This is a genomic window from Pseudomonas sp. MOIL14HWK12:I2, assembly GCF_000510745.1.
In the GTDB taxonomy this organism is placed as follows: Bacteria; Pseudomonadota; Gammaproteobacteria; order Pseudomonadales; family Pseudomonadaceae; genus Chryseomonas; species Chryseomonas oryzihabitans.
On the sequence record NZ_AZOA01000014.1, the window covers coordinates 114,231 to 160,176 of the forward strand.

Annotated in this window: 43 protein-coding genes (1 of these 43 running past the window's edge); 23 read left to right on the plus strand and 20 right to left on the minus strand. The window is 67.3% G+C overall.

What is annotated here, in order from left to right:
* The 3 genes in view from PSK12I2_RS0113580 to PSK12I2_RS0113590 are tightly spaced (at most 38 nt apart) and all read right to left on the minus strand, a layout consistent with a single transcriptional unit that may run on beyond the window.
* A protein-coding gene (locus tag PSK12I2_RS0113580) for an N-acetylmuramoyl-L-alanine amidase (RefSeq protein ID WP_027598837.1) crosses the window boundary here: on the minus strand, positions 1 to 1,004 show its 5' portion. It extends 427 nt beyond the left edge of the window; 1,004 of the gene's 1,431 nt are visible here — the first part of the coding sequence; its start codon is at positions 1,002 to 1,004; its stop codon lies off the left edge, out of view.
* Between the two features lie 38 nt (positions 1,005 to 1,042).
* Complete coding sequence (gene tsaE / locus PSK12I2_RS0113585) at positions 1,043 to 1,504, minus strand: tRNA (adenosine(37)-N6)-threonylcarbamoyltransferase complex ATPase subunit type 1 TsaE (RefSeq protein ID WP_007161160.1); 462 nt, start codon at positions 1,502 to 1,504, stop codon at positions 1,043 to 1,045.
* On the minus strand, positions 1,492 to 2,979 hold the full coding sequence (locus tag PSK12I2_RS0113590) for a bifunctional ADP-dependent NAD(P)H-hydrate dehydratase/NAD(P)H-hydrate epimerase (RefSeq protein ID WP_027598838.1): 1,488 nt from the start codon (positions 2,977 to 2,979) through the stop codon (positions 1,492 to 1,494). Before PSK12I2_RS0113590 ends, tsaE begins: the two co-directional genes overlap by 13 nt.
* A gap of 61 nt (positions 2,980 to 3,040) precedes the next feature.
* Here PSK12I2_RS0113590 and queG point away from each other — a divergent pair, with 61 nt between their 5' ends.
* Positions 3,041 to 4,105, plus strand: a complete 1,065-nt coding sequence (queG, locus tag PSK12I2_RS0113595) for a tRNA epoxyqueuosine(34) reductase QueG (RefSeq protein ID WP_027598839.1) — start codon at positions 3,041 to 3,043, stop codon at positions 4,103 to 4,105.
* A 4-nt stretch (positions 4,106 to 4,109) separates the two neighbouring features.
* On the opposite strand, the gene PSK12I2_RS0113600 is transcribed toward queG, so the two are convergent.
* The 6 genes from PSK12I2_RS0113600 to PSK12I2_RS0113625 all read right to left on the minus strand — a co-directional run bounded on the left by PSK12I2_RS0113600 (position 4,110) and on the right by PSK12I2_RS0113625 (position 9,450).
* The gene (locus PSK12I2_RS0113600) at positions 4,110 to 4,796 is read right to left on the minus strand and encodes a DUF2931 family protein (protein ID WP_371100580.1); all 687 of its coding nucleotides are present in this window, start codon (positions 4,794 to 4,796) and stop codon (positions 4,110 to 4,112) included.
* Between the two features lie 4 nt (positions 4,797 to 4,800).
* The gene (locus tag PSK12I2_RS0113605; RefSeq protein WP_027598841.1) at positions 4,801 to 5,484 is read right to left on the minus strand and encodes a DUF2931 family protein; all 684 of its coding nucleotides are present in this window, start codon (positions 5,482 to 5,484) and stop codon (positions 4,801 to 4,803) included.
* Positions 5,481 to 7,352, minus strand: coding sequence for a PAAR domain-containing protein (locus PSK12I2_RS24615; protein WP_027598842.1), 1,872 nt, complete (start codon positions 7,350 to 7,352; stop codon positions 5,481 to 5,483). Before PSK12I2_RS24615 ends, PSK12I2_RS0113605 begins: the two co-directional genes overlap by 4 nt.
* Positions 7,353 to 7,449: 97 nt before the next feature.
* Complete coding sequence (locus tag PSK12I2_RS0113615) at positions 7,450 to 8,064, minus strand: trimeric intracellular cation channel family protein (RefSeq protein WP_027598843.1); 615 nt, start codon at positions 8,062 to 8,064, stop codon at positions 7,450 to 7,452.
* Between the two features lie 16 nt (positions 8,065 to 8,080).
* On the minus strand, positions 8,081 to 8,629 hold the full coding sequence (gene orn / locus PSK12I2_RS0113620) for an oligoribonuclease (protein ID WP_027598844.1): 549 nt from the start codon (positions 8,627 to 8,629) through the stop codon (positions 8,081 to 8,083).
* A 50-nt stretch (positions 8,630 to 8,679) separates the two neighbouring features.
* The gene (locus tag PSK12I2_RS0113625; protein WP_027598845.1) at positions 8,680 to 9,450 is read right to left on the minus strand and encodes a class I SAM-dependent methyltransferase; all 771 of its coding nucleotides are present in this window, start codon (positions 9,448 to 9,450) and stop codon (positions 8,680 to 8,682) included.
* A 94-nt stretch (positions 9,451 to 9,544) separates the two neighbouring features.
* On the opposite strand from PSK12I2_RS0113625, the gene rsgA reads away from it, so the two are divergent.
* Positions 9,545 to 10,567 carry a small ribosomal subunit biogenesis GTPase RsgA gene (gene rsgA, locus PSK12I2_RS0113630; RefSeq protein WP_007161170.1) on the plus strand — a complete coding sequence of 341 codons (1,023 nt, stop codon included), beginning with the start codon at positions 9,545 to 9,547 and terminating at the stop codon, positions 10,565 to 10,567.
* A gap of 48 nt (positions 10,568 to 10,615) precedes the next feature.
* Here rsgA and PSK12I2_RS0113635 read toward each other — a convergent pair whose 3' ends face one another.
* The 3 genes from PSK12I2_RS0113635 to motA all read right to left on the minus strand — a co-directional run bounded on the left by PSK12I2_RS0113635 (position 10,616) and on the right by motA (position 13,390).
* Positions 10,616 to 11,215 carry a nitroreductase family protein gene (locus tag PSK12I2_RS0113635; protein ID WP_027598846.1) on the minus strand — a complete coding sequence of 200 codons (600 nt, stop codon included), beginning with the start codon at positions 11,213 to 11,215 and terminating at the stop codon, positions 10,616 to 10,618.
* A 163-nt stretch (positions 11,216 to 11,378) separates the two neighbouring features.
* The gene (locus PSK12I2_RS0113640) at positions 11,379 to 12,539 is read right to left on the minus strand and encodes a flagellar motor protein MotB (RefSeq protein ID WP_027598847.1); all 1,161 of its coding nucleotides are present in this window, start codon (positions 12,537 to 12,539) and stop codon (positions 11,379 to 11,381) included.
* Positions 12,539 to 13,390, minus strand: coding sequence for a flagellar motor stator protein MotA (gene motA / locus PSK12I2_RS0113645; protein WP_027598848.1), 852 nt, complete (start codon positions 13,388 to 13,390; stop codon positions 12,539 to 12,541). The genes PSK12I2_RS0113640 and motA overlap by 1 nt, the downstream gene beginning before the upstream one ends.
* A gap of 117 nt (positions 13,391 to 13,507) precedes the next feature.
* On the opposite strand from motA, the gene PSK12I2_RS0113650 reads away from it, so the two are divergent.
* The 5 genes from PSK12I2_RS0113650 to PSK12I2_RS0113670 all read left to right on the plus strand — a co-directional run bounded on the left by PSK12I2_RS0113650 (position 13,508) and on the right by PSK12I2_RS0113670 (position 20,766).
* The gene (locus PSK12I2_RS0113650) at positions 13,508 to 15,025 is read left to right on the plus strand and encodes an HDOD domain-containing protein (protein ID WP_027598849.1); all 1,518 of its coding nucleotides are present in this window, start codon (positions 13,508 to 13,510) and stop codon (positions 15,023 to 15,025) included.
* 59 nt (positions 15,026 to 15,084) lie between these two features.
* Positions 15,085 to 15,894 (plus strand): rhodanese-like domain-containing protein, encoded by an 810-nt coding sequence (locus tag PSK12I2_RS0113655; RefSeq protein WP_027598850.1) that lies wholly within the window; start codon positions 15,085 to 15,087, stop codon positions 15,892 to 15,894.
* A 16-nt stretch (positions 15,895 to 15,910) separates the two neighbouring features.
* Positions 15,911 to 16,819 carry an archaetidylserine decarboxylase gene (asd, locus tag PSK12I2_RS0113660; protein WP_027598851.1) on the plus strand — a complete coding sequence of 303 codons (909 nt, stop codon included), beginning with the start codon at positions 15,911 to 15,913 and terminating at the stop codon, positions 16,817 to 16,819.
* Between the two features lie 67 nt (positions 16,820 to 16,886).
* Positions 16,887 to 18,647 (plus strand): hypothetical protein, encoded by a 1,761-nt coding sequence (locus PSK12I2_RS0113665; protein WP_037007721.1) that lies wholly within the window; start codon positions 16,887 to 16,889, stop codon positions 18,645 to 18,647.
* Between the two features lie 40 nt (positions 18,648 to 18,687).
* Positions 18,688 to 20,766 (plus strand): EAL domain-containing protein, encoded by a 2,079-nt coding sequence (locus tag PSK12I2_RS0113670; RefSeq protein ID WP_027598853.1) that lies wholly within the window; start codon positions 18,688 to 18,690, stop codon positions 20,764 to 20,766.
* 27 nt (positions 20,767 to 20,793) lie between these two features.
* Here the strand turns inward: PSK12I2_RS0113670 and serB are convergent, their stop codons facing one another.
* Positions 20,794 to 21,948 carry a phosphoserine phosphatase SerB gene (gene serB / locus PSK12I2_RS0113675; protein ID WP_027598854.1) on the minus strand — a complete coding sequence of 385 codons (1,155 nt, stop codon included), beginning with the start codon at positions 21,946 to 21,948 and terminating at the stop codon, positions 20,794 to 20,796.
* A 189-nt stretch (positions 21,949 to 22,137) separates the two neighbouring features.
* On the opposite strand from serB, the gene PSK12I2_RS0113680 reads away from it, so the two are divergent.
* From PSK12I2_RS0113680 to PSK12I2_RS0113690, 3 genes are all read left to right on the plus strand, one after another.
* Positions 22,138 to 23,631, plus strand: coding sequence for an AhpA/YtjB family protein (locus tag PSK12I2_RS0113680; RefSeq protein WP_027598855.1), 1,494 nt, complete (start codon positions 22,138 to 22,140; stop codon positions 23,629 to 23,631).
* A gap of 21 nt (positions 23,632 to 23,652) precedes the next feature.
* Entirely contained in the window at positions 23,653 to 25,191 is a 1,539-nt protein-coding gene (locus tag PSK12I2_RS0113685) for a C13 family peptidase (RefSeq protein ID WP_027598856.1), read from the plus strand.
* 89 nt (positions 25,192 to 25,280) lie between these two features.
* Complete coding sequence (locus tag PSK12I2_RS0113690) at positions 25,281 to 25,922, plus strand: oxidoreductase (protein WP_007161182.1); 642 nt, start codon at positions 25,281 to 25,283, stop codon at positions 25,920 to 25,922.
* A gap of 410 nt (positions 25,923 to 26,332) precedes the next feature.
* On the opposite strand, the gene PSK12I2_RS0113695 is transcribed toward PSK12I2_RS0113690, so the two are convergent.
* On the minus strand, positions 26,333 to 27,268 hold the full coding sequence (locus tag PSK12I2_RS0113695) for a LysR substrate-binding domain-containing protein (RefSeq protein WP_017642882.1): 936 nt from the start codon (positions 27,266 to 27,268) through the stop codon (positions 26,333 to 26,335).
* Positions 27,269 to 27,394: 126 nt separating this feature from the next.
* Between PSK12I2_RS0113695 and PSK12I2_RS0113700 the strand changes: the two genes are divergently transcribed.
* From PSK12I2_RS0113700 to PSK12I2_RS0113715, 4 genes are all read left to right on the plus strand, one after another.
* Entirely contained in the window at positions 27,395 to 28,771 is a 1,377-nt protein-coding gene (locus PSK12I2_RS0113700) for an L-serine ammonia-lyase (protein ID WP_027598857.1), read from the plus strand.
* A gap of 65 nt (positions 28,772 to 28,836) precedes the next feature.
* Positions 28,837 to 29,061 (plus strand): antitoxin, encoded by a 225-nt coding sequence (locus PSK12I2_RS0113705; RefSeq protein WP_027598858.1) that lies wholly within the window; start codon positions 28,837 to 28,839, stop codon positions 29,059 to 29,061.
* Positions 29,061 to 29,474 (plus strand): type II toxin-antitoxin system VapC family toxin, encoded by a 414-nt coding sequence (locus PSK12I2_RS0113710; RefSeq protein WP_027598859.1) that lies wholly within the window; start codon positions 29,061 to 29,063, stop codon positions 29,472 to 29,474. Before PSK12I2_RS0113705 ends, PSK12I2_RS0113710 begins: the two co-directional genes overlap by 1 nt.
* A 40-nt stretch (positions 29,475 to 29,514) precedes the next feature.
* Positions 29,515 to 29,991 (plus strand): YbaK/EbsC family protein, encoded by a 477-nt coding sequence (locus tag PSK12I2_RS0113715; protein WP_027598860.1) that lies wholly within the window; start codon positions 29,515 to 29,517, stop codon positions 29,989 to 29,991.
* On the opposite strand, the gene PSK12I2_RS25250 is transcribed toward PSK12I2_RS0113715, so the two are convergent.
* Positions 29,979 to 30,107, minus strand: a complete 129-nt coding sequence (locus tag PSK12I2_RS25250) for a hypothetical protein (protein WP_007161186.1) — start codon at positions 30,105 to 30,107, stop codon at positions 29,979 to 29,981. The two genes, PSK12I2_RS0113715 and PSK12I2_RS25250, sit on opposite strands and share 13 nt — an antisense overlap.
* A gap of 145 nt (positions 30,108 to 30,252) precedes the next feature.
* On the opposite strand from PSK12I2_RS25250, the gene PSK12I2_RS0113725 reads away from it, so the two are divergent.
* On the plus strand, positions 30,253 to 31,656 hold the full coding sequence (locus PSK12I2_RS0113725; protein WP_027598861.1) for a PLP-dependent aminotransferase family protein: 1,404 nt from the start codon (positions 30,253 to 30,255) through the stop codon (positions 31,654 to 31,656).
* Here the strand turns inward: PSK12I2_RS0113725 and PSK12I2_RS0113730 are convergent.
* The 3 genes from PSK12I2_RS0113730 to mpl all read right to left on the minus strand — a co-directional run bounded on the left by PSK12I2_RS0113730 (position 31,653) and on the right by mpl (position 34,107).
* Positions 31,653 to 31,955 carry a YceK/YidQ family lipoprotein gene (locus PSK12I2_RS0113730; protein ID WP_084222098.1) on the minus strand — a complete coding sequence of 101 codons (303 nt, stop codon included), beginning with the start codon at positions 31,953 to 31,955 and terminating at the stop codon, positions 31,653 to 31,655. The genes PSK12I2_RS0113725 and PSK12I2_RS0113730 overlap by 4 nt on opposite strands.
* A 164-nt stretch (positions 31,956 to 32,119) precedes the next feature.
* Complete coding sequence (ubiX, locus tag PSK12I2_RS0113735) at positions 32,120 to 32,752, minus strand: flavin prenyltransferase UbiX (RefSeq protein WP_007161189.1); 633 nt, start codon at positions 32,750 to 32,752, stop codon at positions 32,120 to 32,122.
* Complete coding sequence (gene mpl / locus PSK12I2_RS0113740) at positions 32,752 to 34,107, minus strand: UDP-N-acetylmuramate:L-alanyl-gamma-D-glutamyl-meso-diaminopimelate ligase (protein WP_027598863.1); 1,356 nt, start codon at positions 34,105 to 34,107, stop codon at positions 32,752 to 32,754. The genes ubiX and mpl overlap by 1 nt, the downstream gene beginning before the upstream one ends.
* Positions 34,108 to 34,314: 207 nt before the next feature.
* Here mpl and PSK12I2_RS0113745 point away from each other — a divergent pair, with 207 nt between their 5' ends.
* Positions 34,315 to 34,689, plus strand: a complete 375-nt coding sequence (locus tag PSK12I2_RS0113745) for a hypothetical protein (protein ID WP_027598864.1) — start codon at positions 34,315 to 34,317, stop codon at positions 34,687 to 34,689.
* A 130-nt stretch (positions 34,690 to 34,819) separates the two neighbouring features.
* Positions 34,820 to 35,980, plus strand: a complete 1,161-nt coding sequence (locus PSK12I2_RS0113750; protein WP_027598865.1) for a C4-dicarboxylate ABC transporter — start codon at positions 34,820 to 34,822, stop codon at positions 35,978 to 35,980.
* A gap of 185 nt (positions 35,981 to 36,165) precedes the next feature.
* Here the strand turns inward: PSK12I2_RS0113750 and PSK12I2_RS0113755 are convergent, their stop codons facing one another.
* Positions 36,166 to 38,058, minus strand: a complete 1,893-nt coding sequence (locus tag PSK12I2_RS0113755; protein WP_027598866.1) for a sigma-54-dependent Fis family transcriptional regulator — start codon at positions 38,056 to 38,058, stop codon at positions 36,166 to 36,168.
* A 247-nt stretch (positions 38,059 to 38,305) separates the two neighbouring features.
* Between PSK12I2_RS0113755 and PSK12I2_RS0113760 the strand changes: the two genes are divergently transcribed.
* The 6 genes from PSK12I2_RS0113760 to PSK12I2_RS0113795 all read left to right on the plus strand — a co-directional run bounded on the left by PSK12I2_RS0113760 (position 38,306) and on the right by PSK12I2_RS0113795 (position 44,816).
* Entirely contained in the window at positions 38,306 to 39,826 is a 1,521-nt protein-coding gene (locus PSK12I2_RS0113760) for an aldehyde dehydrogenase family protein (protein WP_027598867.1), read from the plus strand.
* Positions 39,827 to 40,011: 185 nt separating this feature from the next.
* A complete protein-coding gene (gene adhP / locus PSK12I2_RS0113770) occupies positions 40,012 to 41,043 on the plus strand; it encodes an alcohol dehydrogenase AdhP (RefSeq protein WP_027598868.1) in 1,032 nt (343 codons plus the stop codon).
* Positions 41,044 to 41,218: 175 nt separating this feature from the next.
* On the plus strand, positions 41,219 to 41,866 hold the full coding sequence (locus PSK12I2_RS0113775) for a DedA family protein (protein WP_007161196.1): 648 nt from the start codon (positions 41,219 to 41,221) through the stop codon (positions 41,864 to 41,866).
* 4 nt (positions 41,867 to 41,870) lie between these two features.
* Positions 41,871 to 42,707: a zinc-dependent peptidase gene (locus PSK12I2_RS0113780; protein ID WP_027598869.1), complete on the plus strand. Its 837-nt coding sequence runs from the start codon at positions 41,871 to 41,873 to the stop codon at positions 42,705 to 42,707.
* 51 nt (positions 42,708 to 42,758) lie between these two features.
* Positions 42,759 to 43,286, plus strand: a complete 528-nt coding sequence (ppa, locus tag PSK12I2_RS0113785; protein ID WP_007161198.1) for an inorganic diphosphatase — start codon at positions 42,759 to 42,761, stop codon at positions 43,284 to 43,286.
* A 468-nt stretch (positions 43,287 to 43,754) separates the two neighbouring features.
* The gene (locus tag PSK12I2_RS0113795) at positions 43,755 to 44,816 is read left to right on the plus strand and encodes a DUF748 domain-containing protein (protein ID WP_027598872.1); all 1,062 of its coding nucleotides are present in this window, start codon (positions 43,755 to 43,757) and stop codon (positions 44,814 to 44,816) included.
* A 221-nt stretch (positions 44,817 to 45,037) separates the two neighbouring features.
* On the opposite strand, the gene ilvA is transcribed toward PSK12I2_RS0113795, so the two are convergent.
* Positions 45,038 to 45,946, minus strand: a 909-nt coding sequence (gene ilvA, locus PSK12I2_RS0113800) for a threonine ammonia-lyase, biosynthetic (protein ID WP_027598870.1), incomplete at its 5' end; no start/stop codon positions are given.

Below are 45,946 nucleotides of genomic sequence, written 5' to 3' on the forward strand. Positions count from 1 at the left end.
GTGGCGCGCCCGACCTGGCTGAGGATGGTCTGGCCGACCTCCAGGCTGGAGGCCACGGTGGCGGTCATGGACAGGTCCATGAGCACCCCGGCGAGCATGGGATCCTTGTTGTCCAGGGCATCGGACACCCCGCCGACCTGGTCGGAGCGGTTTTCCGCATCGGCCAGCCAGCGCGCCGCCTCGGAGGTGGCGCCGCGCTGGGACAGGGCGAAGACGGTAACGCCCTCGGCGCTGGCACTGGGCGCCGAATCGGCGTGAATCGAAATGAACAGGTCGGCGCCCTTCTTGCGGGCGATGATCTGCCGCTGGCGCAACGGGATGAAGTAGTCGCTGGTGCGGGTCAGCTCGGCGCGAAAGCCCTTCTGCCGATTGAGATTGGCCTGCAACTGCTTGGCGATGGCCAGTACCACGTTCTTCTCGTACAACCGACCGCGACCGATGGCACCCGGGTCTTCGCCGCCGTGGCCGGGGTCGATCACCACCACCACGTCGCGCTTGCCGCTGGGGCTGGACGGCAAACGGGTCGCCGGCTGCGCCGGGGTCACCGGCGTAGCCGGCAGATTGGGCGTGACGGTGGCGGGAATGTCGCTGGTGGCGGGATCGGTGCCCTGGTCGTAGAGGTCGACCACCAGGCGATTGCCGTATTCCTTGTTGGGCGCCAGGGTAAAGCTCTTGGGCGTCAGGGCACCCTTGGTGTCCAGCACCAGGCGCACCTCGCCCGGCGAACGCTGGGCCGCGCGCAGACCAGTGATGGGGGTGTTGCGCAGCGGCTTTTCGTTCAATCCACCGTCGAGCTGCGCGCCGGACAGGTCGATGACGATGCGATCCGGGGCACTGAGGGTGAAGACGCTGGCCTTGACCGGGCCGGTCAGATCGAACACCAGACGGGTGTTGTCGGGCGCACGCCAGACGCGCATGCCCTTGATCTGGGTGGCGGCCAGCAGCTGACTGCTGAGAATCAACAACAACAGGCCGAGTCCCGACCTGAAAAAACGCTTGCGCATGCCTGCGACCGTATAGCTGGAGAACGAGGGATCGGCGCCTAGGGCGCGAGGGCGGCGCACCAGGCCTCGCCGTGAGCGCCATGACTAGTCAGGCGCAGATCACGGCCGTCGGCGCGTGGCGTAATGGTAATGTCCAGGTCCGGCTTTGGCAAAAAGCCCTGACCGCGCTCGGGCCATTCCACCAGGCACAAGGCCTCGGGTGTGAAGTAGTCGCGAATCCCCATGAATTCCAGTTCTTCCGGATCGGCCAGGCGATAGAGATCGAAGTGATAGACCGCGCCACTGGCCAGTTCGTAGGGCTCGACCAGGGTGAAGGTGGGACTCTTCACCGCCCCGGTGTGGCCGAGGCCACGCAGGATGCCCCGCGACAGGGTGGTCTTGCCGGCGCCCAGATCGCCGTGCAGATAGAGCACGCCACGACCGCCGCTGGCCTGGGCCAGGCGGGCACCCAGGGCGTACATGGCGTCTTCGTCGGCGGCGTGCAGGGTCAGTTCAGGCATGGCTGGAGTTCCTCGAGCAACTGGCGGGCGACCGGGGGCAGATCGCTGGCGGCGAGACCGCGGCCCTGACGACCCAGCTCGGCGCCGGCACGGCCGTGCAGCCAGGCGCCCAGGCAGGCGGCCTCGAAGGGCGCCAGCCCCTGCCCCAGCAGGGCGGCGATGATACCGGTGAGGATGTCCCCCAGGCCACCGGTAGCCATCGCCGGATGACCCTCGCCGCACAGCGCCATGCGACCGTCCGGATGGGCAATCAGGGTACCGAAGCCCTTGAGCAGCGCCACGCCGCCATAGCGCCGCGCCAGTTCGCGGGCGCTGCCGGGACGATCGGCTTCGATGTCCTTGATCGAGACCTCCAGCAGCCGTGCTGCCTCACCCGGATGGGGCGTCATCACCCAAGGCCCGCGCGGCGCCTGGACCACCCCGGCGGCCAGCAGATTGAGGGCATCGGCGTCCCAGACCTGGGCCGCGTCCAGCGTCGCGGCGGCACTGGCCAGGGCCTTGCCCCAGGCGCCCTGCCCCAGGCCCGGCCCGACGGCGAGCACATCGGCCTTCTTGGCCAGTTCCAGCACGGCGAAACTGGAATGCACCCCGGCGACCATGACCTCCGGCCGCCGCGCCAGCACCGCGGTGACATTGGAGGGCCGGGTCGCCAGGCTGAGCATGCCGGCGCCGCAACGCAGCGCCGCCTCGCTGGTCATGATGGCTGCGCCACCGGTGCCTTCGTCGCCGCCGATCACCAGCAGATGGCCGTACTGCCCCTTGTGCGCATTGAGCGGGCGCCTGGCCAGCCGCGGCAGGTTGCCGGGCGCCAGGCGCTGGGCGGTGGCGTGGGCGGGATTCTGCGGTTCCTCCATCAGCGGCTCGAACACCAGACTGCCGACATGGTCAGGCCCCTTGCCGGTGAACAGGCCGAGCTTGAGGCCGATGAAGGTGATGGTCAGATCGGCGCGCACCAGAGGGCCCGCCGCGGCGCCGGTGTCGGCATCCAGTCCGGAAGGGAGGTCGATGGCCACCACCGGCAATTCGCTGGCGTTGATCCGTTCGATGGCCGCGGCATAGGGCTCGCGCGCCGCGCCCTTGAGGCCGGTGCCCAGCAGGGCATCGACCACCAGACCCTCCAGCGGGGCATCCGCGCGCCAGGGCTGGATGTCCACGCCGGCGGCCAGGGCCTCGGCATGGGCCAGGGCGGCATCGCCCTGGAGTCCGGTCGGATCGGCCAGGTGCCAGACCCGTGCCTGCCAGCCGGCCTTGCGCGCCAGCGCCGCAACCAGATAACCGTCGCCGGCGTTGTTGCCACCGCCGGCCAGCACGCAGAGAGCGCCGGCATGGGGCCAGCCGTGGCGCAACGAGCGCCAGGCCGCGGCCGCCGCGCGTCTCATCAACTCGAGGCCGGGCAGACCGCCGGCGATCAGTTGGGCGTCGAGATCCCGCACCTGCTGGGCGCTGTAGAGCTGGAACGGCAGTTCGTCGTGCATGCTGGGAAAGCCTCCGGAGTCTGGCAAAATAGGCGGCCCTCCTGCCTGTGCGTTCCCGTCGATGTCCGCTGTCGCTCTCGATCTCGCCGCCCTGGCCGACCTCATCAAGACCTGGGGTCGGGAATTGGGCTTTCAGCAGACCGGCATTGCCGGGCTGGATCTGGCACGTCACGAGGAACATCTGGAGCGCTGGCTGGCCGCCGGTTTCCATGGCGAGATGGACTATATGGCCGCGCACGGCAGCAAACGTTCGCGACCGGCCGAACTGGTGCCGGGGACCCTGAGGGTGATTTCCCTGCGTATGGATTACCTGCCCGGCGACACGCGCATGAGCGAGCGCCTGGCCGACGGCGCGGCCGCCTACGTTTCGCGCTACGCCCTGGGCCGCGACTATCACAAGCTGATCCGCAAGCGCCTGCAGCACCTGGCCGAGCGCATCCAGGGCGAGATCGGCCCCTTCGGCTATCGCGCCTTCGTCGACAGCGCGCCGGTGCTGGAAAAGGCCATCGCCGAACAGGCCGGCCTGGGCTGGATCGGCAAGAACACCCTGGTGCTCAATCGCAAGGCCGGCAGCTGGTTCTTTCTCGGCGAACTCTTCGTCGACGTGCCGCTGCCGGTGGACGAACCCACCCCGCGTGACCACTGCGGCACCTGCCGCGCCTGCCTGGACATCTGCCCGACCCAGGCCTTCGTCGGCCCCTATCAGCTCGACGCCCGGCGCTGCATTTCCTACCTGACCATCGAGTTCAAGGGCAGCATTCCGCCGGAGCTGCGCCCCTTGATCGGCAACCGGGTCTTTGGCTGCGACGACTGCCAGCTGGTCTGCCCCTGGAACCGCTTCGCCAAGCCCACCGCCGAAGGCGATTTCCAGCCACGCCACAGTCTGGACAGCGCCAGTCTGGCCGAACTCTTTCGCTGGACCGAAGCCGAATTCCTCAGCCGCACCGAAGGCTCGCCGCTACGCCGCGCCGGCTACGAGCGCTGGCTGCGCAACCTGGCCGTGGGCCTGGGCAACGCCCCGACCAGCATCCCGGTGCTGGAAGCCCTTAAGCTGCAGCGCGAACACTCCTCCCCCCTGGTGCGCGAGCACGTGGAATGGGCGCTGCAGCGACACGCGGCAAGCTAGGCGCTCAGGGCCCTACCGTGGTGTAGGGGATCGGCGCCCACCAGCTGCCGTAGGGGACGCCGTACTTGTCAACATAGCGCTTGACCACCGGCGACAGTGGCCGGTACTTGCCGTTGGATTTGCCGCCATAGGGCCCCTTGGGCTCGATCTCGGCCTGGAGGGTCAGGACCTCGATGGGGTCGAGGCAGGGGCCCATGATCCAGACCTTGACCACCCCGCCGGGCGCCAGGCCGATGGTGAGGTCCTTGCGATAATCCGAAGTGCGACCACTGACCGGACACTCGGCTGGCAGGCGTTCGAGCATTTTTGCCCGCGCCCAGGCGGGAATGGCGAATACCGCCTGATAGGTTTGGGGCTCAACCATTGACTGCCAGCGCAGCGCTACCATATAGGGCAGATCTAGCCCGGTCATGTAGAGGCCTTTGCCCGACCCGATTCTCCTAGGCCAGCCCTTGGCAGTCGCCGACAGACTCGCGGGCTGTCCCATGGCAACCACGCCACCCATGGCATTAGGAAAAAAGCGGCCATCGATGTCACTGACATTGGCCAACTCCAACCAGACCTCCATGTAATTGGGTGCTAGAAAACCCAGGTACCAAGCGTCGTAGGGCAGCTTGTTTGCAGCGCCAGACTGGCAACCCGCCAGATTCAGTAGCAGGCCGACAGCCAACGACCACCGGCTCAGTGTCAATTTCTCACGGCCCTACTGTGGTGTAGGGAATGGGCGCCCACCAGCTGCCATAGGGGACGCCGTACTTCTCGACATAGCTCTTGATCACCGGCGATAACGGTCGGTACTGGCCGTTGGATTTGCCCCCATAGGGGCCTTGGGGTGCAACCTCGGCCTGGACGGTAAGAACTTCGATGGGGTCTTGGCAGGGGCCCATGATCCACACTTTAACGACGCCGCCAGGTGCCAGACCAATGGTGAGAAATTCCCGATAATCAAATTGGTATCCACTTGGGCACTGACCTGAAACACGTTGGACCATTTTGTCCCGCGCCCAGGCAGGGATGGCGAATACCACCTGATAGGTCTGCGGCTCGACCATCGATTGCCAGCGTAGCGCTACCATGTGGGGCAGATTCATACCCGTCAGGTACCGACCCTTGCCCGATCCGATTCTTTTAGGCCAGCCCGTGGCAGTTGCCGATAGACTCGCGGGCTGTCCCATGGCAACTACGCCACCCATGGCATTAGGAAAAAAGCGGCCATCGATGTCACTGACATTGGCCAACTCCAACCAGACCTCCATGTAATTGGGTGCTAGAAAACCCAGGTACCAAGCATCGTAAGGAAGCTTAGGCTTTGGCACGGCGCTGGATTGGCAGCCAGCGAGGCCGAGCGCGAGAACAAGGCACAGCAGCCAGCGATTCATTCGGGATAACCTGCCTGGGGACGGTTGGGATAGACGTTGCGTTTACCAGCGGCCGTAGGGGCGTTGACGAAGAAGATGCCCAGGTTGCTAAGGTCTTTACCCAATAGCGCGTTCCAGTGAGCGGAAAGATGTACATAGCGACCGAACAGCAGGCGAGCCTCAGCTTGGTCGATATGCAGCGGAACACCCTGGACGTTGGCTTGCAGCTTGGTAGCAATCTCCTTCAACTCATCGGGCAGGCGTAATTCAGGATCAGCTTCATCGATGGCCGCCAGGAGCACTCCGTTGGCAACGGCGAGGCGATGCATCACACGCAAGTAGACCAAGGACAGCTCACCGCGCACCTGACGTTCCAGGCGGATCGCGGCGATAACCTCGGTTTCCGGCAACTCGCCGTGGGTACGTGGCAAGTTGTTGCGCCAGGTATCGATTGCCAAAGTGGTGGAGCCTGGGTCGTACCAGGGCTCTCGTTGCAACTGCGCCAGCTCCCGCTGGGCTTGGCGATAGCTCCAGGCCGCCTGGCTGTCGGTGCCATAGCGTTCTCGCGAGGCGCGCGGTCGCGTCAGCAGCAGGCGCTCGGTCATCTCGGGCGCATAGCCTCCACCTAAGTCGGCATGAGCACCCGGCAGGGCAATTTCTTGATGCTGGGGCGCAACACTGGTGAGGGCGAAGTTACGCCGATGCTCGTCACGAGCAACTAGATGCACCACCTTGTCGGCACATCCTGCCGGCAGATAGAGGTTGACGCCAGGGTTGGCGATATTGGTCGGGGTAAAGTCCCCTCGCCTGGGATCCGCTATGGCCGTGACGGTATCGAACAAGCCGATGAACTTGAGCTTGACCTTGGCGCTTTGCCAGGCAAAGCACTGAGCCAACCCCATGGCGGCAATACCGCCGCTAGTCTTGAGCACCTCGTTGACGAAGTGCCGTGCAGCTGCAGCCCCTCGGCTGAAGCCAAAGAGATCGAACTCGACGGCTTCAACGATAATCTCGGGGTTGTTGCGTTGGAACAGCACGTACTGCTTGGCGAAGGCTGCGGGAAACGTCTGAACACATCCCAGCACACCACTGGCACCCAAGCCCGTCCCCATCGACAAGGCGCTATCAAGTTGTCCGGCCCGAGTGCCGATACCTTCGATATAGACCGGAATAGCCGCTGACTTTTCGTCCTGCTCGACGGCACGCTGAGTATCGTCTTGATAAAGCCGATACAACCGCACGATGTTCGTATCGGCATTGGCATAACTGCTGTCCGGATTGCCCATGAACGCCTGGCAGCGCCGAGCGATGCTCTCGGCTTGATCGGCATTAAACCCCTGCTCTCCCGCCCGGCAGGCGGCGCCGGTGGCGGCGTTGAAGAGGTTGTTGCCGGTACCGTCGAAGAAGACGCCGATGCGCAGGGTGATGCGCTGTTCCAGCGGGCGCTCCGCCTGTTCGGCGACTTCATCCCTGGCGACGGGCGCGCTGTCCGGGCGCTTGGCCGGTCCCTCGCTGCCCTGTCGCTCCCGGTCGCGCAGCGCCGAAGGCTTGCCCTGCCCCGGTGCCAGGCCGGTAGCACCTGCATGGCTTGCGCAGGTGCCCTTGGCCGCGCCACCGGCGTTCAGGCCGATGATGACGGTGCCGGAACCACCGATCACCACACCGCCATGGCTGGTGAGGCTGCCGAGCACCGCCGCAGGCCGGCCGTTGATCAGGACGTTGGGGATGACCGCGGCGCTCAGGGCCGCGCCACAGCCGCAGGCATGGCCGAGGGTCGCGGCGGGCAGGCCATCGAAGGTGACATCGGCGGAGCCCTGGACCAGGGCGGTGGAACCACATTTGGGGCAGGCGACGGCGTCGCCCAGGCGAGCAGCGGGCTTTCCAGACATGACCGATCTCCCTATCGGTAACTGGGGCCTGAAAAATGCCGCACAAAAGGCTCTAGGACAAGACTTTCAGCGCGATACCGCGCAAATCGTCACGGCCTTAGCCGTGGGGATCTTCCGGATAGGTGAAGGTCGGCATCTGCCAGTTGAATCTCAGCGCCAGCAGGCGCAGCAGCAGCCCCGCGGCCAGGGTGATGAGCAGTGCCTGCTCTTCGCCGAGCCACGGGCGGCAGAGCAGGTAGCAGCCGGCGGAGAGTACCGCCACGCTGGCATAGAGCTCGCGCCTGAGGATCAGGGGTACGTCGTTGCAGAGGATGTCGCGCAGGATGCCGCCGCAGGTGCCGGTCAGGGTGCCGCTGACGATGACGATGGCCGGACTCAGGCCCATTTCCAGGGCCACCTGGCAGCCGATCACGGTAAAGGCCACCAGGCCCAGGGCGTCGAGCACCAGGAACAACCGGCGCAGATAGCGCATGACCCGCGCGATGGCCACGGTGGCGAGGCCCGCGCCGACGGTGAGCGCGAGGTACTCCGGGTGCTTTACCCAGCCTAGCGGATAGTGCCCCAGCAGCACATCACGCACCGAGCCGCCGCCGAGGGCGGTGACGCTGGCGATCAGCGCCACGCCGAACAGGTCCATGCCGCGACGCCCCGCGGACAGGGCGCCGGTCATGGCTTCGGCGGTGATGGCGACCAGGTAGAGGATGGACAGCAGCACGGACGGGTGGCCGTCAGACCTTGATGAAGTGCTCGCGGTAGTGACGCAGCTCGGCGATGGAATCGCGGATGTCGTCCAGCGCCAGGTGGCTGCCGCTCTTCTTCACGCCGTCACGCACATGGGGCGCCCAGCGCGCGGCCAGTTCCTTGAGGGTGGAGACGTCCAGGTTGCGGTAGTGGAAGTAGGCTTCCAGCTCCGGCATGCGGCGATAGAGAAAGCGCCGATCCTGGCAGATGCTGTTGCCGCAGATCGGCGACTTGCCCTTGGGCACCCATTGACGCAGGAAGTCCAGGGTCAGGGCCTCGGCCTGGGCGGTGTCGACGGTGCTTTCGCGCACCCGCTGCGTCAGGCCCGAGCCGCCGTGCTGGCGGGTGTTCCACTCGTCCATGCCGGCCAGGATCTCGTCCGACTGGTGGATGGCCAGTACCGGGCCCTCGGCCAGCACATTGAGATCGCTGTCGGTGACGATGGTGGCCATCTCGATGATCACGTCCCGATCCGGATCCAGGCCGGTCATTTCCAGGTCGATCCAGATCAGGTGCTGAGGATTGGGGGCGGTCATGGTGAACTCCTTGATGATGGCACCAGTGTAGCAGCGTGCCTGCCGCGCACCTAACGGTGCCAGAGCAGCAGCCGGCTGCCGCGCAGGTCCCCTACCTCCAGCACCCGATCCGCGGGCTGGCCGGGAATCTCGAAGGTGTTGCTGATCAGCCAGCTGCCGGCGCGCTGCTCCGTGCGGGCCTTGTCGCCCAGGCGTGGCATGGGCGCCGGCGAGAGAAAGCAGTAGACGACATCGAACTCGCCCAGCTCCACCCGCCAGAGATCGCGATAGCGCACCTGGCAATTGCGCCGCGGCAGGCAGCGCAGCCAGGCCAGGGCGAAGCTCAGCGGCGCGGTCTCCACGCCGACGAAGGTGGCCTGCGGAAAGCGCCTGGAAAGATCGACCAGGGTATCGCCCAGGCCGCAGCCCAGGTCGACGAAGCGAAAGGTCGGCTCGCGCTCGGCGAGCAGTTCGGCCAGTCGCTCACGGGTCTGACGGCCGGTGAGATAGAGCGGTACCCGCTCGCGCAGGCTGTTCCAGTTCAGCAGCAGCAGCAGCAGGAAGCCGAGCGCGGCGATGCCCGCCGAGAGCCCGCGACCGCTGACCAGATAGAGCGCCGGGGCGAACAGCAGATTGATGAAGACCCACCAGCGGGCGAGTCCCAGCAACTCGCCCAGCAGGGCCGCCAGTACCGCCTGCAGGCAGACCAGCGCCAGCAGCGAGGGGCGCTGGCCGGCGAAGCTGGCCCACAGGCGGATGCCGACGACGGCGACCACCAGGGCGGCCAGTTGCACCAGCACGGCCAGCAACAGCGGATAGCGCGAGGCGAGATGGGCCAGCATGGGGGCTCCGAAGCGACGAGGTACGCCAAGTTTAGGTAATCCGGGGGAGGCGGCCAATGCTAGACTCAGCGGTCCTGAAACCCGCGGACATCCCATGGCCAAACGCCACCTGACCCGTCGCCAGAGCTGGCGGATCGAGAAAATCCAGACCGAACGCGCCGCCCGCGCGGAAAAGCGCGAATCCAAGCTGATCGACGAACTCGAGGGCGGCGACCTGGGCCCGGAGCAACAGGGCCTGGTGATCGCCCACTTCGGCGTTCAGGTGGAGGTCGAGGATGACGACGGCCAGCTGCAGCGCTGTCACCTGCGTGCCAACCTGCCGACCCTGGTCACCGGCGACCGGGTGGTGTTTCGCGCCAGCCTCCAGGGCAATGGCGTCATCGTCGCCCAGCTGCCGCGGCGTTCGGAAATCTGCCGGCCGGACATGCGCGGCCTGCTCAAGCCGGTGGCGGCCAACGTCGACCGCCTGGTGATCGTCTTCGCCCCGCTGCCCACGCCCCACGCCAACCTCATCGACCGCTACCTGGTGGCCGCCGAGCACGCCGGCATCCAGCCGCTGCTGCTGCTCAACAAGGCCGACCTGATCGACGAGCACAACGGCCCGGCGCTGGACGACCTGCTGGGCATCTACCGCGAACTGGACTATCCGCTGCTGGAGGTCTCGGCCCACAATGGCCTGAGCATGGACCAGCTCAAGAGTGCCCTGGACGAGCACGTCAGTGTCTTCGTCGGTCAGTCCGGGGTGGGCAAGTCGTCGCTGGTGAATGCCCTGCTGCCGGGAGTCGATACCCGCGTCGGCCCGCTGTCCGAGCTGACCAACAAGGGCACCCACACCACTACCACCGCCCGGCTCTTCCACTTTCCCGACGGCGGCGACCTGATCGACTCGCCCGGCATCCGCGAATTCGGCCTCAGTCACGTCAGCCGTGATGATGTCGAAGCTGGCTTCAAGGAATTCGGCGACTACCTGGGCCACTGCCGTTTCCGCGACTGCAAGCATGAGCGGGAGCCCGGTTGCGCCCTGCTCGCTGCCCTGGAGCGCGGTGACATCCATCCGCAGCGGATGGCCAGTTACCGGCATATCCTGGCCAGCCTCGAAGGCGAGTCGCGCTACTAAGCAAAACGCCGGGCAAGCCCGGCGTTTTGCTCTATCAGTCGAGGACCATCAGCCAAGGACGCGGAAGCGCTCGGCGTCGTCCATGAAGCCCTTCTCGGGGAAGTCGCCTTCGTTGGAGCCGAAGGGCATCTGGGCGCGCAGGTGCCAGGTCTCCGGCAGCTTCCACTCGGCGGCGGCCAGGGCGTCGGGCAGCGGATTGTAGTGCTGCAGGCTGGCGCCGATACCGGCATTGGCCAGGGCCGTCCACACCGAGAACTGGGCGATACCGCTGGCCTGCTCCGACCAGATCGGGAAGTTGTCGGCGTAGGCCGGATACTTGTCCTGCAGGCCGGCGACCACATGCCGATCCTCGTAGAACAGCACGGTGCCGGCACCGGCGGCGAAGCTGTTGATCTTGCCTTCGGTGGCGGCGAAGGCGTCGGCCGGCACGATCTGCCGCAGCGCCTGCATGACGAAGCCCCAGAACTTGTCGCTCTCGGCGCCGAACAGGATCACCGCGCGCGAACTCTGCGAATTGAAGGCGGAGGGCGACAGCTTGACGGCCTCCTGGATCAGCGCGGTGACCTGGTCCTGGGCCAGCGGCAGATTCTTGCCCAGCGCGTACTGGCTGCGGCGGCGCTTGATGGTGTCGATAAAGGCGTTGCTCATCGGAAGGCTCCTGCAAGGGAATCGGAGATCGGGAGACCGCGCACGAGGGCGCAAGGTGCCCGATCCGTCATGAAACCCCTGCAGCTTAACCAGCCGTCTTCACGTCAACGGACGAAAAAACCGAACGCTAGCAGCGAATTTTCCTATCTATCAGCGCGACCGTTCAGGGCTTGCTCTGGATGACACCCGCATCGAAGGCATTGATCTGCTGCTTGAAGGCCGCGTTGTTGATGGGTTGCGCCAGGTTGCCGGTGGCGCTGACGCCACCGCTGGAGACCCCGCTCCGGCTCGCCGTCGGGGCGGCGCCGGCCGCGGGCTTGGGTGCCTGGTTGCCGCCGGCGCGCCCCTCGATGGCCTGCTGGGCCTTCTTGGTCAGCACGATGATGTCGATGCGACGGTTGACCGGATTGAGCGGATGCTCGCGATCGAAGGGGGCCGAGGAGGCATAGCCGACGATCCGCGCCACCTGCTCTTCCGGATAGCCACCGGCGATCAGCGCCCGGCGGGCGGCGTTGGCACGACCGGCGGACAGCTCCCAGTTGCTGAAGTCGCCCTTGCCGTTGTAGCGCGCCGCATCGGTATGGCCGCTGATGCTGATCTTGTTCGGCACCTGGCGAATGGTGTCGGCCATGGCCAGCAGGATGTCCTCGAAATAGGACTTCAGCCGCGGACTGCCGGAGTCGAACATCGGCCGGTTCTCGGCATCGACGATCTGGATGCGCAGGCCGTCCTGGGTGATTTCCAGCAGGATCTGGTCCTTGAACTTCTGCAATTCCGGATTCTGCTCGATCTTGTTCTGCAGCTCCTGCAGCAACAGCTCCAGGCGCTCCTTGTCGACCTGCTCGGCGATCTTCTCCGCCTGGCTGGCATCCATCTTCTGGGCCTGCTGGTTCTGATCCTTCTGCGCCGCCGCATTCGGCTGGCGATCCGGCGAACTGTCCGGCGCCTGGGTCGGGTCGGGCTGCACCCGGTTGGAATCGTTGGGGTCGGCGCGCTCCTCCATGTCCGGGTTGACCTTGTTCTGGGTCGAATCCGGTTGCGCCTGGATCTCGGGATTCAGGGTGCGGTCGGGCGCCGGCGTCGGCGTACCGCCCAGGTCGATGACATAGGGGCTGGCGCTTTCGGTGAAGCCGATCGGATCCTGGAAGTAGCCGGCGATGGCCTTCTTCTGTTCCGGGGTGGCCGAGGACATCAGCCAGAGCACCAGGAAGAACGCCATCATGGCGGTGGCGAAGTCGGCGAAGGCGATCTTCCAGGCGCCGCCGTGGTGGCCGGCGGCGCTCTTCTTGACGCGCTTGACGATGATCGGCTGGTTGTTGTCCATCAGCTGCCCCGCATCGCCTGCTCGAGTTCACTGAAGGACGGCCGGTGCGCCGGGAACAGCACCTTGCGGCCGAATTCCACGGCGACGGTGGGCGGCATGCCGCTGGCAGCGGCGACCAGGCAGGCCTTGATGGCCTCCAGCACATTGAGTTCTTCCTTGGCGTCGTGCTCCAGGCAGGTCGCCAGCGGACCGAAGAAGCCGTAGGCCGCGAGAATACCGAGGAAGGTCCCCACCAGGGCCGCACCCACGTGGCCACCGATGGCCGCCTGGTCGCCCTCGCCGAGCATGCCCATGGTGATCACGATGCCCAGTACCGCGGCGACGATGCCGAAGCCGGGCAGGCCGTCAGCGACCCGCGATACCGCGTGGGACGGATGCTCCAGCTCTTCCTTGATGCCGGCCAGTTCCATGTCGAACAGGCCTTCCAGCTCGTGGGGCGCCATGTTGCCGGAGGACATCAGCCGCAGGTAGTCGGCGATGTAGGCGGTCATCCGCTCATCCTTGAGGATGTTCGGGTACTTGCTGAAGATCGGACTCGCCTTGGGATCCTCGACATCCGCCTCGATGGACATCATGCCCTCGCGCCGGCTCTTGTTGAGGATCTCGTAGAGCAGCTTCAGCACGTCCAGGTAGAAGGCGTGGGTGAAGCGATTGCCAAACATCTTCAGCGACTTCTTGAACACCTGCATGAAGGTGCTGCCCGGGTTGGCCTGCAGGAAGGCCCCCAGGGCGGCACCGCCGATGATCAGAACCTCGAGCGGCTGGATGATCGCAGCGATCTTGCCATGCGCGAGGATGTAGCCGCCGAGGACAGCCGCGAATATCACGATGATGCCGATGATTTTTGCCATGGTTGGGAATACTGTGTGCTAAGGAAAATTGAGCCGGGGAATCACCCTCACGCCCCCTTTATCGGACCCGGCGCCCCGGACTGAAGGCCTTTCATCAAATTTCAAGGCGACCGTCGTATGTCCAGCCGCCCGAACACCGTCGAAGACTGGGTCAAACACCTGGAAGGCGTGCGCCTGCCGGTGGCCACCGCCACCGCGGAGCGTCTGCGCCGCGCCCTGGCCGATGGCCGTCTGGCGTTGCATGAGATCGCCGAACGGCTCTGCGAGTCACCCCCCCTGGCGCTGGCCCTGCTGCGCGAGGCCAATCGCGGCCATGCCAGCCTCGGCGATCCGGCCGCCAGTCTGGAAGCCGTGCTCGGCCGCGTCGGACTCGGCCCGGCGGAATACCTGATCGCCCGCCAGCCGACCCTGGCCGAGGAACGCCTGCCGCGTCCGCTGCGCCAGCTGTGCCTGGTCAGCCAGCACGCCATGACCCTGGGGCTGGGCCTGTTCGGCGTGCCCCTGGCGCGACTGTGGCCGGACATCCGCCTGGCCGCCCTGCTCTTTCTGGCGCCGCTCTGGCCGCTGGCGACCCGCTATCCGGAACTCTTCGAGGAATGGGAGCGGCGGGTGCTGGGCGAAGGCGAACCGGCGATAAAGGTCGAGCGCGAGCTGCTCGGCGTGCCGGCGATCCGCCTGTGCCAGGCGCTGGCCCGTCACTGGCAGCTGCCCGAGTGGATCGTCGAAGGCTATCGGCTGCTGGACCAGGATCGCCGGCAACTGGTCAGGGCGTTGCACATCGCCCATGGCGACGATCCCCTCGAACAGCAGCAGCGCCTCGACGACGACCCCACGCTACGGCGCTGGCTGACCCATCCCGGCAACACCATCCTCCTGGCCAACGGCCTGGCGCTGGCCAGCCACCATGCCTGGGACGGTCCCCACACCCTGCGCTGGCAGCGCTTCAGCGCCCTCTACCTGCAACTGCCACTGGCACGGGTGCAGAGTCGCAGCCACGAACTGGCGGTGCAGGACGCCCAGCGCCATGCCCGACCCGGCCTCTGGCACCCGGCCGAAGGCCTGGTCTGGCCGCCGGGCGAACGGCGCCTCAAGCCGGTGCCCCGGGTCCAGGTCGCCAGCGAGAGTCAGGCGCAGCGCTGGCGCGGACTCTGCGAGCAGTTGCTGCACACGCCCAGCGCCTTCGCCACCCTGCCCCAGCTGTTCGATTGCGCCCGCCAGGCGCTGGTGGCCTGCGGCCTGCCGCGGCTGCTGCTGCTGACCCCGGATCGCAACGGCCAGAAGGGCAATGTCCAGCTGCACCATGGCCTGGACGACGCCCCCGGCCTGCAACTGGACATCGCCAGCCATCCGCTGCTGGCCAAGCTGTTCGGCAGCCCCGGCCAGTTGCGCATCGATGACGGCAACCGCGCGCGTTTCGCGCCACACCTGCCCGCCGATCTGCGCCGGCTGTTCAGCAACGAACGGCTCTGGCTGCGCAGTCTGGGCTTTGGCGAGCGGGTGGTGCTGCTGGCGATCCTGGACAGCGAACTGCAGCCGGAGGATCCCCGTCGGACCGCGGCGCTGGACAAGACCTTCACCTGCATCGAGCGCGCCATCGGCACCTTCGCCAATCGTCCGCGGGTACGACCGACCTGACGCTGGCCGGTCAACCTCGGTACACTTCACCTTTGCTACGGACCGACGGGAAATCCGCGATGCCCTTTTCCGCCCTGCCCCTGGTGATCGAACCGGCCGATCTCGCGGCGCGCCTGGATGCGCCCGAACTCATCCTGGTGGATCTCTGCAGCGCCGCCCACTATGCCGAGGGCCATCTGCCCGGCGCGCGCCATGTCGCGCCCGCCCGCACCCAGCTGGGCAGCAAGCCGGCGCCCGGTCTGCTGCCGGCCCAGGCGGACCTGGAGCAGCTGTTCGGCGAACTGGGCCAGCGCGACGAAGCCGTCTACGTGGTCTATGACGACGAAGGCGGCGGCTGGGCCGGACGCTTCATCTGGCTGCTCGATGTCATCGGGCACGGCCACTATCACTACCTCAACGGCGGCCGCCAGGGCTGGATCGCCGCCGGCCTGCCGCTGAGCACCGTGGTGCCCGCGCCAGCCGGGGCACCGGTCGCCCTGACCCTGCACGAGGAGCCCACCGCCAGCCGCGCCTATCTACAGAGCCGGCTGGGCGCCGAGGACCTGGCCATCTGGGACGCCCGCGGCGCCGACGAATACCGTGGCGAAAAGGTGCTGACCGCCCGTGGTGGCCATATTCCCGGGGCGATCAACTTCGAGTGGACCGCCGGCATGGATCGCGAGCGCCAACTGCGCATCCGCGAGGACCTGGGCGCCGAGCTCGAACGCCTGGGCATCACCCGCGACAAGGAAATCATCACCCACTGCCAGACCCATCACCGATCCGGCTTCACCTACCTCGCGGCCAAGGCCCTGGGCTATCCGCGGGTCAAAGCCTATGCCGGCTCCTGGGGCGAATGGGGCAACCACCCCGACACCCCCATCGAATGACTGCCAAGGACCTCCCATGAAACTGCAAGACCGACTGTTCATCCTCGCCCAGCACCTGCTGCCGCACCATCTGCTGTCGCGGGTGATCGGCGGCTTCGCCGAGTGCCGGGCGCCCTGGTTCAAGAATCTGCTGACCCGCTGGTTCGTCCGTCACTATGACGTCGACATGCGCCAGGCCCAGGTGGAAGACCCCACCGCCTACGAGAACTTCAACGCCTTCTTCACCCGCGCCCTCAAGCCCGGCGCCCGTCCGCTGCCGGCCGAAGCCGGCGTGGTGGTGAGCCCGAGCGACGGCGCCATCAGCCAGCTCGGTCGCATCGAGCACGGCCGCATCTTCCAGGCCAAGGGCCACAGCTACAGCCTGCTGGAGCTGCTCGGCGGCGACGGCCTGCGCGCCGCGCCCTTCATGGGCGGCCATTTCGCCACCATCTACCTGTCGCCCAAGGACTACCACCGGGTGCACATGCCGCTCACCGGTACCTTGAAGGAGATGGTCTATGTGCCCGGCCGCATCTTCTCGGTCAACCAGCTCACCGCCGAGAACGTGCCCGAGCTGTTCGCCCGCAACGAGCGGGTGGTCTGCATCTTCGATACCGCCGTGGGCCCCATGGCGGTCATCCTGGTCGGCGCCATGATCGTCGCCAGCATCGAGACGGTGTGGGCCGGCCTGGTCACGCCGCCCAAGCGCGAACTCAAGAGCTTTGCCTACGACGAGGCCGCCCGCGCGCCCATCACCCTGCGTACCGGCGACGAGCTGGGGCGCTTCAAGCTGGGCTCCACCGCCATCGTGCTGTTCGGCCCGGACGCGGTGAACTGGTCCGCTGAACTCGGCGCGCTGTCCACCGTCAACATGGGGCAACTGCTGGGGGTTCCGACCACGCCGGCCCCCTTGACCACCGTTTCCGAGCCAGGGCCTCTCGCCTAGATGCGCGGTTCATTGCCCATCGAACCAGGAGTATGCGCGGCGAATGGATAGCAAAAGGCCACAGCTCATGTTGCGGGTACCGACGCCCGATCAGCGCAGCCTGACGTTTTGTGACGCCACCCCGGCCGGCCTCAAGCGCTGGCTGGAGCAATTGCCACGGGCCAAGCTGGGCGAATTCGCCCGACTGCTCTATCAGGGCCTGCTGGAACTCAACCGGCTGATCCTGACGCCGGAAGCGCGCCTGCGCCTGCTCGAAGCCCTGCGCTCGGACGTGCAGCGGGTCTGCCAGCAGCTCGAACGTCATGTGCTCAACCAGGCCATCGTGCTCGACGAGCGCTCGCGCAAGGTGGCCAATCTCTGCCAGGCCCTGCAGAACCTGCTGGCCGCCGGCTACAAGCTGATCGTGGTCGAGGAAAGCGAGCGCGGCGAACGCAGCACCTTGCTGGCCACCGCCATCCAGCGCGCCCTACGCGCGCTGCTCGGGCCGCTGATCCGCGCCGCCCAGCTCTATACCCCGGTGCACGACAACCTCTGGCTGGAGCTGCACCAGCTCTATCGGCTGGCAGTGACCACCGGCCTGCACAACCAGAAGATTCGCGACGAACTGCTGCCCGGCGACGGCAGCCAGACCATCACCCAGGCCTATGGCGCCGCCCTGCTGTTTGGTGCCGCGCGCTGCAACCAGCTGCGCCAGAGCCATATCGCCCAGCTGACCCTGCACCTGGACGACTGGGCCAGCCTGATCCGCCTGCAAGGGCCCGAACAGAACGGCACCCTGATGGTGGTGGCGCCGCAGATCGACGCCCCGCCGCGTTATCGTTCGCTGTTGCGTGAAGCCAATCTCAACGGTCTGCTCGGTCTTGCGCCGCAACAACTGGTGCAGGCCATCGAGGACTACTTGGCGCTGGCGCCGGAGCAGCGGCCGCGCGCGCGCCTGCCGGTGCATGGCGACCTGTCCCTGGATCTGCTGCAGCACCTGGTCGGCGCCTGGGGCCAGGAAGCGGACCGCGCCTTCCAGCGCATGCCCGGCCAGGGCCAGGTGCAGGTCTGCATCGGCATGAGCGCCCTGCACTACCAGCTCGCGGGGGGGCAGGTGTTCGCCGACACCCTGCGCCTGTCCGCGCAGGCCGTGCCGGACGCCTTCGCGCCCAAGCCCAAGGAAGACGTCTGGTCGCTGGCCTTCGATGCCGATACCCGCGCACCCGACGCCCTGGACTGGAGCGCCGAGTCCCTGGAAGAAATCCATTACGACGTCCTGCCCGGCGACGGCGAGGCGGCCAGTCCGGCCTTTCCGATCCATGCGGTGCAGGTGGTCAATCACAGTCCGGGCGGCTATTGCCTGAGCTGGAGCGGCGAGGTCCCCGAGCAGCTGCAGGCCGGCGAACTGCTCGGCGTGCGCCTGCCCGAGGATCACAACTGGGGCCCGGCGGTGGTGCGCTGGGTACGCCAGGTGCCCGGCAGCGGAACCCACATGGGCGTCGAACTGCTGGCCCCCACCGCACGGCCCTGCGGGCTGCAGCTGCTGCGCAAGGCCGAGCAGAACAGTCAGTACCTGCGTGCCCTGCTGCTGCCGGAGATCAAGGCCATCGACCAGGCGCCGACCCTGATCGCGCCGCGACTACCCTTTCAGGAGGGCAGCAAGGTGCAGATCAATCAGCAGGGCAACGAGCAGCGCGGCATGCTCGACCGGCGTCGCAGCATGACGGTGAGCTTCAGCGTCTTCGAATATCACCTGCTGGAACAGAGCGGCGCTCAGCCCAGCGGCGGCCCTGCCGGCGGTGGCGCCCGGCAGGAAGAAGACTTTGACTCGCTGTGGAAGTCTCTGTAGCTTCGATAAATCATCGTTATCGCCAGGGCGCGAATAGACCATGGCCGCCGAACACAGTGCGATCCGCCTGTTACTGCTCGAAGCATCGCAGAACGAGGCGGAACGCCTGGTCAGTCTGTTCCGCAACGCCGGACGGGCGACGCGGGCCCAGCGTCTGACCGACCCTGCAGGTCTCGACGAACTGCTGTCCCAGTCCTGGGACCTCGCCATCCTCGCCCCGCCCTCTCCCGAACTCGACAGCCTGAGCGCGCTGCGCCAGCTGCGTCGCCGCGTGCCCCAACTCGCCGTCATCCAGCGGGTGCCGCCGGACGATCCCGCAGCGGTGCTCGACGCCCTGCGCCTGGGCGCCCGCGATGGCATCGCCAGCGACAACGACGAGCACCTGCTGCTGGCCAGTCTGCGCGAACTCGGCAACCTGGCCGAGCGCCACGAGCGCCGCCGCCTGGAGCAGGCCCTGGCCGAGGCCGAACAGCGCTGCCAGCTGCTGCTGGCCAACGCCGTGGAGGCGGTCGCCTATGTCCACGACGGCCTGCATATCCACGTCAACTCGGCCTATGTGGAGCGGCTGGGCTATCCATCCGCGGAAGACCTGGAGATCACGCCGCTGATGGACCTCATCGCCGCCGCCGACCAGCCGGCGCTGCGCGAGGCCTTTCGCCAGTTGCGCGACGACCCCAGTCCCCTCGAACTGGACTGCCGGTGCGTCCGCCAGGACGGCAGCACCCTCGGTGTGCGCCTGCGCCTGACGCCGGCCATCTACCTCGACGAACCCTGCGTGCAGCTGCACCTGCGCGAGGAACGCGCGGCCCCGGCCGCCGAGGCCCTCGAGGAACAGCTGCGCGAGGTGCGCTTCCAGGACACCCTCACCGGTCTGCTCAATCGCAGCCGCATGCTCGAACTGCTCGAAGACGCCCTGGAGCGCGCCCGACTCGGCGCGCCGGCCAGCTTCGCCTACCTGAGCATCGATCGCTATCCAACCCTGCTGGCCGAGCTGGGCATAGGTGCCATGGACGAGTTGCTGGTAGCCCTGGCCGAGCGCCTGCGCGAGCACTTCGGCACCCTGGTGACCCTCTCGCGCTTCGCCGATGACGCCTTTACCGCCCTCCTGCCGCAGGCGGCCGACGCCAGCCTGGACAGCGCCTTCGAGCGCCTGCTGGGTCGTCAGGAGCGGCAGCCGCTGACCCTGGCAGGGCGCACCCTGGCGATCAGCTATTCCATCGGCGTGGTCAGCCTGGACAACCACACCAAGAGCGCCGGTGATCTGGTGGACCGGGCGCACCGCTCCGCGCGCCAGGTCGCCCAGCGCGGCGGCAACGCCTGCAAACGCTACGATCCCCAGGAAGAGCTGGCCGCCGCCGCCAATCGCGGCAATCTGGTGGCCATGGTCAAGCAGGCCCTGCAGCAGAACGGCTTCCGCCTGCTGTTCCAGCCGGTGATCGGCCTGCGCGGCAGCAGCCACGAGTACTACGAGGCGCTGCTGCGGCTGGTCAATCCCCAGGGCGAAGAGGTCTCCCCGACCGAATTTGCCCGCACCGCCCGCGACAGCGGCCTGAGCGGCCAGATCGATCGCTGGGTGATCCAGCAGGCGGTGCGTCAGCTGGGCGAACACCGCGCCCGCGGCCACGGTACCCGCATCTTCGTGCACCTCTCGGGCGCGACCCTGGGCGATCTGGAGTTGCTGCCCTGGCTGCGGGAAACCCTGCAGGGGCATCAGCTGGACGCCGAGGCGGTGATCTTCCAGCTCAGCGAAGAAGACCTGCTGGCCCAGCCGGAGCAGGCCCTGGCCATGGCGCAGCGCCTGCGCCGCCAGGGTCATCCGGTCACCCTGAGCGGCTTTGCCGCCGGCGATCCGCCCCTGGCGGCGCTGCGGCTGCTGGTACCGGATTACGTCAAGCTGTCGGGCAAGCTGATCAAGGATCTGGGACAGCCGGAGCACCAGGAACGGCTCAAGGCCATGGTCGCCGAGTTGAGCGCCCAGAACGTCCAGACCATCGCGCCCTTCGTCGAGAGCGCCAGCGTGCTGGCCCAGCTCTGGCAGGTCGGAGTGCACTTCATCCAGGGCTACTACCTGCAGGAGCCCAGTCAGGCGATGGACTACGAATTCCACCCCGAGCACTAGGGCTCGGGATGGCCGTCGAACGGGACCTCAGTCGCGGGTGAGCCGGTCTTCCACACCGAGCAGATAGAGCACGCCATCCAGGCCCAGCACGCTCACCGATTGGCGGGCGGACTGGCGCACCAGCGGCTTGGCGCGAAAGGCCACGCCCAGCCCGGCCAGGGCCAGCATCGGCAGGTCGTTGGCGCCGTCGCCCACGGCGATGGTCTGCTCCAGCGTCAGGCCTTCACGGCTGGCCAGTTCCTGCAGCAGGTCGGCCTTGCGCTGGGCATCGACGATGGGCTCGACGGCGCGGCCGGTCAGCTTGCCGTCGACGATCTCCAGTTCGTTGGCATAGACGTAGTCGATGCCCAGACGTGCCTGCACCTGGCGGGCGAAATAGGTGAAGCCGCCGGAAAGGATGGCGGTCTTGTAGCCCAGCCGCTTCAACTCGGCGAACAGCCGCTCGGCGCCCTCGGTCAGGCGCAGCCCGGCACCGATGTCTTCCAGCACCTCTTCGGACAGGCCCTGCAGCAGCGCCATGCGCTCGGTGAAGCTGGCGCGGAAGTCGATCTCGCCACGCATGGCCCGCTCGGTGATGGCCGCCACCCGCTCGCCGATGCCGGCGGCCTTGGCCAGTTCATCGATGACCTCGGCCTGGATCAGGGTGCTGTCCATGTCGAACACCGCCAGGCGGCGATGCTGTCGCTGCAGATCGTCAGGTTGCCAGCCGATGTCGGCCTGGCCTTCCTGGGCCAGCGCCAGCAGCCCCGCGCGCAGCGCCTGGGGCTCGTGCGGCTCGCCGGTGACGCGCAGCTCCAGGGCCGCGCGCGTGGTCGCGCCCGGCTCGCTCAGGGCGCGGATGGCATGGATGTTCAGGCCCTGCTCGCGGCACAGCGCGGCCAGGCGGGTCAGCGGCAGATCGGCCAGGGTACGACCCATCAGCGTCAGGACATGGGCTTCGCCGGTTTCCGGCGCCGGCTGCGCCAGGGGCGCCACCTGCAGGCCCAGGGCCTGCAGCGCCTGCTGCAACGCGGCGCCGGCACTGGCCGGGCTGACCAGCAGGGTCACGGCGGCACTGTTGTCCAGCCCCTGCTGCTGCAGCGATTCCAGCCGGGCACCGGCCGCGGCCAGGGCGCCGGTGAGAGCAGCCAACCAGTCGGCGGGCAGGATGCCCACGGCCTGGAGTCCGATAACGTCTTGCATGGCGATCCCCTCGCGGAAAAGCGCGCAGTCTACCCTTTCGCCCCGACGGTGCCGAGCCATGGGCACCGGCTGGCGGCGGGAGTCCACCGCCGGCCTCTTTTGCGGGCGAAGCCCTGCATTCGCCGTTTTCGCACCCCTGGCGCGCTGGTTATACTGGCCGCACATTTTTTGTCCAAAGAAACGATTTCTGTGACCCGCCCCGCGACCGTCAAGCCCGATAATTTCTTCCTGCTGATCTACCGAGCCCTGCGCCAGCGTCGTGTGCCGGTGGCCTTGCGCATCGTTTCCCACAGCCTGCTGCTGGTGGCGGCCGCCCTGGTGATCTATGCCGGCATCATGAGCATGCAGTTTCGCCATGCCATGCAGCAGCAGGCCGACGCCGTCGGCCAGAGCCTGGTGACCCAGACCGCCAACTCCGCCGCCGAATTGCTGGTGGCCAACGACAACCTCAGCCTCAATGTGCTGCTGAGCAACCTGGCGCGCAATCCGCTGGTGGCCCATGCCGCGGTCTACAGCCCGGACAACCGGGTGCTGGCCGAATCCGGCACGCGCCCGAGCCAGGGCCTGCTGACCGCCACCGACGGCATCTACAGCACGCCGATCCGCTTCCAGGACGTCACCGCCGGCCAGGTGCGCCTGGCGCTGGACATGGACCAGTTCCAGCAGCCGATGATGATCAGCCTGCAGAACATGGGACTGCTGGGCCTCATCCTGCTGGCCCTGACGCTGATCCTCAGCCTGCGCCTCGGGCGCCAGCTGTCGACGCCGCTGCTGGAGCTGCGCGTCTGGCTGCGCGATCCCGATGACCCCGCCCCGGGCGCCGGGCGCCTCGACGAACTGGGCGACCTGGCCCGCCAGCTGCAGAGCCGCCTGGTACCGCCCAAGCCGCCCAAGGCGGAAGTGGCCGACGAAGACGACGATCCCTTCGCCGACGAGCAGGGTGGCCTGAGCGTCAAGCCGCCTGCGCGCAAGGCCGCCGCCAAACCGGCCGCGCGCAAGGCGCCCGTGGCAGACGCCGACAGCGAGCTGGACGCCGACGCCTTCGCCGAGCTGGTACCGGACTCCTTCACCGAGCCGCCGCCCACGCCCGCTCCGGTGGTGCCCACCGAACCCGATATCGTCACCTCCGCGGTGCTGGCCATCCAGCTCGGCGCCCAGGACCAGCTCAGCCGGCTGCCGCGCAGCCGCCTCGAACAGCTGCTGGAGCGCTATCGCGACTGCCTGCAGCAGGCCACCGAGCTCTATGACGGCGAACTCCACACCCTCAAGGACGGGGGCAGCCTGATCCTCTTCCACGAGCGCAGCGACGACGACGACTACCTGACCCGCGCGCTGTGCTGCGGCGAGATCATGCGTGCCCTGGGTCATGCGCTGCAGGTGGAAGTGGTTGGCAGCGGTGCAACCCTGCAGCTGCAACTGGGTCTGACGCAGGGCGAACGCCTCGCCGGCCTGGAGCTTGCCCAATTGCTGGAAAACACCACCGTGCGCAATGCCCAGGCGCTGAGTCGCCACAGTCGCAACCTGTTGCTGGTCGAGCAGAGCATCGCCGAGGACGAGCTGCTGCGTAAACGCGCCCGTATCCGCACCATCGCCAGCCCCGCCGGGGCCAGTTGCGTGGAACGTCTCCTGGAACCCTACTCCGCGACGCTGGAGCGTCATCTGGTCCGGCTCGAGGCGCGTTAAAGCGCCCACCCGACCCCACCTATGAGCGCCCTCCTGCCCCGTCTCGCCCTCGTTGCGCTGTTGCTGGCGGCCTGCGCTGCCCAGGCGGCGCCCAACGCGAGCAGCGTGCGACTGCCCGATGGCGGGGTCTATACCGGCGAGATCGTCAGCGGTCTGCTCAACGGCAGCGGGCGCATCGAGTGGCCCAACGGCAACTGGCTCAAGGGCCGCTTCAAGGACGGCCTGGCCGAGGGCCCCGGCGAACAGCAATTCGCCGACGGCACCTACTACCAGGGCACCTTTCGCCGCGGTCTCTACCATGGCCAGGGCAATCTGATCAGCAGCAGCGGCTGGGAGTACCACGGCAGCTTCGTCAATGGCCGCATGCAGGGCCAGGGCTCCAAGCTCGACAGCGACGGCACCCAGACCATCGGCACCTTCAACGACGGCCACCTCAACGGCGTCGGCCAGTGGCAGGAGCCGGGCGGCGATCGCTATGACGGCGAATTCGTCGACGACCAGTTCGAAGGCGCCGGCGTCTATCGCAGCGCCGGTGGCGATCTCTGGCGCGGGCGCTTCAGTGGCGGCGAGCTGACCGGCAACGGCGAATTCGTCGGCAGCGACAGCAGCCAGTACCGCGGCGCCTTCCGCAACTGGAAATTCGATGGCCAGGGCGTGCTCACCAACAGCGACGGCAGCGTCTATCGCGGCAACTTCGCCGATGGCGTCTATGCCGGCATGGGCGTCCTGACCCGCGCCGACGGCCAGGTGGAACGGGGTCTCTGGGAGGGCGGCAAGCGCATCCGCGACGACCAGGGCCAGTACATCGCCGATCCCCTGGAGCGCGCCCTGCTCGATCAGGGCAAGGTGCTCGACCAGGAATTGCAGCAGATCCCCGCCTCCACCCCCGCCACCGAACTCTATGGCCTGGTCCTGGCCGGCGACGGCGGCCAGGGCGTGTTCCAGCGCGAGGCCAACTATGTGGCCAACTTCCTGACCACCACCTGGGGTGCCCGCGACGTCGTCCACCTGATCAACGCCAAGGACATCCGCAGCGACCATCCGCTGGCCACCCGCGAGAATCTCTACCAGAGTCTGCAGGCGCTGGCCCAGCGCACCGGTCCGGAAGACCTGATCCTCATCTACCTGACCAGCCACGGCTCGGCCGACCATCAGCTGGTGCTCTCCCAGCCGGGCCTGGATCTCTCCAGCCTGCCGGCGGCGGAGCTCGGCCGCCTGCTCGCGCCGCTGCGCGGACGCGACAAGCTGATCATCGTCTCCAGCTGCTACAGCGGCGGCTTCATCCCGCAACTGCAGGACGACCATACCCTGGTGATGACCGCCTCCAAGGCCGATCGCACCTCCTTCGGCTGCACCGACGAAGCCGATTTCACCTATTTCGGCCGCGCCCTGTTCGCCGAGGCCTTCCAGCACACCGACGATCCCGAGCAGGCCTTCCAGCGCGCCCGCGACACCGTGTCGGTGCGCGAGAAGACCGAAGGCTTCGACCCGTCCGAGCCGCAGCTCTGGGCACCGCCGGCCGTGCTGCAGAAGTGGCGCGCCTGGCGCGCGGGTCGCTGAGAGCCGCCTTTGCCTTGGGGCTTTGACGAACAACCGGAACGCCTGAGGTCCAACCTGACATCAGCGGTCGCCGCTACAAGGAGAGCCCCGTGTACCTGACGCCTCAGCATGCCCTCATCGCCGGCGCCACTGGCCTGACCGGCGAACACCTGCTCGACCGCCTCCTCAACGAGCCGACGGTCCCCCGGGTGCTGGCGCCGACCCGTCGCCCGCTGGCGGAACACGCCCGGCTGGACAATCCGGTGGGTGACCTAAACAGCCTGCTGCCGACCCTGGAAGGCCCGCTGGATGTGGCCTTCTGCTGCCTGGGCACCACCATGAAGCAGGCCGGCTCCGAAGCCGCCTTTCGCGCCGTGGACTATGGCCTGCCCCTGGCGGTCGGCCAGCGCGCCCTGGAACTGGGCGCCCGCCACTACATCGTGGTCAGCGCCATCGGCGCCGACTCTCAGTCCTCGATCTTCTACAACAAGGTCAAGGGCGAACTGGAAGAAGCCCTGCGCGCCCAGGGCTGGACGCAACTGACCCTGGCGCGACCGTCGCTGCTGATCGGCCAGCGCCAGGAAGAACGCCTGGGCGAGCGCCTGGCCGCCCCCTTGTCGCAATGGCTGCCCGGCAAGTGGCACGGCATCGAAGCCGCCGTGCTGGCCCGCGCGCTATGGCGCCTGGCCCTGGAAGAAGGCAAGGGCGTGCGCGTGGTGGAATCGGACGAATTGCGCAAGCTGGGGCGATAAAGGCGTAGCGCCAGGGGCGGGGTTGCCGCCCTCGCGGTCATGGCGATCCGCCGATGCGGCCACTCCCCGCTCGGACAGCTCCCTCTCCCTCCGGGAGAGGGTTGGGGTGAGGGCATGCCTCACAACGAAGCCACCCGCGGAAAAGGCTGCGCCGTTTTTCACGCTACGGCGCCTGCACATGCTCGGATAAGCCCCCTCACCCTCTGGGAGAGGGTTGGAGTGAGGGCGCGCCGCACGACGAACTAGCCAGTGGAAAAGGCTGCGCCGTTTTCCACGCTACGGCGCCTGCACGTGCTCGGATAAGCCCCCTCTCCCTCTGGGAGAGGGCTGGGGTGAGGGCGCATCCCCCGACGAACTCACCAGCGGAAAAGGCTGCGCCGTTTTCCACACTACCGAGCTATCACGGCCACTCAGGCCGGCTGGGCCAGCACCATCTGGTCGACCTCCTGCACCAGCCAGTCGTGCAGGGCGCGCAGGCGGGGATCGGCCAGGGCGCCCTGGGCATAGAGCAGCATGTATCTCTTGTGCGCCGGTACCGAACGGCCGAAGGGTGGCACCACCAGCACGCCACGGGCCAGCTCGTCGGTGATCAGGGCGCGGCGGGCGATGGCCACCCCCATGCCGGCGATAGCCGCCTCTATGGTCAGGTGGTTGCGGTTGAAGGTGTGACCCCGGCGCACATCCAGCGCCGGCGCGCCGATGCTGGCCAGATAGAATTCCCACTCGGCGTATTCGTAGCTGCCGCGCCAGGCGGTGATGTCGTGCAGCAGCGGATAGAACTCCAGGTCCTCCGGCCGCTCCAGCGGCGGTCGCCCCGCCAGCAGGCTGGGCGCGCAGACCGGAAATATCTCTTCCTCCATCAGCGGCGTCGAGGCCAGGCCCGGATAGCTGCCGTCGTTGAGGTCGATGGCCAGGTCGAATTCGCCCTCGCGCAGCGACCAGCTGCTGTCTTCGGCCACTAGTCGCAGTTGCAGGTCGGGAAAGCGCGCCTGCAGCCGCGGCAGTCGCGGCGTCAGCCACTTGCCCAGGAACGAAGGGATCGACCTGAGGCGCACCACGCCGCCGAACTGACCGGCGTTGAGACGGCGCAATTCGGCGTCGATCAGCCCATAGGCCTGATTCAGGGTGGTTGCCAGGCGCTGGCCTTCGGCGGTCAGCTCCAGGCCACGGGCCACGCGGTGAAACAGCTTGAAGCCCAGGCGCTCTTCCAGCTGGCGCATCTGCTGGCTGATGGCGCCAGGCGTCACGTGCAGCTCTTCGGCGCAGCGCGTGAAGGACAGGTGCCGGGCGGCGCAGGCGAAGACCTGCAACCAAGCCTGGGTTTGGGCGTTGAGGATCCGGCTCATCGATGAGTTCCGCTAAAGGATCGCTTAGAAGCTTTCGTTTGTGCGAGCTGAGGGCTTATCACCACTATGAGCCATCCGCCGGCAGCTTGTCTGGCGACCATTCAAGCTCAATCAGGGATTATCGTCATGGCCATCAGCGTCTTCGACCTGTTCAAAATCGGCGTGGGTCCGTCCAGTTCCCATACCGTGGGCCCGATGCGGGCCGGCGCCCTGTTCGCCCAGCGCCTGGTCGACGAAGGTCTGCTGGAACAGGTCAAGCGGGTCGAGGTACGCCTTTACGGATCGCTCTCGGCCACCGGCGTCGGCCATGGCACCGACCGCGCCACCCTGATCGGCCTCATGGGCGAATGGCCGGATCGCGTCGATCCCGCCGCCGTGGAGCCGCGCATCGAAGCCCTGCGCAACGAGCGCCAGCTGCTGCTGGCCGGGCGCCAGGCGATCCACTTCGACTGGCAGGAAGACCTGCTGCTCCTGGACGAGAGCCTGCCCTATCACCCCAATGCCATGACCCTGACCGCCTTTGGCGCCACTGGCGAGGTGGCCGAGGCGACCTACTATTCCATCGGTGGTGGCTTCGTGGTGGACGCCGCCCAGGCCGCCAGCGGCGTGCTGGACAACGACACCACCGAACTGCCCTACGACTTCTCCAGCGGCGCCGAGCTGCTGCAGCTGTGTCGCCGTCATGGCCTGGGCGTGGCCGAGCTGATGCTGGCCAACGAAAAGAGCTGGCGCTCCGAGGAAGAGATCCGCAGCGGCCTGCTGCGCATCTGGAGCGTGATGCGCGAATGCGTGCAGAACGGTCTCGCCAACGAGGGCATCCTGCCCGGCGGCCTCAAGGTGCGTCGCCGCGCCGCCCGCCTGCACCAGAGTCTGCAGGCCATCGGCAAGCCCAACGTCATCGGCTCCACGCTCTCCGCCATGGAATGGGTCAACCTCTTCGCCCTGGCGGTGAACGAGGAGAACGCCGCCGGCGGACGCATGGTCACCGCGCCCACCAACGGCGCGGCCGGGATCATCCCGGCGGTGCTGATGTACTACATGAAATTCAATCCCGACGCCTGCGACGACGACGTGGTGCGCTTCATGCTCGCCGCCGCCGCGGTCGGCATCCTGTGCAAGAAGAACGCCTCCATCTCCGGTGCCGAGGTGGGCTGCCAGGGCGAGGTCGGCTCGGCCTGCGCCATGGCCGCGGCCGGTCTGGCCGAGGTGCTGGGCGCCAGCCCGGCGCAGCTGGAAAACGCCGCCGAGATCGGCCTGGAGCACAACCTGGGACTGACCTGCGATCCGGTCGGCGGCCTGGTGCAGGTGCCCTGCATCGAGCGCAATGCCATCGCCGCGGTCAAGGCGATCAACGCCGCCCAGATGGCCCTGCGCGGCGACGGCGAGCACTTCATCTCCCTCGACCAGGTGATCCGCACCATGAAGGAAACCGGCGCGGACATGCACAGCAAGTACAAGGAAACCTCGCGCGGCGGTCTGGCCGTGACCTTCGTGGAGTGCTGAGAGACGCTTGATCGCTCCAGCGCGGCGTATATACTCCTATGTATATACGCCTCGAGGAGACGTCCATGGCCGAAGCCCGCGTGTTCAAGTCCGGTAACAGCCAGGCCTTGCGCCTGCCCAAGGAATTTCGCTTCGAATCGGATCGGGTGGAAATCTTCCGCCGCGGCGACGAGATTGTCTTGCGGGAGTTGCGGCCAGATGCCGCCGATATCTTCGACACCCTGGCCGCGCTGTCATTTGCGACCCTGGAGCGGGAAGACAGCCCACCCCAGGCGCGGGAAGAGTTCTAGTGCCTGCTCGCTACCTGCTCGACACCAATATCTGTATCTACATCGCCAAGCACAATCCGCCGCAGGTCCGCGAACGCTTCGCCCGGCATGGGCGCGATGAGCTGGCGATGTCGGCGATCACCTGGGGCGAACTCTGTCATGGCGCGGCCAAGAGTCAGCAACCCGAGCGCACCCGGGCGATCCTGGAACAACTCCGACAACAGATCGCCGTGCTGGAACTGGATGCGGAATGCGCCGAGCACTATGGTGCCATCCGCGCCGAGCTGGAGCGCCAGGGCAAGATCATCGGCAACAACGACCTGTGGATCGCCGCCCATGCCCGCGCCAGGGCGCTGATCCTGGTCAGCAACAACCTGCGGGAATTCAGCCGGGTCGCCGATCTGGCCTGCGAGAACTGGACAGCGGCCGACTGAAACGGCACGGTCGGCTCTGACCTAGACACAAGGAACGCCCATGAGCCTCGACTCCGTCCGCCAGCACCTCGCCCGCATCGCTCCCGATCTCGAGATCCTCGAGGCCACCACCAGTACCGCGACCGTCACCCTGGCCGCGGCCGCCCATGGCGTGGAGCCGGGGCGGATCGCCAAGACCCTGGGGCTGAAAGTCGGGGAGCAGCAGTTGCTGCTGGTGGCTCGCGGCGATGCGCGCCTGGACAACCGCAAGCTCAAGGCCGCCTTCGGTGGCAAGGCCAAGCTGCTCGATGCCGCCACCGTGGAAGGCCTCACCGGGCATCCGGTGGGCGGCGTCTGCCCGTTCGGGCTGGCCACCCCGCTGCCGGTCTATTGCGACGAATCGCTGAAAGCCTTCGACGAGGTATTACCGGCCGCGGGTGCCATCCACAGCTGCGTGCGCCTCACCCCGGAGCGGCTGGCCGCCCTCAGCGAGGCGCGCTGGGTGGATGTCTGTGAGGTGGGCGATCAGCGCAGCTGATCGTTCTTTTCCACGTCGCGCCGATCCTTGTTCAGCACCACGCAGGCGTAGTAGCCGCCGCCGAGCAGGATGAGCGCGAGCAGGCTGAAGAGAATCATGAAGATACCATCGTCCATGGCTGCCTCCGAGGGATGCCAGAAAGGGATGGATAAAGCTTAGGCCTCCCGCCGCCCGCGTTACAGCAGCAGGTAGACACATGAAAAACCGGATCAGATGGGGCCCTGCTCGCTATAGTGACGGTCTCCCCTGCCCTGGCCCTGCATGAAGCGCTACGAAAGATTCGCCGACCAGCTCGCCACCCTCATGACCCGCGGTGTCCTCGCCCCCGGCGAGCGGCTGCCCTCGGTACGCAGCGCCAGCCAGACCCATGGCATCAGCCCCTCCACGGTGTTCCAGGCCTATTACCTGCTGGAGAGTCGCGGGCTGATCGAGGCCCGCGAGCGGTCCGGCTATTTCGTCCGCGAACCGGCCCGGGCGCGGGACGCGGCGCCGTTGCTGGCGCCTCTGGAAGGCACCGAGGTCGCGGTGAGCGACCTGGTCTATTCGGTGCTGCAGTCGCTGCAGGATCCGGACATCGTGCCCTTCGGCTCGGCCTTTCCCAGCCCTGATCTCTTTCCCCTGGCGCGCCTGGCCCGCAGCATGGCCCACGGCCTGCGCGACCTGCCCGCCCAGGACCTCACCGCCTACGTCACCCCCGGTCATCCCGAGTTGCGGCGGCAGATCGCCCGACGCTACGGCCTGGCCGGCATGCCTGAAGTCGGCGAAGAACTGGTGATTACCCACGGCGCCCTGGAGGCGCTCAACCTTGGGCTGCAGAGCCTGACCCGTCCCGGCGATCTGGTGGCGGTGGAAAGTCCGGCCTTCTACGCCAGCCTGCAGGTGCTGGAGCGGCTGCAGCTCAAGGCGGTGGAGATTCCCGTCGATGCCGAGCGCGGGCTCAACCTGGACGCCCTGGAAGAAGCCCTGAGTCGCCTGCCGATCAAGGCCTGCTGGTTCATGAGCGGCCTGCAGAATCCCACCGGGGTCAGTCTCGACGACCGCGCTCAGCAGCGCCTCTATGGCCTGCTGCAACGCCATCAGGTCCCGCTGCTGGAAGACGACGTCTATGCCGAGCTCTACAGCGGCAGCGAACCGCACCGCCCGGTCAAGCGCTTCGACCGCGACGGCCTGGTGCTGCACTGCGGCTCCTTTTCCAAGTGCCTGGCGCCCGGCTATCGCATCGGCTGGATCGCCGCCGGACGCCAGGCCGGCGCCGTCGCGCGGTTGCGGCTGATGACCACCATCACCCCCTCGATGCCGGCCCAGGCCGCCCTGGCCGACTACCTCCAGCACGGCGGCTACGATCGCCACCTGCGTCGTCTGCGCCTGAGTCTCGATCGCCAGCGCCAGGCCATGCTGACTGCGGCGCGGCGCTACTTTCCCGCCGACACCCACGTCAGCCGACCCCAGGGCGGCTACTTTCTCTGGTTCGAATTGCCCACCCGGGTGGACAGCCTGGCGCTCTACCGCCAGGCCCTGGCCGAGGGCATCAGCCTGGCGCCGGGACCGATCTTTTCCGCGCAGCAGGGCTTTCGCCACTGCATCAGACTCAATTGCGGCCATCCCTGGGATGAGCGCAGCGAGGCGGCCATGGCCAGGCTCGGCGAGTTGCTGAAGGCGTTCTAGAGGCCGCCGCGCATGCTGCCCCGCCCGCCAATGGCGGCGGGTAGCGACAGCGGCAGCAACAGGGTATCGAGCAGGGCACTGGCGGGCAGGTCCAGCACCGGCCAGGCCGGCGCCTCGGCGCCGAAACGATCCAGAGCGCAGCAGCCGCCCTGCAGGGCATAGAGATCCAGCCGGGTGCCGGCATAGACCACCGGCGCGCCGGGCTTGGCGGCATCCAGGGTACGCGCCGTGGCGCAGCCGCCGAGGGCCAGGATGGCCGTCAGCAGCAGGCCGAGGCGCGCGACGGCCCTAGGTTCTATACGAAAACTGCCTGCGCTCGGTGATGCTGCGTTAAAAATCAGCTGGAATGCCAGCCCAGTCGGAATGCTCATTTACCATTCGTAAACTCGAGCGCGAGCCCGGTCCGCTTCCTCGCTGATTTTTGCCTTGCCTGATCTTCGCTCGGCGACTTTTCGTACAGAACCTAGTCATCGTTGCCGGACAGGTGATGTTCGCCCCAGCGCGGCAGCATGTCCTGGGGGATGCCCAGGGTGTTGAGGATGCGCGCCACCACGAAGTCCACCAGGTCGTCGAGGGTCTGCGGCTGGTGGTAGAAGCCCGGCGAGGCCGGCAGGATGGTCACGCCCAGGTTGGACAGCTTGAGCATGTTTTCCAGGTGGATGCTGGAGAACGGCGACTCGCGCGGCACCAGGATCAGTTGCCGCCGCTCTTTGAGGGCCACGTCGGCGGCGCGCTCGATGAGATTGTTGCTGGCCCCGGTGGCGATGGCCGAGAGGGTGCCGGTGGAACAGGGGCAGACCACCATGGCCGCCGGAGCGCTGGAGCCGGACGCCGGCGGCGCCATCCAGTCGCTCTGGCCGAACACCCGCACCTGGCCCGGCGCCGCGCCGGTGTATTCGGTGAGAAAGGCCTGCATGGCCTGGGGCTTGGGTGGCAGCACCACGTCGGTCTCGGTGGCCATCACCAGCTGCGCGGCCTTGGAGATGAGGAAGTGCACCTCGCGCTCCTCCTGCACCAGGCAGTCCAGCAGGCGCAGGCCGTACTGGGAGCCGGAGGCGCCGGTCAGCGCCAGGGTGATGCGTTCCGGGCCGGCCATCATGCCTGCTCCAGGGCGGCGGCCAGCTTGCCGTGCAGGCCGCCGAAGCCGCCGTTGCTCATGATCACCACGTGGGTGGGGCCGTCCAGCTCGGCCTGGACCCGGGTGATGATCGCCTCCAGGGAATCGCAGACCACGGCCGGTACGGCGCAGGCCTCGGCGGTGCCGGCCAGGTCCCAGCCCAGCTTCGGCGGGGCGTACCAGATGACGCTGTCGGCGCCGGTGACGCTGGCCGGCAGGCCGTCACGGTGGGCGCCCAGCTTCATGGAATTGGAGCGCGGCTCGATGACGGCGATGATCCGCTCGCTGCCGACCCGGGCACGCAGGCCCTGCAGGGTGGTGGCGATGGCGGTGGGATGATGGGCGAAGTCGTCGTAGACGGTCACGCCGCGCACCTCGGCGACCTTTTCCATGCGCCGCTTCACGCTGCGGAATTCGCTCAGAGCGGCGACACCCAGGCTCGGCACCACGCCGACATGACGAGCCGCGGCCAGGGTGGCCAGGGCATTGGCCACGTTGTGCTGGCCGGTCAGTTCCCAGTTCACCGTGCCCTGCACCGCGCCGTCGAACAGCACCTCGAAGCGCGAGCCGTCCTCGGCCAGCAGGCGGGCCTGCCACTGGCCACCTGCGCCAGTGGTCTGCACCGGGGTCCAGCAGCCCATCTCCAGCACCCGCACCAGGGCCGTTTCGGCGGTGGGGTGGATGATCAGGCCGCTGCTGGGGATGGTCCGCACCAGATGGTGGAACTGCCGCTCGATGGCCGCCAGATCCGGGAAGATGTCCGCGTGATCGTATTCCAGGTTGTTGAGGATGGTGGTCCGCGGCCGGTAGTGGACGAACTTGGATCTCTTGTCGAAGAAGGCGCTGTCGTATTCGTCGGCTTCCACCACGAAGAAGGGCGTGCCGCCCAGGCGCGCCGAGATGCCGAAATTCTGCGGCACCCCGCCGATGAGAAAGCCCGGACTCATGCCGGCGTGCTCCAGCACCCAGGCCAGCATGCTGGTGGTGGTGGTCTTGCCATGGGTGCCGGCGACCGCCAGCACCCAGCGGCCCTGCAGGACGTGCTCGGCCAGCCACTGGGGGCCGGAGACATAGGGCAGGCCCTTATCCAGCACGTATTCCACCGCCGGATTGCCGCGCGACAGGGCGTTGCCGATCACCACCAGGTCCGGCGCCGGATCCAGTTGGGCCGGATCGTAGCCCTGGGTCAGCTCGATGCCCTGGGCTTCCAGCTGGGTGCTCATGGGCGGATAGACGTTGGCGTCGGAGCCGGTCACGCGATGGCCGGCTTCCTTGGCCAGCACCGCGAGCGACCCCATGAAGGTGCCGCAGATACCGAGGATGTGGATGTGCATGACAGGCGGGCTCCGCTGCAGATTGAACGGCGGCAAGGTTAGCACGGGGGGCCGCGCCGCCGGAGCGATGGCCGTCGCGGATACCCGGCGCTGCGCCGGCCCCGGATGGCAGGATTTCGACTAGAGTGCGCAAGGCATCCCTGGCTTTGCGGATGCCCAAGTAGCCGTGGCTCCGTTCGCCCTGATAACAAGCACAAGAGGTCGACCATGCTGAAACACCTGCTGATCACCGCTGCAACTCTCTCCTTCGCCAGCCTGGCCCTGGCCGCCGCGCCGACCAAGGTCGCCGACACCGCCCTGGGCAAGGTGCTCGTCGACGGCAAGGGCATGACGCTCTACACCTTCGCCAAGGACAGCGCGGGCAAGTCCGCCTGCAACGGTCCCTGTGCCCAGAACTGGCCGCCCCTGAAGGCCGACGCCGGTGCCAAGGCGGCCGATGGCTACAGCCTGGTGACCCGCGACGACGGCAGCCAGCAATGGGCCTACCAGGGCAAGCCGCTGTATACCTGGGTCAAGGACAGCAAGCCGGGCGATACCACCGGGGATGGCGTCAATCAGGTCTGGCACGTGGCCAAGCCCTGATGCCGGGGCGCTGTCTGCCCCGTGCGGGCAGCGCCTTATCCAGCCAATGGTTTAATATTTCATAATCATTCATTTTTAATGATAAGCGAGCAGGCTTAGCCTGAGGGCCTTCCCTTTCAGGAGCCCGGCCATGCCGTTTTTCACCGCTGTCCCAGCGCAGGCCCTCAGACCCTTCAGGCAGCTCGACCGCCCCCTGGAGGTCATCCGCCAGTTCACCCCCAACTGGTTCGCCGTGACCATGGGCACTGGCGTGTTGGCCCTCGCTCTGGCCGCCTTTCCCTGGCAGCTTCCTGGGTTGCACGCCCTCGCCGAGGGGCTCTGGCTGCTCGCTGTGTTGCTGTTCGGCCTGTTCACCGGGCTCTATGCCGCGCGCTGGCTGCTGTTCTTCGACGAGGCCCGCGAGATCTTCGCCCACGCCACCGTCTCGATGTCTATCGGTACCATCCCCATGGGCCTGGCCACGCTGATCAACGGCCTGCTGCTGTTCGGCCTGCCGCGCTGGGGCGCGGCGGTGCTGCCCCTGGCACTCGGCCTCTGGTGGCTGGATGTGGCCATGGCACTGGCTTGCGGGGTGCTGATCCCCTATCTGATGTTTACTCGCCAGGCGCATCGCATCGACCAGATGACCGCCGTCTGGCTGTTGCCGGTGGTAGCCGCGGAGGTGGCGGCGGCCAGTGGTGGCCTGCTGCTGCCGCATCTGGCGGCCGGCGAGCAATTCACCGTACTCGTCGCCAGCTATGTGCTCTGGGCCTATTCGGTGCCGGTCGCCCTCAGCCTGCTGGTGATCCTGCTGCTGCGCCTGGCGCTGCACAGGCTGCCGCCGGCCAGTATGGCGGCGTCGAGCTGGCTGGCGCTGGGTCCGATCGCCACCGGTGCCCTGGGTCTCCTGGTACTGGGCAGCGCGGCGCCCGCGGTGTTCGCCGCCCATGGCCTGGCCGGCATTGGCGAGATCGCCCGGGGCCTGGGCCTGCTGGGCGCGCTGCTGCTCTGGGGCCTGGGACTCTGGTGGCTGGCGCTGGCGGTGCTGGTGACCCAGCGTCAGGCCCGCGAGGGCATGCCCTTCAACCTGGGCTGGTGGGGCTTCACCTTTCCCCTGGGCGTCTATGCCCTGACCACCCTGCGCCTGGGAGAGGCCCTGGCGGCACCCTTCTTCACCGGCCTGGGCGCCGCGCTGGTGGTGTTGCTGGCCCTGCTGTGGCTGCTGGTCGCCAGCCGGACACTGGCCGGAGCCTACCGGGGCGGTCTGTTCGTCTCGCCCTGCATCGCCCACCTGTGCAGGAAGGTGCGTTAGAGCTTTTTCAAAGGCTCGCGAGCTAGAGACAAACAAGGCCTAGGCGGCCCCGCGAAAATAGCTGAGGAAGCGGATCGGACTCGCGCTCGAGTTTACAAAGAGTAAATGAGCATTCCGACGGGGCTGGCCTTCCAGGCCATTTTTAACGCCGTTTGGCCGACGCGCAGCAGACTTTGAACAGGCTCTTAGTCCTGGGGGCGCTGCAGGCCGTGTTGATGCAGCCAGCGATAGAGTGTGTTGCGACTCACCCCCAGGCGCTTGGCGGCGCGGGTCATCTGCCAGTGGCAGTCGTCCAGCACCGCGCGCAGCTCCTCCCGGGCGCTGTCGACCGGCGTCGCGCTGGACGGCAGAGGCAGCCGGGCGCCACGGCAGTCGGCGGGTAGCTCGTCCAGGCCGATATGGCCGTCTTCGCTGAGGGCCACCAGGGTGCGCAGCACGGTGCGCAACTGGCGGACGTTGCCGGGCCAGGGCTGGGCCAGCAGGCAGGCGCGCGCGGCCGGATCGAGGCGGATCGACTCGCCACGCGCCTCTTCGGCCAGCAGCTGATCGAGCAGCTCGCCGCGGTCACTGCGTTCGCGCAGCGCCGGCAGGGTCACCACCAGGCCACGCAGGCGATAGTAGAGGTCTTCGCGAAAGCTGCCGGCGGCCACCAGGGCCTCCAGGTCGCGGTGACTGGCGCTGACCAGGCGCAGGTCCAGGGCACGCGGAGCACCGCCGCCGAGGGGGACCACCTGGCGCTCTTCCAGCACCCTGAGCAAGCGGGTCTGCAGCGCCAGCGGCATGTCGCCGATCTCGTCGAGAAAGAGGATGCCGCCATCGGCCTGCTGCAACTTGCCGGCCATGCCTTCCTTGCGCGCCCCGGTGAAACTGCCGCCGCGATAGCCGAACAGCTCGCTTTCGATCAGCGTCTCCGGGATGGCCGCGCAATTGAGGGCGACGAAAGCCTGGCCGGCGCGACTGCTGGCGCGGTGCAGGGCGCTGGCGAAGGCTTCCTTGCCGGTGCCGGTCTCGCCGTGCAGCAGCACCGGCACGTCGCGCTCCAGGACCTTGAGCGCGCGGGTGAAATCCCGCGCCAGGTCCGGATCGGCCAGGCAGATGCCGCTGGGCAGGGGCGCCTTGGGCACCGCCACCGGGGTGACCGGCCGTACCTGGGGACCGCGCACCAGGCCGTGGAAGCCCTGGCCCTGGCGGCCACGCAGCGCCCAGCAGGCGCTGGGTTGCGGACGGGCGCGCTCCAGCAGGTCGTCCTGCCGCAACTCGAACAGGCTCTCCATCCGCTGCCCCAGCACCGCGCTACGCGCCAGGCCCAGCAGCATCAGGGCGGTCTCGTTGGCGGCCTGGACGCGACCCTCGGCGTCGAAGGCCAGCAGTCCCTCGCTGAGCAGACCGACATAGGCCGCCTGGGCATGGAAGCGCAACAGATAGCCGTCGGCGTAGCGGTCGAGGAAGTAGCAACTCTCGATCAGCTTGGCCGAGAGATTGACCAGCGCCATGGTGTGGAACTGACCCTGGCGCGAGGCTTCCTGGCGGGCGGTGGAGACGTCCAGCACCGCCAGCAGTTCACCGGCCGGATCGAAGACCGGACTGGCCGAGCAGGTCAGCTGGGTATGGCGACTGCGAAAGTGTTCGTCGCGATGGATGGTCAGCGCCTGGCGCTCCACCACGCAGGTGCCGATGCCGTTGGTGCCCTCGCAGGCCTCGCTCCAGTCGGCGCCCAGCCACAGCCCGGCCTGCTGGAAGGTCTCGCGCTCGGCCTCGGCGGTGACGCAATCGAGGATCAGCCCGCGGGCATCGGTGAGCAGCACGGCATGGCCGGCACCGCCCAGTTGCTGGTGCAGGGCATTCATCTGCCCACGGGCGATCTGCAGGACCCGCTGCTGGCGCTGGCGGTGCTCGTCGAAGCGGGCGCGCTCCAGCACCCAGGGCGCTACCGGAGCGGCCGGGTCGAGCTGGTGTTCGTCGAGACAGCGCCGCCAGGAGCGGGCGATGGCCGGATCGCTGGCCGGGCCGTCGAGGACGGCGCCGCGAGCGAGTTCGAGCACCTGGCTGGCATGACGATCGGACGGGGTGGCGGCCATTGTTGTTGTCCTCCGCGGGGGCGTCTGCGCGGCCCCCAGCATAGGCCAAATCGGTCGGACTGGGCACTCTGTCACCCCCAGGTGACAGGCTGTCACGCCAAGGGGTGACACCTCTGTCACAGTGACAGGGAGCGGCTTTCCCCGAGACAGGCCGCAAGGCCGCAACCATGCGGGTTCGCCCGACTTGGCCCGCACCTTGCTCAAGATCGGTGCGCCGCTTCATACAAGAACAAACAGGAGACCCACCATGCGCTACGCAGCTCCCGGCACCCAAGACGCCCTGCTGACCCTGCAGGCCCGCTACGGCAACTACATCGGCGGCGAATTCGTCGCCCCGGTGAAAGGCCAGTACTTCACCAACACCTCCCCGGTGAACGGCTCGGTGATCGGTGAATTCCCCCGCTCCGACGCCGCCGACATCGAGCGCGCCCTGGACGCCGCCCATGCCGCCGCCGATGCCTGGGGCCGTACCTCGGTGCAGGAGCGCTCGCTGATCCTGCTCAAGATCGCCGACCGCATCGAACAGAATCTGGAAAAACTGGCCGTCGCCGAAACCTGGGACAACGGCAAGGCGGTGCGCGAGACGCTCAACGCCGACGTGCCCCTGGCCGCCGACCACTTCCGCTACTTCGCCGGCTGCATCCGCGCCCAGGAAGGCAGCGCCGCCGAGATCAACGACAAGACCGCCAGCTACCATTTCCACGAGCCGCTGGGCGTGGTCGGCCAGATCATCCCCTGGAACTTCCCGCTGCTGATGGCCGCCTGGAAGCTGGCCCCGGCGCTGGCCGCCGGCAACTGCGTGGTGCTCAAGCCCGCCGAGCAGACCCCGCTGTCCATCACCCTGTTCGTCGAGCTGGTCGGCGACCTGCTGCCGCCCGGCGTGCTCAACGTGGTGCAGGGCTATGGCAAGGAGGCCGGCGAGGCCCTGGCCACCAGCACCCGCATCGCCAAGATCGCCTTTACCGGCTCCACCCCGGTGGGTTCGCACATCCTCTCCTGCGCGGCCAAGAACATCATCCCGAGCACCGTGGAGCTGGGCGGCAAGTCGCCCAACATCTACTTCGAAGACATCATGCAGGCCGAGCCGAGCTTCATCGAAAAGGCTGCCGAAGGTCTCGTCCTGGGCTTCTTCAACCAGGGCGAGGTCTGCACCTGCCCCTCGCGCGCCCTGGTGCAGGAATCCATCTACGCCCCCTTCATGGAAGCGGTGATGAAGAAGATCGCCCAGATCAAGCGTGGCGATCCGCTGGACACCGACACCATGGTCGGCGCCCAAGCCTCCCAGCAGCAATTCGAGAAGATCGTCTCCTACCTGGAAATCGCCCGCGAGGAAGGCGCCGAATTCCTCACCGGCGGCAACGTCGAGAAGTTGCAGGGTGACCTGGCCAGCGGCTATTACATCCAGCCGACCCTGCTCAAGGGTCACAACAAGATGCGCGTCTTCCAGGAAGAGATCTTCGGCCCGGTGATCGGCGTCACCACCTTCAAGGACGAAGCCGAGGCCCTGGCCATCGCCAACGACACCGAGTTCGGCCTCGGCGCCGGCGTCTGGACCCGCGACATCAACCGCGCCTACCGCATGGGCCGGGGCATCAAGGCCGGTCGCGTCTGGACCAACTGCTACCACCTCTACCCCGCCCATGCCGCCTTCGGTGGCTACAAGAAATCCGGCGTCGGCCGGGAAACCCACAAGATGATGCTCGACCACTACCAGCAGACCAAGAATCTGCTGGTCAGCTACGACATCAATCCGCTGGGCTTCTTCTAAAGCGACGCCTGGATCGCGCGCCTCAGCAGGACGTCGGGGCGCGCCTCCCGCCTGACCTGGATCAACACCCCCTCCCCGTGGGTGGCCGACGCTAGACGCAACGGCCGCCCGTGGTGGACAGGTGCGTCCCGGCGCAGGCCCCGTCTGGCTTCATCCACGCATCATGCCTCCATGAGGGACTCGTCATGCCCAAAACAATGAAAGCCGCTGTCGTCACCGCCTTTGGCAAACCCCTGGAATTCCGCGAAGTCGAGGTGCCGACCCCGGGTGCCGGCCAGGTACTGGTCAAGATCGCCGCCAGCGGCGTCTGCCACACCGACCTGCACGCCGCCCAGGGCGATTGGCCGGTCAAGCCCAATCCGCCCTTCATCCCCGGCCACGAAGGCGTCGGCCATGTGGTGGCGGTGGGCGCCGGGGTCACCCACGTCAAGGAAGGCGACCGGGTCGGGGTGCCCTGGCTGTATTCCACCTGCGGCCACTGCGAGCACTGCCTGGGCGGCTGGGAGACCCTCTGCGAATCCCAGCAGAACACCGGCTACTCGGTGAACGGCGGCTTCGCCGAATACACCCTGGCCGACGCCGGCTACGTCGGCCGCCTGCCGGACAACGTCGGCTTCGTCGAGATCGCGCCCATCCTCTGCGCCGGGGTCACCGTCTACAAGGGCCTGAAGATGACCGATACCAAGCCGGGCAACTGGGTGGCGATTTCCGGCATCGGCGGGCTTGGCCACATGGCGGTGCAGTACGCCCGGGCCATGGGCCTCAACGTGGCGGCGGTGGACGTGGATGACAAGAAGCTCGACCTCGCCCGCCGGCTGGGCGCCGAGGTCACGGTCAACGCCCGCGAGCAGGATCCGGCGGCCTACCTCAAGAAGGAGATCGGCGGCGCTCACGGCGCCCTGGTCACGGCGGTCTCGCCCAAGGCCTTCGAACAGGCCATCGGCATGACCCGCCGCGGCGGCACCATCGCCCTCAATGGCCTGCCGCCGGGCGACTTCCCGCTGTCGATCTTCGACATGGTGCTCAACGGCACCACGGTGCGCGGCTCCATCGTCGGCACCCGCCTGGACCTGCAGGAGGCGCTGGACTTTGCCGGCGAGGGCAAGGTCAAGGCCACGGTGAGCGCCGAACCGCTGGAGAACATCAACGACATCTTCGCCCGCATGCACCAGGGCGGCATCGAGGGTCGGGTGGTGATCGACATGGCGCTGAGCTGAGACCTGGCTCGCCACTCCCGCGCCCATCCGGGCGCGGGACTGAACCTTTGCCCTACCCTGACCTCTGAGCGGCTGGCGTTTTTTCCCGGCGCCGATCTCGACCAGGCCACAAAATCCGGTCCCGGCTGCCTTTATAATCGCCGCCGGACCCTCGCAACCACGGTAGGCACGCCCCATGGAATTCAACCCGATCGATCTGATCCTGCACCTCGACGTCTATCTCAGCGGGTTGGTCGCCCAGTACGGCACCTGGATCTACGCCATTCTCTTCGCCGTGATCTTCTGCGAGACGGGCCTGGTGGTCATGCCCTTCCTGCCCGGCGACTCCCTGCTGTTCATCGCCGGCGCGCTCTCCGCCCTCGGCGACATGGACCCCTATCTGCTGGCCGGACTGCTGATGTTCGCCGCGGTGGCGGGCGACAGCACCAACTACCTGATCGGTCGCTTCGCCGGCGACAAGCTGTTCAGCAATCCCCATTCCAAGGTGTTCCGCCGCGACTATCTGCTGCGCACCCAGGCCTTCTACGAGCACCACGGCGGCAAGACCATCACCCTGGCGCGCTTTCTGCCCATCATCCGCACCTTCGCCCCCTTCGTGGCCGGCGTCGGCCGCATGCACTATCCCTACTTCCTGGCCTACAGCGTGCTCGGCTCGCTGCTCTGGGTCGGCGGTCTGGTGAGCCTGGGCTACTTCTTCGGCAACGTGCCCTTCATCAAGCAGAATCTCACCCTGATGGTGCTGGCCATCATCGGCATCTCCCTGCTGCCGATGATCCTCGGCCTGATCAAGAGCCGACGCGCCGCGGTCCAGAGCGGAGTCTGAGTCCTTGGGTTTCTGGCGCGCCTGGCGCGAGCGGCGCCTGCTTGCGCGGGTCGCCATCGCCGACGAGCTCTGGGCGCGCCTGCGTCAGCGCCTGCCGATCCTCGATGGCCTGACCGTCGCGGAAGACGCCTGGCTGCGCGAGCACTGCGTGCTGTTTCTCGCCGAGAAGCGCCTTACCCTGCTCCAGGGTCTGGAACTGGACGACGGCGACCGCCTCTTGCTGGCCGCCCAGGCCCTGCTGCCGCTGCTGCACCTGCCGGAAGCGGCGCTCTATCGCAATGTCCGCGAGATCGTCGTCTACCCGGACGCCTTCGTCAGTCCCCAGCGCCATCGCGACGAGGGCGGCCTGGAGCACGAATGGGACGAGGAGCGCGACGGCGAAGCCTGGGATCGCGGCCAGGTGGTGCTGGCCTGGCCCGGCATCCAGGCCAGTGGTGGCTGGGAGGCCTACAACCTGGTCATCCACGAATTCGCCCACCTCCTCGACCTGCTCGCCGGCGGCCTGTGCAACGGCCAACCACCGCTGCACCCTGGCATGCCCCAGGCGGCCTGGACCGGCGCCCTGCAGCACGCCTATGACGACCTCAATCGCCAGCTCGACGCCGATCCGGACGCCGAGACCGCGCTCGATCCCTATGCGGCGGAAAGCCCCGAGGAATTCTTCGCCGTCGCCTGCGAGTACTTCTTCAGCGCGCCCGACCTGCTCGGCGAACACTATCCGGCGGTCTATGCCCAGCTGCAGCAGCTGTTCCGCCAGGATCCGCGCCAGCGTCTCGCCGTCAGCCTGGCGAGCGTGCAACAGCCGACACCCCCGGGGTCCGAGGCTCGAACCCCGATCTGAAAGCGCCTATACTCCCGGCCACTTTTCCCAACCGACCAGAGGGACCCGTTCATGAGCTACAGCAAGATTCCCGCCGGCAAAGACCTGCCGAACGACATCTACGTCGCCATCGAGATTCCGGCCAACCACGCGCCGATCAAGTACGAGATCGACAAGGACAGCGACGCCCTCTTCGTCGACCGTTTCATGGCCACACCCATGTTCTACCCGGCCAACTACGGCTACATCCCCAACACCCTGGCCGACGATGGCGATCCCCTGGACGTGCTGGTCGTGACCCCCTACCCGGTCGCTCCCGGCGCCGTGATCCGCGCCCGTCCGGTCGGCGTGCTGCACATGACCGACGAAGCCGGCGGTGACGCCAAGCTGATCGCCGTCCCCCACGACAAGCTGAGCGTCCTGTACAAGGACGTGAAGGAATACACCGACCTGCCGGCCCTGCTGCTGGAGCAGATCAAGCACTTCTTCGAGAACTACAAGGATCTGGAGAAGGGCAAGTGGGTCAAGGTCGAGGGCTGGGGCGATGCCGACGCCGCCCGCGCCGAGATCACCAAGGCCGTGGCCGCCTACAAGGGCTGATCCACGCCGCTGTCGCAAAGCCCGGTTCGCCGGGCTTTTCTGTTTACGGACGTCACAGCGGCCACGCCGGGCTTCCTATCCGGCGGCAAAGCGACTACCCTGCATCCCTCGTCGCCATCCGCGACCCTGCGCCGATCCGCCATCTGCCGATCGCCGCCGGAGGCCCCAGGCCTCTTTCTCATCTGCCCGGCAAGGGCAACCCGGGCGGGCCGGGCTCACCAAAAATCAGCTCAACCCGCCCTCGAAAGCCGGCCACAAGCCGGCTTTTTTGCGTCTGCGATTCGAGCAGTGCTCAGCCAGGCCCAGCAGACCGACGACCGGCGCCGAGGTCTGGTGTTCGCCAGGCGGCAAGCCAGAGCCCTTCGTTGCCAGCGCAGCGACCGGCTCCTCCCGTCACACCTGGTCGCAAGAAACTCATGCGGGGCGCCCAGGGTCGACCGGGGACGAAGTTTGTCCCGAGCCACCGTCATGTCCCGTCGTCTGCGCCTGCCGCTTTATATCCTCATCGGCCTGATCGTCCTGCTGCTGTGCCTGCACCTGGCCGCGCCCTTGCTGATCCGCCATTACCTCAACGACAAGCTGGCGGACATGGGCGACTACCGCGGCCAGGTGACCGACGTGGACCTGGCCTGGTGGCGCGGCGCCTATCGCATCGAGGGGCTGGAGATCGTCAAGGTCAACGGCAAGGTGCCGGTGCCCTTTCTCAAGGCGCCCAGCATCGACATCGCGGTGAGCTGGCGCTCGTTGTGGCGGGACCATGCCATCGTCGGACGCATCCTCTTCGATCGCCCCGAACTCAACTTCGTCGACGGCGGCGCGCGCAAGGAACAGTCGCAGACCGGTGAAGGCACCGACTGGCAGGACCAGGTCGACAAGCTGATCTCCATCACCCTCGACGAGGTGCGGGTGGTCAATGGACGGGTGACCTTCCGCAACTTCAATTCCAAGCCCCAGGTGAATCTGGCGGCCACCGACGTCAACGCCAGCCTCTACAACCTGACCAACGCCGCCGACGCCCAGGGCGAACGCATCGCCCACTTCGAAGGCAAGGCCGCCGTGCTCGGCAGCGCGCCGCTGGAAGCCAGTGCCCGCTTCGATCCCTTCAAGGACTTCACCGACTTCGACTTCCGTCTGCGCGTGACCGACATCGACCTGCCCAAGCTCAACGACTTCGCCCGCGCCTATGGCAAGTTCGACTTCCGCGCCGGTAGCGGCGACGTGGTGGTGGAAGCCAAGGCGGTGGACGGCCGGCTCAGCGGCTACGTCAAACCCCTGATGAAGAACGTCGACATCTTCGACTGGCAGCAGGACGTCGAGAAGCGCAACAAGAACGCCCTGGAAAGCGCTTGGGAAGCCGTGGTCGGCACCGCCCAGACGCTGCTCAAGAACCAGCCCCGCGACCAGTTCGCCACCCGGGTGGATCTCTCCGGCAGCGTGAAGGATCAGGACATCAGCCCGCTGCAGGCTTTCTTCAATATCCTGCGCAACGCCTTCGTGCGGGCCTTCAGCGCCCGCTACGACGCGGATTGAGGTCCGGCGTCTTGTGCCCGGGCTTCGTAGCGTGGAAAACCGCGCAGCGTTTTCCACTGATAGGCCCCAGTGCCAATCGCGGCCATGGGCCGCTCCTACAGGCTCAGGTGTGACCGTAGGTACGAGGTAGGAGCGGCCCATGGCCACGATTTGGCGATACTCCAATCTCCGGAATTGACCACATTTGCGGACCGCCATGGCCGCGATCCCTCTGACTCGGTCTATCCAATGAACAACCGATACGCCGGATTCTCCGTCTCGTCCCAATAGCGATAGCCGATGGCATCCAGGGTCGCCAGCAGCTCTTCCCGCTCGGCTTGGCTGGCTTCCAACCCCGCGAACACCCGCCCGTCCGCCGCGCCGTGGTTGCGGTAGTGGAACATGCTGATGTTCCAGCGCCCGCCCAGCTTTTCGAGAAAGTCGAACAGCGCCCCGGGGCGCTCGGGGAATTCGAAGCGGAACACCTGCTCCTGGCCGACCCGCGCGGCATGACCACCCACGGTGTGGCGGATATGCAGCTTGGCCAGCTCGTTGTCGGTCAGGTCCAGCACCGGGAAACCCTGGTCGCGCAGGCCCTGGATGAGGGCGTCGCGCGGATCGCGCTGGGGATGGGTCTGGACGCCGACGAAGATATGGGCCTCTTCGCCAGTGTGGTAGCGGTAATTGAATTCGGTGATCTGCCGCCGGCCCAGGGCCTCGCAGAAGGCGCGAAAACTGCCCGGCCGTTCGGGGATGGTCACGGCGATGATGGCTTCGCGCTGCTCGCCCAGTTCGGCGCGCTCGGCCACGTGTCTCAGCCGATCGAAATTGATGTTGGCGCCGGAGTCGATGGCCACCAGCACCTGGCCGCTCGAACCTTCCCGCTCGGCGTATTTCTTGATCCCCGCCACGCCCAGGGCGCCCGAGGGCTCGGTGATGGAGCGGGTATCGTCGTAGATGTCCTTGATCGCCGCGCAGATCTCATCCGAGCTGACGGTGATGACCTCGTCGACATAACGGCGGCAGATCTCGAAGGTGTGGTGGCCGATCTGGGCCACGGCCACGCCGTCGGCGAACAGCCCCACCCGCGGCAGCACCACCCGCTCACCGGCGGCCATGGCCTGCTGCAGGCAGTTGGAATCGTCCGGTTC

Coding starts and splice junctions, on each gene's coding strand:
- PSK12I2_RS25250 (WP_007161186.1), bottom strand. CDS start 30,107: ATGGACGATGGTATCTTCATGATTCTCTTCAGCCTGCTCGCGCTCATC.
- PSK12I2_RS0113635 (WP_027598846.1), bottom strand. CDS start 11,215: ATGAGCAACGCCTTTATCGACACCATCAAGCGCCGCCGCAGCCAGTAC.
- PSK12I2_RS0113715 (WP_027598860.1), top strand. CDS start 29,515: ATGAGCCTCGACTCCGTCCGCCAGCACCTCGCCCGCATCGCTCCCGAT.
- motA (WP_027598848.1), bottom strand. CDS start 13,390: ATGGCAAAAATCATCGGCATCATCGTGATATTCGCGGCTGTCCTCGGC.
- PSK12I2_RS0113685 (WP_027598856.1), top strand. CDS start 23,653: ATGAGCGCCCTCCTGCCCCGTCTCGCCCTCGTTGCGCTGTTGCTGGCG.
- PSK12I2_RS0113750 (WP_027598865.1), top strand. CDS start 34,820: ATGCCGTTTTTCACCGCTGTCCCAGCGCAGGCCCTCAGACCCTTCAGG.
- PSK12I2_RS0113665 (WP_037007721.1), top strand. CDS start 16,887: ATGTTGCGGGTACCGACGCCCGATCAGCGCAGCCTGACGTTTTGTGAC.
- asd (WP_027598851.1), top strand. CDS start 15,911: ATGAAACTGCAAGACCGACTGTTCATCCTCGCCCAGCACCTGCTGCCG.
- adhP (WP_027598868.1), top strand. CDS start 40,012: ATGCCCAAAACAATGAAAGCCGCTGTCGTCACCGCCTTTGGCAAACCC.
- PSK12I2_RS0113755 (WP_027598866.1), bottom strand. CDS start 38,058: ATGGCCGCCACCCCGTCCGATCGTCATGCCAGCCAGGTGCTCGAACTC.
- PSK12I2_RS24615 (WP_027598842.1), bottom strand. CDS start 7,352: ATGTCTGGAAAGCCCGCTGCTCGCCTGGGCGACGCCGTCGCCTGCCCC.
- PSK12I2_RS0113655 (WP_027598850.1), top strand. CDS start 15,085: ATGCCCTTTTCCGCCCTGCCCCTGGTGATCGAACCGGCCGATCTCGCG.
- PSK12I2_RS0113775 (WP_007161196.1), top strand. CDS start 41,219: ATGGAATTCAACCCGATCGATCTGATCCTGCACCTCGACGTCTATCTC.
- PSK12I2_RS0113650 (WP_027598849.1), top strand. CDS start 13,508: ATGTCCAGCCGCCCGAACACCGTCGAAGACTGGGTCAAACACCTGGAA.
- orn (WP_027598844.1), bottom strand. CDS start 8,629: ATGACCGCCCCCAATCCTCAGCACCTGATCTGGATCGACCTGGAAATG.
- PSK12I2_RS0113700 (WP_027598857.1), top strand. CDS start 27,395: ATGGCCATCAGCGTCTTCGACCTGTTCAAAATCGGCGTGGGTCCGTCC.
- mpl (WP_027598863.1), bottom strand. CDS start 34,107: ATGCACATCCACATCCTCGGTATCTGCGGCACCTTCATGGGGTCGCTC.
- PSK12I2_RS0113640 (WP_027598847.1), bottom strand. CDS start 12,539: ATGGACAACAACCAGCCGATCATCGTCAAGCGCGTCAAGAAGAGCGCC.
- PSK12I2_RS0113760 (WP_027598867.1), top strand. CDS start 38,306: ATGCGCTACGCAGCTCCCGGCACCCAAGACGCCCTGCTGACCCTGCAG.
- ubiX (WP_007161189.1), bottom strand. CDS start 32,752: ATGGCCGGCCCGGAACGCATCACCCTGGCGCTGACCGGCGCCTCCGGC.
- PSK12I2_RS0113625 (WP_027598845.1), bottom strand. CDS start 9,450: ATGCTGGCCCATCTCGCCTCGCGCTATCCGCTGTTGCTGGCCGTGCTG.
- PSK12I2_RS0113795 (WP_027598872.1), top strand. CDS start 43,755: ATGTCCCGTCGTCTGCGCCTGCCGCTTTATATCCTCATCGGCCTGATC.
- PSK12I2_RS0113705 (WP_027598858.1), top strand. CDS start 28,837: ATGGCCGAAGCCCGCGTGTTCAAGTCCGGTAACAGCCAGGCCTTGCGC.
- PSK12I2_RS0113590 (WP_027598838.1), bottom strand. CDS start 2,979: ATGCACGACGAACTGCCGTTCCAGCTCTACAGCGCCCAGCAGGTGCGG.
- PSK12I2_RS0113725 (WP_027598861.1), top strand. CDS start 30,253: ATGAAGCGCTACGAAAGATTCGCCGACCAGCTCGCCACCCTCATGACC.
- PSK12I2_RS0113695 (WP_017642882.1), bottom strand. CDS start 27,268: ATGAGCCGGATCCTCAACGCCCAAACCCAGGCTTGGTTGCAGGTCTTC.
- tsaE (WP_007161160.1), bottom strand. CDS start 1,504: ATGCCTGAACTGACCCTGCACGCCGCCGACGAAGACGCCATGTACGCC.
- ppa (WP_007161198.1), top strand. CDS start 42,759: ATGAGCTACAGCAAGATTCCCGCCGGCAAAGACCTGCCGAACGACATC.
- queG (WP_027598839.1), top strand. CDS start 3,041: ATGTCCGCTGTCGCTCTCGATCTCGCCGCCCTGGCCGACCTCATCAAG.
- PSK12I2_RS0113605 (WP_027598841.1), bottom strand. CDS start 5,484: ATGAATCGCTGGCTGCTGTGCCTTGTTCTCGCGCTCGGCCTCGCTGGC.
- PSK12I2_RS0113670 (WP_027598853.1), top strand. CDS start 18,688: ATGGCCGCCGAACACAGTGCGATCCGCCTGTTACTGCTCGAAGCATCG.
- PSK12I2_RS0113745 (WP_027598864.1), top strand. CDS start 34,315: ATGCTGAAACACCTGCTGATCACCGCTGCAACTCTCTCCTTCGCCAGC.
- serB (WP_027598854.1), bottom strand. CDS start 21,948: ATGCAAGACGTTATCGGACTCCAGGCCGTGGGCATCCTGCCCGCCGAC.
- rsgA (WP_007161170.1), top strand. CDS start 9,545: ATGGCCAAACGCCACCTGACCCGTCGCCAGAGCTGGCGGATCGAGAAA.